The 57,671-nt window shown below is 53.8% G+C and carries 56 protein-coding genes and 1 other annotated feature (1 of these 57 cut by a window edge); of the genes, 4 read left to right on the forward strand and 52 right to left on the reverse strand.

The genetic code is table 11. The features are described 5' to 3' along the window. Positions 1-9 precede the first annotated feature (9 nt). The 17 genes from mtaB to gpr all read right to left on the reverse strand — a co-directional run bounded on the left by mtaB (position 10) and on the right by gpr (position 18,120). Entirely contained in the window at positions 10-1,416 is a 1,407-nt protein-coding gene (gene mtaB / locus BLT35_RS03065; RefSeq protein WP_054818544.1) for a tRNA (N(6)-L-threonylcarbamoyladenosine(37)-C(2))-methylthiotransferase MtaB, read from the reverse strand. Position 1,417: 1 nt separating this feature from the next. Continuing rightward, on the reverse strand, positions 1,418-2,188 hold the full coding sequence (locus BLT35_RS03070) for a 16S rRNA (uracil(1498)-N(3))-methyltransferase (protein ID WP_074726981.1): 771 nt from the start codon (positions 2,186-2,188) through the stop codon (positions 1,418-1,420). A 153-nt stretch (positions 2,189-2,341) separates the two neighbouring features. Continuing rightward, positions 2,342-3,019 (reverse strand): site-2 protease family protein, encoded by a 678-nt coding sequence (locus tag BLT35_RS03075; RefSeq protein ID WP_062407533.1) that lies wholly within the window; start codon positions 3,017-3,019, stop codon positions 2,342-2,344. A gap of 10 nt (positions 3,020-3,029) precedes the next feature. Beyond that, positions 3,030-4,010, reverse strand: a complete 981-nt coding sequence (gene prmA / locus BLT35_RS03080) for a 50S ribosomal protein L11 methyltransferase (protein ID WP_074726982.1) — start codon at positions 4,008-4,010, stop codon at positions 3,030-3,032. 348 nt (positions 4,011-4,358) lie between these two features. Beyond that, the gene (locus BLT35_RS03085; RefSeq protein ID WP_309225095.1) at positions 4,359-4,805 is read right to left on the reverse strand and encodes a hypothetical protein; all 447 of its coding nucleotides are present in this window, start codon (positions 4,803-4,805) and stop codon (positions 4,359-4,361) included. Next, positions 4,735-4,884, reverse strand: coding sequence for a YfhD family protein (locus BLT35_RS03090; protein ID WP_137670481.1), 150 nt, complete (start codon positions 4,882-4,884; stop codon positions 4,735-4,737). The genes BLT35_RS03085 and BLT35_RS03090 overlap by 71 nt, the downstream gene beginning before the upstream one ends. 126 nt (positions 4,885-5,010) lie before the next feature. Next, complete coding sequence (dnaJ, locus tag BLT35_RS03095; protein ID WP_062407529.1) at positions 5,011-6,126, reverse strand: molecular chaperone DnaJ; 1,116 nt, start codon at positions 6,124-6,126, stop codon at positions 5,011-5,013. A gap of 83 nt (positions 6,127-6,209) precedes the next feature. Further along, positions 6,210-8,045: a molecular chaperone DnaK gene (gene dnaK, locus BLT35_RS03100; RefSeq protein WP_074726985.1), complete on the reverse strand. Its 1,836-nt coding sequence runs from the start codon at positions 8,043-8,045 to the stop codon at positions 6,210-6,212. Positions 8,046-8,096: 51 nt separating this feature from the next. After that, positions 8,097-8,717 (reverse strand): nucleotide exchange factor GrpE, encoded by a 621-nt coding sequence (gene grpE / locus BLT35_RS03105; protein WP_054818542.1) that lies wholly within the window; start codon positions 8,715-8,717, stop codon positions 8,097-8,099. Positions 8,718-8,855: 138 nt separating this feature from the next. Continuing rightward, complete coding sequence (locus BLT35_RS03110) at positions 8,856-10,397, reverse strand: TCP-1/cpn60 chaperonin family protein (protein ID WP_062407523.1); 1,542 nt, start codon at positions 10,395-10,397, stop codon at positions 8,856-8,858. Then, on the reverse strand, positions 10,394-11,428 hold the full coding sequence (hrcA, locus tag BLT35_RS03115) for a heat-inducible transcriptional repressor HrcA (RefSeq protein ID WP_054818552.1): 1,035 nt from the start codon (positions 11,426-11,428) through the stop codon (positions 10,394-10,396). Before hrcA ends, BLT35_RS03110 begins: the two co-directional genes overlap by 4 nt. An 89-nt stretch (positions 11,429-11,517) precedes the next feature. Next, positions 11,518-11,982 (reverse strand): N-acetyltransferase, encoded by a 465-nt coding sequence (locus BLT35_RS03120; RefSeq protein WP_062407521.1) that lies wholly within the window; start codon positions 11,980-11,982, stop codon positions 11,518-11,520. A 76-nt stretch (positions 11,983-12,058) separates the two neighbouring features. Continuing rightward, on the reverse strand, positions 12,059-13,231 hold the full coding sequence (gene hemW / locus BLT35_RS03125) for a radical SAM family heme chaperone HemW (RefSeq protein WP_062407519.1): 1,173 nt from the start codon (positions 13,229-13,231) through the stop codon (positions 12,059-12,061). Positions 13,232-13,317: 86 nt separating this feature from the next. Then, positions 13,318-15,132, reverse strand: a complete 1,815-nt coding sequence (gene lepA, locus BLT35_RS03130) for a translation elongation factor 4 (RefSeq protein WP_062407517.1) — start codon at positions 15,130-15,132, stop codon at positions 13,318-13,320. Positions 15,133-15,215: 83 nt separating this feature from the next. Continuing rightward, positions 15,216-15,584 (reverse strand): hypothetical protein, encoded by a 369-nt coding sequence (locus tag BLT35_RS03135; protein WP_062407515.1) that lies wholly within the window; start codon positions 15,582-15,584, stop codon positions 15,216-15,218. A 51-nt stretch (positions 15,585-15,635) separates the two neighbouring features. Then, positions 15,636-16,886 (reverse strand): stage II sporulation protein P, encoded by a 1,251-nt coding sequence (spoIIP, locus tag BLT35_RS03140; protein WP_062407513.1) that lies wholly within the window; start codon positions 16,884-16,886, stop codon positions 15,636-15,638. A gap of 235 nt (positions 16,887-17,121) precedes the next feature. After that, the gene (gpr, locus tag BLT35_RS03145; RefSeq protein ID WP_062407511.1) at positions 17,122-18,120 is read right to left on the reverse strand and encodes a GPR endopeptidase; all 999 of its coding nucleotides are present in this window, start codon (positions 18,118-18,120) and stop codon (positions 17,122-17,124) included. Positions 18,121-18,315: 195 nt separating this feature from the next. Between gpr and rpsT the strand changes: the two genes are divergently transcribed. After that, positions 18,316-18,588 carry a 30S ribosomal protein S20 gene (rpsT, locus tag BLT35_RS03150; RefSeq protein ID WP_054818541.1) on the forward strand — a complete coding sequence of 91 codons (273 nt, stop codon included), beginning with the start codon at positions 18,316-18,318 and terminating at the stop codon, positions 18,586-18,588. A gap of 91 nt (positions 18,589-18,679) precedes the next feature. On the opposite strand, the gene holA is transcribed toward rpsT, so the two are convergent. The 5 genes from holA to BLT35_RS03175 all read right to left on the reverse strand — a co-directional run bounded on the left by holA (position 18,680) and on the right by BLT35_RS03175 (position 23,509). Beyond that, positions 18,680-19,699, reverse strand: a complete 1,020-nt coding sequence (gene holA / locus BLT35_RS03155; RefSeq protein ID WP_054818550.1) for a DNA polymerase III subunit delta — start codon at positions 19,697-19,699, stop codon at positions 18,680-18,682. A gap of 314 nt (positions 19,700-20,013) precedes the next feature. Then, the gene (locus BLT35_RS03160) at positions 20,014-21,285 is read right to left on the reverse strand and encodes an anti-sigma factor family protein (protein WP_074726986.1); all 1,272 of its coding nucleotides are present in this window, start codon (positions 21,283-21,285) and stop codon (positions 20,014-20,016) included. Positions 21,286-21,336: 51 nt separating this feature from the next. Continuing rightward, on the reverse strand, positions 21,337-21,894 hold the full coding sequence (locus BLT35_RS03165) for an RNA polymerase sigma factor (RefSeq protein WP_062407507.1): 558 nt from the start codon (positions 21,892-21,894) through the stop codon (positions 21,337-21,339). A 230-nt stretch (positions 21,895-22,124) separates the two neighbouring features. Then, positions 22,125-22,328, reverse strand: a complete 204-nt coding sequence (locus tag BLT35_RS03170; RefSeq protein WP_054818538.1) for a 2-hydroxymuconate tautomerase family protein — start codon at positions 22,326-22,328, stop codon at positions 22,125-22,127. Further along, complete coding sequence (locus BLT35_RS03175; protein ID WP_074726988.1) at positions 22,316-23,509, reverse strand: YbfB/YjiJ family MFS transporter; 1,194 nt, start codon at positions 23,507-23,509, stop codon at positions 22,316-22,318. The genes BLT35_RS03170 and BLT35_RS03175 overlap by 13 nt, the downstream gene beginning before the upstream one ends. 136 nt (positions 23,510-23,645) lie before the next feature. Between BLT35_RS03175 and BLT35_RS03180 the strand changes: the two genes are divergently transcribed. Then, positions 23,646-24,518 (forward strand): LysR family transcriptional regulator, encoded by an 873-nt coding sequence (locus BLT35_RS03180; protein WP_074726989.1) that lies wholly within the window; start codon positions 23,646-23,648, stop codon positions 24,516-24,518. 108 nt (positions 24,519-24,626) lie between these two features. Here the strand turns inward: BLT35_RS03180 and BLT35_RS03185 are convergent, their stop codons facing one another. The 7 genes from BLT35_RS03185 to BLT35_RS03215 all read right to left on the reverse strand — a co-directional run bounded on the left by BLT35_RS03185 (position 24,627) and on the right by BLT35_RS03215 (position 31,387). Next, positions 24,627-25,541, reverse strand: coding sequence for an EamA family transporter (locus tag BLT35_RS03185; RefSeq protein WP_074726990.1), 915 nt, complete (start codon positions 25,539-25,541; stop codon positions 24,627-24,629). A gap of 131 nt (positions 25,542-25,672) precedes the next feature. Continuing rightward, positions 25,673-26,062 carry an MFS transporter gene (locus tag BLT35_RS03190; protein WP_139170758.1) on the reverse strand — a complete coding sequence of 130 codons (390 nt, stop codon included), beginning with the start codon at positions 26,060-26,062 and terminating at the stop codon, positions 25,673-25,675. 51 nt (positions 26,063-26,113) lie between these two features. Beyond that, on the reverse strand, positions 26,114-26,290 hold the full coding sequence (locus BLT35_RS27755) for an amidase family protein (RefSeq protein WP_139170762.1): 177 nt from the start codon (positions 26,288-26,290) through the stop codon (positions 26,114-26,116). A 12-nt stretch (positions 26,291-26,302) separates the two neighbouring features. Beyond that, positions 26,303-28,894: a ComEC/Rec2 family competence protein gene (locus BLT35_RS03200; RefSeq protein WP_309225096.1), complete on the reverse strand. Its 2,592-nt coding sequence runs from the start codon at positions 28,892-28,894 to the stop codon at positions 26,303-26,305. A gap of 65 nt (positions 28,895-28,959) precedes the next feature. Continuing rightward, positions 28,960-29,472 carry a deoxycytidylate deaminase gene (locus BLT35_RS03205; protein WP_074726992.1) on the reverse strand — a complete coding sequence of 171 codons (513 nt, stop codon included), beginning with the start codon at positions 29,470-29,472 and terminating at the stop codon, positions 28,960-28,962. Between the two features lie 15 nt (positions 29,473-29,487). Next, complete coding sequence (locus BLT35_RS03210) at positions 29,488-30,780, reverse strand: homocysteine synthase (RefSeq protein WP_062407494.1); 1,293 nt, start codon at positions 30,778-30,780, stop codon at positions 29,488-29,490. Between the two features lie 97 nt (positions 30,781-30,877). Next, a complete protein-coding gene (locus tag BLT35_RS03215) occupies positions 30,878-31,387 on the reverse strand; it encodes a ComEA family DNA-binding protein (protein ID WP_074726993.1) in 510 nt (169 codons plus the stop codon). A 108-nt stretch (positions 31,388-31,495) separates the two neighbouring features. On the opposite strand from BLT35_RS03215, the gene comER reads away from it, so the two are divergent. Next, on the forward strand, positions 31,496-32,377 hold the full coding sequence (comER, locus tag BLT35_RS03220) for a late competence protein ComER (protein WP_074726994.1): 882 nt from the start codon (positions 31,496-31,498) through the stop codon (positions 32,375-32,377). Positions 32,378-32,425: 48 nt separating this feature from the next. On the opposite strand, the gene leuS is transcribed toward comER, so the two are convergent. From leuS to BLT35_RS03305, 17 genes are all read right to left on the reverse strand, one after another. Beyond that, positions 32,426-34,873, reverse strand: a complete 2,448-nt coding sequence (gene leuS / locus BLT35_RS03225) for a leucine--tRNA ligase (RefSeq protein WP_074726995.1) — start codon at positions 34,871-34,873, stop codon at positions 32,426-32,428. A gap of 54 nt (positions 34,874-34,927) precedes the next feature. Further along, positions 34,928-35,174 (reverse strand) — a binding site (T-box leader). A 307-nt stretch (positions 35,175-35,481) separates the two neighbouring features. Then, positions 35,482-36,276, reverse strand: a complete 795-nt coding sequence (locus tag BLT35_RS03230; protein ID WP_062407486.1) for a class I SAM-dependent DNA methyltransferase — start codon at positions 36,274-36,276, stop codon at positions 35,482-35,484. 75 nt (positions 36,277-36,351) lie between these two features. After that, the gene (locus tag BLT35_RS03235) at positions 36,352-37,251 is read right to left on the reverse strand and encodes a CvfB family protein (RefSeq protein WP_074726996.1); all 900 of its coding nucleotides are present in this window, start codon (positions 37,249-37,251) and stop codon (positions 36,352-36,354) included. After that, on the reverse strand, positions 37,248-37,595 hold the full coding sequence (rsfS, locus tag BLT35_RS03240) for a ribosome silencing factor (RefSeq protein WP_054818531.1): 348 nt from the start codon (positions 37,593-37,595) through the stop codon (positions 37,248-37,250). Before rsfS ends, BLT35_RS03235 begins: the two co-directional genes overlap by 4 nt. Before the next feature lie 30 nt (positions 37,596-37,625). Continuing rightward, positions 37,626-38,219 carry a bis(5'-nucleosyl)-tetraphosphatase (symmetrical) YqeK gene (yqeK, locus tag BLT35_RS03245; protein WP_062407483.1) on the reverse strand — a complete coding sequence of 198 codons (594 nt, stop codon included), beginning with the start codon at positions 38,217-38,219 and terminating at the stop codon, positions 37,626-37,628. Further along, complete coding sequence (locus tag BLT35_RS03250; RefSeq protein WP_062407481.1) at positions 38,209-38,796, reverse strand: nicotinate-nucleotide adenylyltransferase; 588 nt, start codon at positions 38,794-38,796, stop codon at positions 38,209-38,211. Before BLT35_RS03250 ends, yqeK begins: the two co-directional genes overlap by 11 nt. A 52-nt stretch (positions 38,797-38,848) precedes the next feature. Then, positions 38,849-39,142, reverse strand: coding sequence for a ribosome assembly RNA-binding protein YhbY (gene yhbY / locus BLT35_RS03255; protein WP_062407479.1), 294 nt, complete (start codon positions 39,140-39,142; stop codon positions 38,849-38,851). Positions 39,143-39,187: 45 nt separating this feature from the next. Next, positions 39,188-40,057, reverse strand: a complete 870-nt coding sequence (locus tag BLT35_RS03260) for a shikimate dehydrogenase (protein WP_062407476.1) — start codon at positions 40,055-40,057, stop codon at positions 39,188-39,190. A 52-nt stretch (positions 40,058-40,109) separates the two neighbouring features. Further along, positions 40,110-41,240: a ribosome biogenesis GTPase YqeH gene (yqeH, locus tag BLT35_RS03265; protein WP_062407474.1), complete on the reverse strand. Its 1,131-nt coding sequence runs from the start codon at positions 41,238-41,240 to the stop codon at positions 40,110-40,112. 7 nt (positions 41,241-41,247) lie between these two features. Then, the gene (locus BLT35_RS03270) at positions 41,248-41,742 is read right to left on the reverse strand and encodes a YqeG family HAD IIIA-type phosphatase (RefSeq protein ID WP_062410855.1); all 495 of its coding nucleotides are present in this window, start codon (positions 41,740-41,742) and stop codon (positions 41,248-41,250) included. A gap of 122 nt (positions 41,743-41,864) precedes the next feature. Then, the gene (locus tag BLT35_RS03275) at positions 41,865-44,096 is read right to left on the reverse strand and encodes a transglutaminase TgpA family protein (protein ID WP_249929606.1); all 2,232 of its coding nucleotides are present in this window, start codon (positions 44,094-44,096) and stop codon (positions 41,865-41,867) included. Then, positions 44,093-45,337: a DUF58 domain-containing protein gene (locus tag BLT35_RS03280; RefSeq protein WP_175471917.1), complete on the reverse strand. Its 1,245-nt coding sequence runs from the start codon at positions 45,335-45,337 to the stop codon at positions 44,093-44,095. The genes BLT35_RS03275 and BLT35_RS03280 overlap by 4 nt, the downstream gene beginning before the upstream one ends. Before the next feature lie 2 nt (positions 45,338-45,339). Continuing rightward, complete coding sequence (locus tag BLT35_RS03285) at positions 45,340-46,299, reverse strand: AAA family ATPase (protein ID WP_054818528.1); 960 nt, start codon at positions 46,297-46,299, stop codon at positions 45,340-45,342. A gap of 304 nt (positions 46,300-46,603) precedes the next feature. Further along, entirely contained in the window at positions 46,604-46,969 is a 366-nt protein-coding gene (gene spoVAE / locus BLT35_RS03290; RefSeq protein ID WP_062410852.1) for a stage V sporulation protein AE, read from the reverse strand. Between the two features lie 10 nt (positions 46,970-46,979). Beyond that, positions 46,980-47,993 (reverse strand): stage V sporulation protein AD, encoded by a 1,014-nt coding sequence (spoVAD, locus tag BLT35_RS03295; RefSeq protein WP_062407471.1) that lies wholly within the window; start codon positions 47,991-47,993, stop codon positions 46,980-46,982. Next, the gene (gene spoVAC / locus BLT35_RS03300; protein ID WP_062407469.1) at positions 47,994-48,473 is read right to left on the reverse strand and encodes a stage V sporulation protein AC; all 480 of its coding nucleotides are present in this window, start codon (positions 48,471-48,473) and stop codon (positions 47,994-47,996) included. 21 nt (positions 48,474-48,494) lie between these two features. Continuing rightward, positions 48,495-49,355 carry a DUF421 domain-containing protein gene (locus tag BLT35_RS03305; protein WP_062407467.1) on the reverse strand — a complete coding sequence of 287 codons (861 nt, stop codon included), beginning with the start codon at positions 49,353-49,355 and terminating at the stop codon, positions 48,495-48,497. A 138-nt stretch (positions 49,356-49,493) separates the two neighbouring features. On the opposite strand from BLT35_RS03305, the gene BLT35_RS03310 reads away from it, so the two are divergent. After that, positions 49,494-49,700, forward strand: a complete 207-nt coding sequence (locus tag BLT35_RS03310; RefSeq protein ID WP_054818526.1) for a DUF1657 domain-containing protein — start codon at positions 49,494-49,496, stop codon at positions 49,698-49,700. Between the two features lie 370 nt (positions 49,701-50,070). On the opposite strand, the gene BLT35_RS03315 is transcribed toward BLT35_RS03310, so the two are convergent. The 6 genes from BLT35_RS03315 to BLT35_RS03340 form a co-directional block, all read right to left on the reverse strand. After that, positions 50,071-50,598 carry a L,D-transpeptidase gene (locus BLT35_RS03315; protein WP_235594251.1) on the reverse strand — a complete coding sequence of 176 codons (528 nt, stop codon included), beginning with the start codon at positions 50,596-50,598 and terminating at the stop codon, positions 50,071-50,073. 184 nt (positions 50,599-50,782) lie between these two features. Beyond that, a complete protein-coding gene (locus BLT35_RS03320; RefSeq protein ID WP_062407465.1) occupies positions 50,783-52,204 on the reverse strand; it encodes an NAD-dependent malic enzyme in 1,422 nt (473 codons plus the stop codon). A 249-nt stretch (positions 52,205-52,453) separates the two neighbouring features. Then, complete coding sequence (locus BLT35_RS03325; protein ID WP_062407463.1) at positions 52,454-53,419, reverse strand: carbohydrate kinase family protein; 966 nt, start codon at positions 53,417-53,419, stop codon at positions 52,454-52,456. A 234-nt stretch (positions 53,420-53,653) separates the two neighbouring features. After that, positions 53,654-55,627, reverse strand: coding sequence for a YjhG/YagF family D-xylonate dehydratase (locus BLT35_RS03330; RefSeq protein ID WP_062407461.1), 1,974 nt, complete (start codon positions 55,625-55,627; stop codon positions 53,654-53,656). A gap of 122 nt (positions 55,628-55,749) precedes the next feature. Continuing rightward, positions 55,750-56,517, reverse strand: a complete 768-nt coding sequence (locus BLT35_RS03335) for an IclR family transcriptional regulator (protein WP_054820147.1) — start codon at positions 56,515-56,517, stop codon at positions 55,750-55,752. Positions 56,518-56,933: 416 nt separating this feature from the next. After that, positions 56,934-57,671: the 3' end of an LTA synthase family protein gene (locus tag BLT35_RS03340; protein WP_082660672.1), read on the reverse strand. Its footprint extends 1,368 nt past the window's final position; the window shows 738 of its 2,106 coding nt (coding positions 1,369-2,106); the start codon falls outside the window, past its right edge — the gene reads right to left on this strand; it ends in the stop codon at positions 56,934-56,936.

A 57,671-nucleotide genomic window follows, 5' to 3' on the forward strand; every position in this document is an offset into this window, starting at 1 on the left:
TTTCCCAATCTATACGATAGCTTTTGCCGCTTGACCAGGAATGGCATCGACACTGCTTGTGCCGGCCGTTTTCCTTGGGGACGGATTCACAGACACGATCTCCGGCACGCGGACGATTTCGCCGCGGCACTCATTCACCCCGGCCTCGGTCACCTTCACATGGCATATCTGACCGATCCAATCCTCGCTGCCTTCAAACACAAGCTGAAGATAATTGTCCGAATAGCCCATGATCAGACCGCTGCCCGGCTGTCCTTTGTAGTCGCGCTCGGGAATAACCTCCAGCACTTGACCCACAAACTGTTTGGCGTAATCAAGCTGCATCCGCTCCGACAAATCGATGAGCTCATGTACCCGGGCGTTTTTAATTTCCTCGTCCACTTGATCCTCCATACGGGCGGCCGGCGTACCGGTCCGTTTGGAGTACGGAAATACGTGCATCTCCGAGAACTTCATCTGCTCCATGAACCGGTATCCATTGCGGAACATCTCTTCCGTTTCTCCCGGAAAGCCTACAATCACGTCCGTCGTAATCGCTACACCCGGCATGATGCGGTGAATGTGCTCGATTTTTTGTGCGAACTGCTCCGTCGTATATTTTCTGCGCATCCGCGCCAGCACGTCATTATCTCCAGCCTGCAGCGGAATGTGCAGGTGACGGCACATTTTGTCCGATTTTTGCAGGACCTCCAGCACTTCATCGGTAATTTGGCTCGCTTCGATGGAGCTGATGCGGATCCGCTTCAAACCCTCCACCTTATCCAAATCCCATAGCAGCTTGGCCAAGCTGTAGTCCTCCATATCCTCTCCGTAGCCGCCGGTATGAATGCCCGTCAGCACGATTTCCTGGTACCCGGCATCCACCAGCATGCGGGCCTGCTTCAGCACGCTTTGAGGATCGCGGCTGCGCATCAGACCGCGCGACCACGGAATAATACAGAAGGTGCAAAAGTTGTTGCAGCCCTCTTGAATTTTAAGAAAAGCGCGTGTGCGGTCGGCAAAATCCGGCACGTCGAGTTCCTCGAAGGTGCGGGTTTTCATAATGTTGCGCACGGCGTTAATCGGTTTGCGTTCTTGCTCCAATTGTTTTATATAAGGCATAATTTTGTCGCGGTCCTGCGTCCCGATCACCAGATCGACTCCCGGAATCGCCATGATTTCGGCGGGCGACGTTTGGGCGTAGCAGCCCGTTACCGCTATGATCGCCTCCGGATTTCTGCGGATCGCGCGCCGGATCATTTGCCGGCTTTTTTTATCCCCTGTATTTGTCACCGTACAACTGTTAATGACATATACGTCCGCCGTCGATTCAAAATCGACCTGTTCGTATCCTTCCTGCTTAAACAGCTGCCAGATCGCTTCCGTATCATAAAAGTTGACTTTACAGCCCAGCGTGTGAAAAGCGACTGTCGCCATGTTACTGTTCTCCTCCCATCTCTCCGGATTCGTATAAAATACACGTGAGCCCGACCATGGCGGCCGTCTCCGTTCTAAGTATGCGTTTGCCCAGACTGACGGCGCGGCAGCCAGCCGCTTCCGCCTCTGCCGCTTCCCGTTCGGTAAACCCGCCTTCCGGCCCGATCATGAGCAGCAGCCTCTGTCGGCGGCCTTCATTCTTGCGAGACAAGATCGCCTTGCGGATCTGTCCCCGAAGCTCCTGAACGCTCTGCTTCTCATAGCAAATCCAAGCCGCATCGGCTTCTTGAGCCAGACGCAGCAGTTCCTTCCAGGATACAACCGGGTCCACTTGCGGCACGCGATTGCGATAAGCCTGCTCCGCCGCTTCTTTGGCGATCTTCTGCCACCGCTCCAGCCGCTTTCCTTCTTTTTTGCCGTCCAATTGAACTACGGTACGCTCAGACACGAAAGGGATAAAACGCGACGCCCCGATTTCCGTTCCCTTTTGAATAACCAGTTCCATCTTGTCGCCTTTAGGCAGGCTTTGCGCCACCCAAACATCCACGGCAGGCTCATTGTCCATCGGCAGCCATTCGATCACGTCGGCAACAACCTGCCGAGGATCTACCGTTTGCAGTCTGACCAAGGCCTCCCGGCTTATGCCGTCGCTCACTATACATGTATCGCCCGGCTTCGCCCGCATCACCCGGGTTAAGTGGTGTGCGTCGTCTCCGGCTATCGTTGCGGTTTCGTCTGTAAACTGCTCCGGCTGAATGAAATATCTTTGCATGGTAAACCGTCTCTTCCGCGAAAATAAGTCTGACCGCTTATACATAAAGTAAAAACGGTCAACCTTCATCATACACCTTTTTTACCGTAAAAACCAGTATTCCGAACAAGAACACAGTATTTTACCATTTCAGGCAGGGACCTGACAACAAATTTAGCCTCCGAACAACAGGCTGACTATCGCTTGAAACCATGCCAGAATGGGTTCCCGCAGCGCAAAGACGGGTCCCAGTGTTACCGCACGAATCGGTTCAATGAAAAACATCAGCAGAATCGCAAAAAACAGCCACTGCTCATACGGCTTCACTTTCATCAAAATTCGGCGCGGCAGCAGGTCTTCCAGAATGCGGTAGCCGTCCAGCGGCGGAAAAGGAATGAGATTCAGGATGAACAAAAAGATGTTCTGCGTCACCATCAGCGTCAAAAAGAGATTGACCGCCATATGGATGCCGGATGACATCCCGGACATCAGGTTGAAATAGTGCAAAGCGTACAGGATGATCAAGCTGATAAATCCAAGCGCCAGATTGCTGAAGGGCCCCGCGAAAGATACGATAATGCCCATCCTTCTAGGATATTTAAAATGACTCCGGTTCACGAGCACGGGCTTGGCCCATCCAATCCCTATAATGAGAAAAAAGATCATGCCGAGCCAGTCCAGATGCACGCGCGGATTGAGCGTTAACCGCCCCATTGTCCGGGGAGTCGGGTCTCCGAATTTGTCGGCAACATAAGCATGAGCAAACTCATGCACGGTGAAAGCGATCAGCAGCATCACAAAAACGAAAGGCATCTGCTCGACCGGGAATGCCAGAAACGAACTCCAGTCCATCTTCTTTCACCTACGGCTTTCTGGCGACGAGCACGACCCAATCCTGCTCCTCGTGACGTTCCGTTATGATGAATCCGGCAGCTGTCAACGCCTCTTCCACGGACGCCTTTTTTGCTTTGATAATCCCGGATACGATGTAGGTTCCGCCCGATTCCAGCACTTCATACACATCGTCAACAAACATCAGAATAATTTCCGCCAAAATGTTCGCCACCACGACCTGTACGGGCAGCTTCACTCCAAGCGTACCTTCGGAAGCTCCGGCGGCGCGGTGCTCATTGATCACCTGCAGCAGATCGCTCAGCTTCACCGTAATTTGCCGTTCCAAGCCGTTCAGCTTGGCGTTCTCCGTTGCGCTGGACACGGAGACGGGATCCAGATCAAGCGCAAGCACGCGGCCTGCTCCCAGCTTCGCCGCGGCAATCGCCAGAACGCCGGAGCCCGTCCCTACGTCAATCACATCTTCTCCGCCTTGAATGACTCTCTCCAGCGTCTTCAGGCAAAGCGCCGTCGTGGCATGTGTTCCCGTACCGAACGCCATGCCAGGGTCAAGCTCCAGAATCAGCTCGTCAGGTCCTGGAGTATACTCCTCCCAAGTCGGCTTGATCGTGAGACGGTCGGTGATGCGAAGCGGCTTAAAATACTGCTTCCATGCGTTCGCCCAGTCTTCATCGTCGACTTCCTTCAACTCGTATGTAGGTTCGCCCGTATCTATATCGTACTCACTCAGCGTTTCCACAGAACGCTTCAGCTCAAGCAGAATAGCCTCCATATCGGTACCTTCGGAGAAATATCCCTTGATGACAGCCCGCCCTTCGGGTATATCGTTCAGCGGAAGCTCGTACCATTGTCCGAGCGAGGTATCCCTCTGCTTGTTAAGCGTGCCCGACTCTTCAATCGATACCCCGCCGGCTCCCAGCTCATGTATAAAATTCGAGATCATTTCGATCGCTTCTTCGGTTGTGTGAACCGTTACTTCATGCCATCGCATTAACTTATCCAGCCTCCATTCGGTAAAAAGCACATTATGCCTATTGTACAACAATTCGTCATACGGGTAAAATTTTTCATAGAATAGAAATGCTGTCTGCCGGTCAGGTCATTGTCAAAACCTATACTTCGTGCACAGAGAAGTTATGGGTATGGGGGTGCAGCCGCTCTTGAAATCATTTGTTTTCATTGTTTTGAAGATGCGGTAATCACACGTCTACAAATTTATCATTTTTATCTTTATCGTTAACAAACCGGCTGGTCTAGAATCATATTTACCTCAGAAGGCCTATGAATTCCAAAATGAATAGCCGGCATCCCTGAACGGGTGCCAGCTATTCATTCAAATTTATGGAATGCCTCCACCTTCATGTACGACGCGGAGAGCCTGTTCATATATGCTTTCGTCCACAACAGCCGCCAACACAACGTCTCTGCCGGTCAGGTCCGATTCCGCCCCGCCTGCCAAGCCGCTGGCGTCTACGTCCGCCGCAGCCAACACCGCCGCATCCCGGCTGTCGAAATCGGCGCTTTGCGTCAAGTAGCCAAGCCCCGGAAAGTCGCTTGTGATCGGATTCATCACGTGATCAACGCCGTCTCCGGGATATTTGCCGAAACGGTCAACGGACACGTCGATGGCCCTCAGCGCTCTCAGTTTGGAAGCGACTCCTTCCGCTTCCTCCAGCGAGTGAAAATAGGCAAGTATGCTTTTCTCCGCCATCGCGCTACCCTTGGTTCTTTTCCTGGCGGGCGTCGGCGGCTTCGGCACGCTGAGCGGCTTTCCGGTCATCGCCATCGGCCAGCTCGCCCGAAAATTCAACGTCCTCGTTTTTGGCTGTAGACAGTTCATTTTGTGCCTTATTCTTTGCATTCATATCCATAAACCTCCTGTCCAATAGTCGATTATGCTTTCACAATGCAATTAGTTTCAGCCCCAATCTGCTCAAATATACAAAAAACACGGCAGGCAATCCGCTCCAGCGGAAAGCCTGCCGTGTTCATCAATCGCCTAAAAAAGCCTTTTTCATTCGTTCGAATAACGACTGCTGCTGTCCATTCGTATTCTCACCGGAAAGCTTGGAGAATTCGCGCAGCAGTTCCTTTTGTTCATCAGTCAAATTCGTCGGCGTAACCACGACGACTTTGACATGCTGATCGCCTTGTCCATAGCCCCGAAGTCGCGGAACGCCTTTGCCTTTGAGACGGAAATACGTATCCGTTTGGGTACCGGCAGGAATTTTGAGCTTCACCTTCTCGGTTAAGGTTGGAATTTCGATTTCATCCCCGAGTGCCGCCTGTGCGAATGTCAGCGGCACTTCGCAGTAGATATCGTCTCCCTCGCGCTCGAAAAATTCATGAGGCTTCACCCGAATAACGACATACAGATCCCCTGGAGGACCCCCGCGCGTTCCGGCTTCTCCTTCGCCGGTGACACGAAGCTGCGCTCCGTCGTCCACTCCGGCGGGAATGTTCAGATTAATCGTACGCTGCTTCTTGACCTTACCCGAACCATGACAGGTGCCGCACTTGTCCTTGATGATTTTACCCTGTCCTTGGCAGGCCGAGCAGACGCGGCGGTTAACGATGCGGCCGAACGCCGTATTCTGCACCACTTCCTGCTGGCCGGAGCCATGGCAGACACCGCATGTTTGCGGCTTGGTTCCCGGTTTTGCGCCGCTGCCTTCACAAGTGTCGCAGGTCTCGGTCCGAGGAATACGAATATCGGTTTTTTTGCCGAATACCGCTTCTTTAAACTCGATGGTTAGCGTGTACTGCAGATCGTTCCCCCGTTGAGGAGCGTTCGGATTTCGGCGCTGACCGCCTCCGAAGAACATATCGAAAATATCGCCGAAACCGCCGAAATCCTGACCGAAGCCGCCCCCGCCCATGCCCTGGTTCGGATCGACGTGGCCAAAGCGGTCGTACTGCGCTCTCTTTTGCTCGTCGCTCAGAACATCGTACGCTTCCTTCGCTTCTTTAAACTTTGCTTCTGCGTCTGGCGCCTTATTGACATCCGGGTGATATTGGCGCGCCAGCTTGCGGTAAGCTTTTTTTATGTCTTCCGGAGAAGCGTCCTTACCGACCCCGAGCACTTCATAGTAATCGCGTTTGCTCATCGTTCCACTCCTACTCCCGGGCGACAAACGGAAAGTCAAAGCCGGTCATGCCGGCTTTGACTCCCTGCGTGTCTAACGGGTTATTACTTCTTGTCGTCGACTACTTCATAGTCGGCATCCACTACGTTGTCTTTACCCTTGGAGGCACCCGGCGCATCCTCCGCTCCTCCTGCCTGGCCCTGCTGGGCAGCTTGCTCATACAGCTTCACGGACAGCTGCTGAACGACTTGGGTAAGCTCTTCGCTGGCTGCTTTGATCTCATCCAAGCTGTTGCCTTCGAGAGCTTTTTTCAATTTTTCTTTCGCTTCATTAGCTTTATCGATTTCGGCTTGGTCAACCTTGTCGCCCAAATCCTTGATCGTCTTGTCGACGGAGTAAACGAGCTGATCCGCTTGGTTGCGGGCTTCTACGAGCTCTTTACGTTTGCGGTCCTCTTCAGCGTGAGCTTCAGCTTCCTTCATCATGCGCTCGACTTCTTCGTCAGACAAACCGCTGGAGGAAGTAATCGTGATTTTTTGGCTTTTTCCTGTGCCTTTATCGAGTGCAGACACGTTAACAATACCGTTGGCGTCGATGTCAAAGGTAACTTCGATTTGCGGAACGCCGCGCGGCGCCGGTGGAATGTCTCCCAAAATGAAGCGGCCCAGCGTTTTGTTGTCCGCAGCCATCGCACGCTCACCTTGAAGCACGTGAATTTCAACGCTTGGCTGGTTGTCTGCATAAGTCGTGAACACTTGCGATTTCGTTGTCGGAATCGTCGTGTTGCGTTCGATCATCTTAGTGAACACGCCGCCTGCGGTTTCAATACCCAGGGAAAGAGGCGTTACGTCGAGCAATACGACGTCTTTCACGTCCCCTGTCAGAACACCCGCTTGAACGGCAGCACCGAGAGCCACCACTTCATCAGGGTTTACGCCTTTGTGAGGCTCTTTGCCGATCAGGCGTTTTACAGCTTCCTGGACAGCCGGAATCCGGGAAGAACCGCCGACCAGCACCACTTTATCGATTTGATCCGGAGTAAGTCCGGCATCGCTTAAGGCCTGGCGGGTAGGACCCATCGTTCTTTCCACCAAAGGAGCGGAAAGCTCTTCGAACTTGGCACGGGTCAGGTTAACCTCCAAGTGCTGCGGCACGCCGTCCACGACCGTAATAAACGGCAGGGAAATGGTTGTCGTCAAGACGCCGGACAGCTCTTTCTTGGCTTTTTCTGCCGCATCCTTCAGACGTTGAACCGCTGCTTTATCTTTGCTCAGATCGATGCCGTGCTCTTTTTTGAACTCGGAAACGAGATAATCGATGATGACTTGGTCAAAATCGTCTCCGCCCAAACGGTTGTCACCGCTGGTTGCTTTCACTTCGAAGAAGCCGTCGCCAAGCTCCAGAATGGAGACGTCGAATGTACCGCCGCCAAGGTCATAAACCAGAATCGTTTGGTCCTCGGACTTTTCAAGACCGTAGGCCAAAGCGGCCGCCGTCGGTTCGTTAACGATCCGGAGCACTTCAAGACCTGCGATTTTACCGGCATCCTTCGTCGCTTGACGCTGGCTGTCGTTGAAATAAGCGGGAACCGTAATGACGGCTTGCGTTACCGGTTGGCCCAGGTACGCTTCCGCATCGGCTTTCAGCTTCTGAAGAATCATGGCCGAAATTTCTTGCGGCGAATATTCTTTATCGTCGATTTTCACTTTATGATTCGTACCCATGTGACGCTTGATGGAGATGACCGTACGGTCAGGATTCGTGATCGCTTGACGCTTTGCCGTCTCGCCGACGATGCGCTCTCCATCCTTTTTGAAGCCCACTACGGAAGGAGTCGTACGGTTTCCTTCCGCATTAGGGATAACTACCGCCTCGCCGCCTTCCATAACGGCTACGCAAGAGTTTGTTGTCCCAAGGTCGATACCAATTACTTTACCCATAAGGATTTGCCTCCCTTAATTTCGTTTGTTTCGTTTGCAATGATGCTGCACTTATGAGCTCACCTTGACCATGGCCGGACGCAGAACTTTATCCTTAAGCATGTAGCCCTTTTGTACCTCTTCCACTACAATGCCTTCCTCATGTTCTTCCGATTCCACCTGCATGATCGCCTGATGGTATTCCGGATTAAACGGTGTGCCCACCGCTTCCATTGGCTTTAAGCCTTCGTTTGCAAGCACTCCGTCCAATTGACGGAAAATCATTTCGATGCCCTTGGCCAGAGCGTCGTAATCCTTGTTATCTTTGCTTGCGGCGAGGGCCCGTTCGAAATTGTCGACAACCGGGAGCAGCTGCTCGATAAGCTTTAAAGAGGCGTACTTCGCAAATTCTTCCTTTTCTTTCATCGTACGCCGTCTGTAATTATCAAAATCGGCTTGAGCTCTTAACAATCTCTGCTGATGGTCTTCCACCTGCTTCCTAAGCTCCTCAAGCTCCTGATTGACAGCATCTTGGGCTTCGGAAGCATCTGCTGCCTGCGCCTGTTGGTTTTCGTCTCCGGCCTCGGCAGCATTCGTTTCATTATCAGTTGCGGCTTCATATGTAACGTTCGCCTCTTGCTCCGGCTGTTCGCCTGCCTTTTGGCGTCCGTCCGCTTGTTGTTCCGTGTTCAATGTCTGTCACCTCCTTGACCGAATCAGCCCGGCCATCCACTATAACTGTGGCTTGAGCAGTTCAGGGTACGCCGACCTTTATCTTTATTTATATATTGTAACCATTCTGCATCGGTGAACACAACCATACGGCAGCACTCACTCTTCGGTACGCGGATCCCGCATTTTAATCACGGTGTGTATGCGCAGCACAGCGGACGCCACTTCTCCTGCCGCCTGCAGCGCATGCAGCTTCACTTCCGCCGGATCGATCACACCCTGCTCCAGCATATCCTTCACCGCTCCCGTATCGCAGTCGATACCGAGGCTGTCGCTCCCCGCGGCAATCTGCGCGGCTTTGGCTTCTTCTACCTTCTCAAGCGGATTGTAGCCCGCATTCACAACAATTTGCGCCAGCGGCTTACGCAGCGCCTGCACAACGGCCGCGATGCCGAAGCCTTCCATCCCCTGCACCGTCTCTCGGTACCGTTCGAGCTCATGCGCAACGGCCATCTCGGCAGCCCCGCCGCCGGGCAAGCATCCTCCCCGCAGCGCGGCCTGCACGCTGGAAGCCGCGTCACGGGCAATGCGAAGCCGTTCTCCGACGACTTCGCTTGTGCTGGCGCCGACGACGATCGATACTTGCGCACGGCCTTTGCCCTCAGCCATACGCACCAACTCCAGCCGTTCGTCGTAGGCAACATGCCCGGCATAACCGAGATAGCCTGCCAATTCATGGGCCGGCTTGCGCAGCCCGCTGCGGCGGAGCGGCCGGGCACCGGTGTATTCCGCAATGCGGCGCAGCTCCGCCCGCGGCAAGCGCTGCAGCACCATAATCCCGTGATCGGTGCAGAACTGCTCCGCTTCCGGATCAATCCCCCGTTCCGAAGCGATAAAGCCCACGCGCAGCTCGATCAGCTTCCCGAGCATCTCGCGGAACTGTTCGCGAAGCTGCAGCTGCTTGTGAAAGCCGGCATCCGTCGTCAAAGCCTCCTCATCGACGGTTTCCGGTTCGAATGCATCCTGAAACAGCAGGATATGAGCCGTATCGGGAGGAAATTCAAGCTGCGCATTGGCTGGCTTTTTCTGAATAAGCAGGCCGGGCCAAACCTCTCCCTCTGCCTTGCCGCGGGATAAAATGACGTCAGAAAAGCGGAAATGCTCCTCCCTCAACTTTTGCAGCCCGAGCCGTTTGGCGCCTTCAATGACGAGTCCGGCCAAATCGGCGTACTCACGCCCCGCAATATAAGCGATCCGATACAACAAAGGATCGTCGAGCCCGCTGATCGGGCGCGAACGACGAGCCAGGGAACGCAAAGCGAATGCAATGCCTTCCTGCACCCCGCGTACGACCTTAGCTACCGGAACGCCGCGTGTGACCTGAGCCACGCCTTCAGCTACAAGCGCTCCCGCAAGCACCGTGGCGGTTGTCGTACCGTCTCCCACCCGATCCTGCTGGGATCGGGCCACCTGGATGAGCAGTCTTGCCGCCGGATGGGTCACATCCATCTTCTCCAGGATGGTGACGCCGTCGTTGGTAATAATAACTTCTCCCCGTGAGCCTACCAACATGGTATCAAGCCCCTTAGGGCCCAGCGTTCCTTCCACCGCCGCGCAAATCGCGCGAATCGCATTGGCGTTGTTTCTCAGCGTTGCATAAGTTTCCTCGCCATCCTGACTCCCGTTATTCACCTGGCTCATTTATACCAACGCTCCATGAGCTTCGTCAAATCTTTGGACAGATGATCCAGAAGCTTCATTACTCTGGCGTAATCCATCCGTGTCGGACCGAGAATGCCGATGGTGCCCAGCAATTGACCGTCTATAGAATACGATGCGGTAATCAGGCTGCAATCATTCACCGCTTCGAGCTTGTTCTCACTGCCGATCCGCACTTGAATTCCGCCCCTCGCATCCGCCGTCCCGTCAAAAAGCTGTACCAGCTTCGGCGTTTCGGCAAGCAGGTCAAGAATATTCTTCACTTTATCGACATCTTTGAATTCCGGCTGATTGAGCATGTTGGTCGTGCCGCCCAAATATACGCGTTCTTCTTCTCCGCGGCTTATCACGGAATCCAGCATGGCCAATAGCTCCTCATAGCCGGAAACATAGCTGCTCATCTCCGCCGCGATCTCCGTATACAGCTTCGATTTAAAATGAAGCAGCGGTACGTTTTTCAGCCGTGCATTCAGAAGGTTGACGAACTTCTCGATCTCGCCCATCGGGATGCCTTCGGGAATCGTCACCGTTTTGTTCTCTACCTGGCCTGTATTGGTAACAATGATAGCAACGGCTGTCCGTTCATTCAAAGGGACGATTTGCAGATGCTTCATCGTCGTGCCCGTCATTTCCGGCCCGAGTACGATGGAAGTATAATTGGTAAGCTGAGACAAAATCATTGCCGTCTGCTGGATAACCCCTTCCATCTCCTGCATTTTATCGGTAAAAAAACGTTTGAGCACATTCACTTCATGGTGTGCCAGTTTGCCGTAAGTCATCAAATGATCGACATAATATCGGTAACCCTTATGAGAAGGAATCCGGCCGGCCGATGTATGCGGCTGCTCCAGATAGCCCATATCCTCCAAGTCTGACATTTCGTTGCGGATGGTGGCAGGGCTGAATCCCACATTTCCGCGTTTGGATATGCTGCGGGAGCCAATCGGCTCTGCTGAACGAATATAATCATCTACGATGGCGCTTAAAATATGACGTTGACGTTCGGTTAGCACATTCATCCCACCTTTCGTTAGCACTCCATTCGATCGAGTGCTAATCTAATACAAAAATAACAGACCCCAAGGGTCTGTGTCAAGTCGTCTCACAACCGTTTCAGAACGGCAATTTCGTCGCAGCAATGCTGCTTTTTACAATGAATGCAGTCCCGCCAAACCTTCTCAGGAAAGATTTCTTTATCCACAACAGTGAACCCGTTTTTCTGAAAAAACGCCACCTCGTATGTCAGCGCCATGACTTTGGGAATTCCCTGTTCTTTTGCTTCTTTGACCAAAAAATCGACAAGCGCCTTGCCGATTCCCTGTCCCTTATAACCGCTCGTTACGCCGAGCGAACGGATCTCCACAAGATCATGTCCAAGCCTTGTCAGCGAACCGCAGCCAACCAAGGCACCGTCGATCTCCGCCACGATGAACGTATCGATCTGCGCGGCGAGCGTCTCCCTGGAGCGCGGAAGCATAATCCCTTGTTCAGCATAGCCTTGAATAATATCGTAAAGCGTACCTATATCGTCTTCCGTCGCTTTTCTGCAGGTCACGGTCATTTTCATCGGGATCCCACCATTCGTCTAGTAAAAAGTGCAATGAAATAATATGAATAAATATACAACAGAACGTATAAAATATTCAACCCTTTTTTAACCCGACCGCTCCCAAAAACTCGCCGAACACCTCATTGCCAAGCCATAACCCGCGTGCGGATAACTTATAGCCCTCCGGCTGAGCCTCAAGCAGCCCTTGTCCGCAAAGCTTATCCAGCACATCGCCGAACACATCCTCGAGTTTTCTGCCGAATTGCTCGGTAAAATCCGCTTTCCTTACGCCGCGAAGCAGCCGCAGCCCGACCATCATGAAATCTTCCATGGCCTCCTCTTCGCTGACCTCACTGGTTTCCAAAAGCGGGCGTCCTTTCCGGGTCGCGTCAATATACGGCTGAATCCCTTTTATGTTGACATGGCGCAGCCCCCGGACATACCCGTGCGCTCCCGCGCCAAGGCCGTAATAGCTTTGATTGCGCCAATACATTGAATTATGGCGGCTCTCATACCCTGGCTTCGCAAAATTGCTGATCTCATATTGACCGTACCCCGCGGACTTTAACCGCTCCATGATCAGGGCGAACATGGCAGCTTCCTCTTCTTCCTCAGGCAGCGGAAGCTCGCCCCGTTCATACAGGGCATGGAACAGTGTGTTTTCTTCTACCTTTAAGCTGTAAATCGAATAATGAGTCAGATCCAGCGCTAAAGCTTTGCGGAGCGTATCTTCCATCATATCCCGCGTCTGCTTCGGCAGTCCGAACATCAGATCGATAGACAGATTGGTAAAGCCGGCCGCGCGCGCGTTCTCAAGACTCCGGTATACGTCATCCGTGTTGTGAATTCTTCCGATCCGTTCCAGCAGTCCGTTGTCGAACGATTGTACGCCGAAGCTGACCCGGTTGACGCCGCCCTCTTTCATGGCCTGAAGCTTATCCGGATCCGTTGTGCCGGGGTTCGCTTCCATTGTAAACTCGAGCTGAGGCGACCAAAGCGGAAAGTAGGTGCGTACCCGGTGCAAAAAGCTTTTCATCTGTTCGGGCGTCAGCACCGTAGGCGTTCCTCCGCCCACGAAAATCGTCTCGATCTCTCCCGGCGGCACTGCCTTTACGGTTTGCTCCATCTCCCGCTCCAATGCGTCCAAATATTCCATGACCGGCTGGCCCTTGAGAATATACGAATTAAAGTCGCAGTAATGGCATTTGTTCGTGCAAAACGGGATATGAAGGTACACCGCTTTAGGCGTTTGGTTTTGCTGCAGCATTTGGGTCACCATCCCTCGAATGGCAAAAGCAGGTGCCTGCCTGAAGCCGCGATAGCCCCGATCAGCACCTGCCCGCCTATTTCAGTTTATTTATCGTCGATCTTCAGCACCGCCATGAACGCTTCCTGCGGTACCTCTACGCTGCCGACCTGCTTCATGCGCTTTTTCCCTTCCTTCTGCTTCTCCAGGAGCTTCCGTTTCCGGGAAATATCGCCTCCGTAGCATTTGGCAAGCACGTTTTTGCGCATCGCTTTGACCGTTTCACGGGCAATGACCTTCTGTCCGATCGCCGCCTGGATAGGCACCTCGAACATTTGCCGCGGAATGATCTCCTTGAGCTTCTCGCAAATGATGCGTCCGCGGTTGTAAGCGCGGTCGCGGTGAACGATGAAGGAGAAGGCGTCTACCTGCTCTCCGTTCAGCAGAATATCCATTTTGACCAGGTTGGAACGTTTGTAGCCCGAAAACTCATAGTCAAAGGATGCATACCCCTTGGTGCTCGATTTTAGCTGATCGAAGAAGTCGTATACAATCTCCGATAACGGGATCTCGTAGGTCAACGTAACCCGCGTCGTATCGAGATATTCCATATTGATATATTCGCCGCGCTTGGATTGGCAAAGCTCCATGATCGCCCCGACGTAGTCGTTAGGGACAATGATCGACGCCTTCACGAACGGCTCCTCGACAAAATCGATTTTGCCAACTTCAGGAAACAGCGACGGATTTTCAATGTTCAGCACCGTACCGTTGGTCTGCGTCACGCGGAATACCACGCTCGGCGCCGTGGTAATGAGCGGAATGTTAAATTCCCGTTCAATCCGCTCCTGAATGATCTCCATATGGAGAAGCCCCAGAAAGCCGCAGCGGAAACCGAATCCGAGGGCGGTCGATGTCTCCGGCTCGAAGCTGAGCGAAGCGTCGTTCAACTGCAGCTTCTCGAGCGCTTCGCGCAGGTCGTTGTAATCGCTTGTTTCAATCGGGTACAAACCGCAGAACACCATAGGGTTGATTTTGCGGTAGCCCGGGAGCGGTTCCGGTGTCGGGTTCTTGGCATCGGTGACGGTATCCCCGACGCGGGTATCGCCGACATTCTTGATCCCCGCCACGATAAAGCCTACATCGCCGACTTCCAGCGACTCGACGGTTCCCATCCGCGGCTTGAACGCCCCGACCTCGATGACTTCAAACGTTTTGTCCGTCGCCATAAACTTGATTTTGGAGCCTGAACGGATAGAGCCGTCTATCACCCGGACGTAAACGATAACGCCTTTGTACGGATCGTAGTGCGAGTCGAAAATGAGCGCCTTCAGCGGTTGGTCGGGATCGCCCGTCGGAGCCGGCACCTTCTGGACCACCTGCTCAAGGATTTCTTTAATCCCGATGCCCGCCTTCGCCGATGCGAGCACCGCTTCGCTTGCATCGAGCCCGATGACGTCCTCGATCTCCTGCTTCACCCGCTCCGGATCTGCGCTTGGCAAATCGATTTTGTTAATGACCGGCAGTATCTCCAAATTATTGTCCAATGCCAGATACACGTTGGCCAGCGTCTGCGCTTCGATGCCCTGAGCCGCGTCTACGACGAGCAGCGCGCCTTCACAGGCCGCAAGGCTGCGGGATACCTCGTACGTAAAGTCGACGTGGCCCGGGGTGTCGATCAGGTTCAATATATATTCTTCGCCGTCATCGGCACGGTAGTTCAGCCTGACGGCCTGCAGTTTGATCGTGATCCCCCGCTCCCGTTCCAAATCCATCTGGTCGAGCACCTGATCCTGCATTTCACGCGACGATAGCGCGCCGGTGAATTCGAGAATCCGGTCAGCCAGCGTTGATTTTCCATGATCGATATGAGCGATAATGCTAAAATTTCTGATTTTTTTCTGTCTGGCTCGGATATCCATCGGCAGCTAAACCTCACTAACCTGCAAATTTACAATACTATTCATTATAGCAGTTGTGAGGGAATGCTTCAATGGAGTCCCGATTACTTCAGCAGGGCTTCAATCAAGGAGACGAAAGCGCGAATCGCGTGATACGCCGCAATCTGCAGCAGCTCCCCCGCCTTGTTGCCCACGCGGTTGATTCCCGTATCGGCGGTCGGCTCGGCGTCGGTCGCCGCCTTCGATTTGACCGGCGGCTTTGATTTGGCCGTATGGCTGCCTGCCGCCGCCGTCTTTCCGGCAGCCGGCGCCGAGCTGTAAGCACGCTGCGCGGGCGCGGCGTCCGCCTGCGCTTTGGTAAGCGGTCCGTGAATCCGTTCTGTCCCCTGCGTGGCGAGCGATACGCCGAAAAAAATGCAAAACGCCATGGCCAGCCCAAAGGTGCCGTACTTTACGAATGCATTGCCTCTCACACACTTTCCTCTCCTTTCATTGCAGGCGGCGGACGCTTACGTTTGGCCGGCTCAGCTTTGCTTTTTTTCCTCCGCCGGGGCAGGAGCAGGAGGGGCATCCACCTTCTCCGCATTCAGGATGACTTGGGAGATCGCTGCCGCAAGCGCATCCGCAGTACGGTAGCACTCCTCCAGCGTGTTGTCCACGCCGCCGATTTCGATCAGCACGTTGTGCGGTGAAAAATTCTGATTATATACCCCGTTGCCTTCACCGGATTTGGCATGAATCCCCTTGGAAATACCCGGGAATTTTTCTTCCAACGCTTGGTCGATCTGCTCGGCAAACTCATAATTTTGCTTCCAGTTCGGATTTTTCCCGCCGATGATAAAATAAACCTGTGCATACGTCTTGCCGTTAATGGTAGCCGTTGTTTTGTCGCGCCGCTGGGAATCGCGATGAAGATCAAAATAGAATTTCAAATCAGGATGTCCGGCCGAGGCTTCCTGCAGCGTTTTGAGAGAATACCTGTAAGAATAATAGTAATTGAAATTGGGCTCGATCGCCGGATAGTTTTTGTCGGAATGCACGGCCCCGATCCCTTCCCTTTCCAGCTTTTCCGCAAGCCTGCGGCCTACAAGCGTCACATTTTTCTTTGGATCGTAGGCCTTGTCCGGATCCTTCACTCCCGGAAGTTCCGGCAAATAGGACTCCTGATTGTGGGACTGATAAATGAATACCACATTTTTGCCCGCTGTTCTCGGAGGCTGCGCAGTCGGAAGCGGATGCTCAGGACCTTGAACCGGCCCCTCCGCAGCGGCACCCGGGTTCGCCGTAATGGAGCCGGCCTCGCCCAAATCTTCCCGTTCAAACACGCCGGACTTCGGTCCGAAATCCATCGGGGAATCTGCCGTCCCGCCGCCTTTGCTCAGCAGAACGGCGCGATCCTGCCCCATCCCCGGCACCTCCCTGGCGATCAACGACTTCGGATCATGCGGGTTCAGGTCGGTCACCAGAGAAAACAAAAAGGCGGATACGTTGGATTGCGAGAACGTGAACGTTTTCCCGTCCGACGGAAGATGGGGAATCTCCATGCCCATCATATCCATGAAAAATTGGCTCGATACCGAGGCCGCCAGCCCCTTCATGGAAGAAGACGGCTCCGTATTCCTGATCTTGGAATGCACATATCCAAACAACCCCAGCGCTATAAAAAATAACAGGCATCCCGTCATCAAAATCGTCAAGGTCCGCATATACACTCCAACGGAATATTTCGCTTTCCGAAGCTTGTTCAAGCTCACCGTAATTGCCGGCCATTTCATTGCCATTCCTCCTTCTTCTGCTTCCGGTTCTGCAGGCGCGGCGGCGGTCACTCGGGTTCCGCCCGCTTGTTCGTCTCCTCGATCGTCTACTAACAACTCTATGAAGAGGCGTAAATCGATAGAACCTAAAAATAATAGACCTTATCGGAAGAAGGAGCTTTGCGGCCCTCCGTTCAACAATAAAAAACGCCCGATCGGCTCAATAATGAGCCTTTCGGGCGTTTTCGCATCAGGATTAATGGGTATATGCCGACACATTGTCCGCATCCACCGCTTCGTGTAATGCGGCGTTCAAGCCGCTTGCGATGATGTTCGCAATGTCTTCAATAAACTGATCGATCTCTTTGGGCGTGACCAGCAGATCGTGCCCCAAAGGATTAAGCACTTCCTTGACAAGCTGCAGCCGCTCCTGCTCCTTAAGGTTATCGAGCAGACCGAGAATGTGTTCGGTATTGGCGGTTCGCTGCCGGAAATGATTCTGCATCATATCAAACGCATTGTTTACAATGGTAGAAGCGTAAACGACGGTCGGCACGCCGATCGCTATACAAGGAACTCCTAACGTTTCGAGCGTAAGACCCTTGCGTTTGCTTCCGATGCCCGAGCCGGGATGAATGCCTGTATCGGCAATTTGAATCGTCGTATTCACCCTTTCGAGCGAGCGTGAGGCAAGCGCATCGATAGCAATGACCAGATCCGGCTTCGAGCGGTCGACGATTCCCTGCACGATTTCGCCGGTTTCAATTCCCGTCGTGCCGAGTACACCCGGGGCTACTGCGCTGACAGCGCGGTATCCGGGACTCACCTGATCCGGCATCAGTTCAAAATAATGCCTTGTCACCATCACGTTCTCGACAACGATCGGACCTAAAGCATCGGGCGTCACATTCCAATTGCCAAGTCCGATAATGAGAACTTTGGCGTCCCGGGAAATGTTCAGCTTTTGCAAAAACTTCTCGAATTCTTGAGCTAGTACGGTGGCAACCCTGTTTTGAAGATCGCTGTCTTTTTGCCGGAGCGCCGGTACTTCAATCGTAATATAATGACCCGGCAGCTTTCCGAGCGCCCGGGATCCTTCCTGGGAGGTAATGTCGATCAGACTGACACGGATGCCGTCGTGCTCAACATTCGACGTATGTACGCCCGGGATGGACGAACCTGCGGAAGAAGCCATTTCGTTCGCCTCCAGCGCCAGGTCTGTCCGGACTGAATATGCGCTTAGGTCCAGATCCATGAACTCGTCCCCTTTTCTCATTGTGCTCATGGTTTATAATGTGAAAAAGCTGTTAACGTTATGCAAAAGTTTTACAGACGCCCTCCTGCGTTTCTATTGCATTTTGATATGCCTCATGTTAGAATATCAAGAGTTGTCTGCGAATGATGAAATGGACATTTAGTTTTTTGCAAGTTGTAGTAGGAGGTGAACGTCATGCCAAACATTAAATCCGCGATTAAACGTGTGAAAGTGAGCGAAAAGCGCCGTCTGCGCAATGCCTCTCATAAATCCGCACTTCGCACTGCTGTGAAATCTTTTGAAACAGCTGCAGCAAGCAACAACGTGGAAACAGCTAAAGCTGCCCTGATCGCTGCCAGCAAGAAGCTGGACAAAGCAGTGACCAAAGGATTGATCCATAAAAATGCCGCTGCCCGCAAAAAGTCCCGCTTAGCGAAAAAGTTTAACGCTCTTTCCGCGCAGGCTTAAGTTCGAGCGACGAAAGAAAGACCATGTCTCCTATACGGATACATGGTCTTTTTGTTTCTCCAATCCAACGGGTGCCTTGCCTTTCCGGCGATCAGGAAGCCAGCTTCAGCAAAAACATCTCCAGCCCCAGCACCTTATCGATTTTACCGCTTTTCATTTGGTAATCCAAATCCCCCAGCTGCTGCAAAATATGGGCCAGACGCTTCAGCTCGAACTTAACCGCCTGCCCCGCCGCAATTTTGACTCCATACGGATGCAGGCCGATCTGGCCGGCAATCTGCTGTTGGGAATAGCCCTGCTGCATCAGATCCTTCACCTGAAACATGATCCTGAACTGCCGTGCGATCAGCATGACGATCTTGATCGGCTCTTCCTTGCGCCGCAGAAGCTCATTCAGCAAGGTAAACGCTTGATCCAGTTCCACTTGCACAATATGCTCGATAAGCTGAAAAATATTTTGTTCGATGCTTCTGGTCACAAGCTGCTCCAGATCGGCGGATGTGATCGTGCCGCCCCGCCCGATATAGAGGGCGCATTTTTCCAACTCTTGGGCCAAAGCCTGCAGGTTTGTTCCCGTATATAAAATCAGCTGCTCCGCCACGCCGGGAGCCAGGCTGATGCCCGCCTTGTCCGCTTCCTGATTCACCCAATGCGCCAATTCGTCCGCCGAGAGCGCCGTACAAGGAATCAGCGCGTTCGCTTCCTTTAACGCTTTGACGATTTTTTTGCGTTCATCCAGCTTATCCGCATCCACCGTAAAGACGATGATGCTGAAGTCAACAGGCGTCTTCAAATAATCCGTTAACCGGTCCAGCTTGTGTTCGACCTTGCCGTTCTCTTTGGCGCCTGTCAAAAAGAGAGCATTATTGGCCACAACCACCTTGTTCGGCACCATAAAAGGAAGGGTCTCGGCCTCCTCGATTACCGCTTCCACCGGTGTCTCCGTCAAATCGTAACGGGATACGGCAAACGCTTTATGCTCCGGCAGCGCCAGCTTGTCCGTCAAGCGGTTAATCAGTTCCCGAATCAAGTAGCTCTCTGAGCCGTAACATACATAAACCGGCGCGAATTGCCCCTTGTCTATTTGTTTGACCGCTGTCTTGTAATCCATCGCCGTCAGCCACCATCCCCGTCCCAAGTCTTCCCTTTCTTATCCCCGTCTGTGCCGGTACATTATATGATATCAACAACAAAGGGATTACGTCAAAACCGGTGCGGTCTGACCTAATCCCTTTGTCCGAAACCCATCTATATAAACACCGCCGACAGGTTGGCTCTAGAAACCCCTTAGCGGCCGGTGGTCATACGACGTGAATCGATAGTATCGTGTTGCTTGGATATCCTAGTATACGCCGAATCGTTGAGAAGTGTGCAAAACAAGTTTAAAATCGTGAACCCCGCAGCTTGCAGAGAGACGCCGCTAGTTCAGTTTTTGTTTGCCTTCGTTTCCGTCTCCGTCTGTTCCGCAAGCGAAACAATGAACGTTCTCGATTGCTCGTGCATTTTCACCGCATATGTCAGCTTATAATCTGCAGACCATTCGACCAGGTTTATCCGGTCTGCATCTTCCCACGAATATTTGGAGACATAAGCCTCTTGGCCGTTCTTGGTTCGCACGATCACACGGGCATTCTCGAAATAAGCGGTATATTTCCCGTCAGCGGAAGCCAACTGATGCACCGGCGGCGCCTCTGCCTCCGGCATGCCCAATAGTCCCATCGGACCGCCGATCTTGCTGCGGTTAACTTCAGGTACGGCAGGCTCTGATGGATTCTCCGGCTCTCCGCCACCTCCGCCTGCAGTCGGGTCCATGGTGGAGGACACACCGTGGGAAGGCTTATCGTCAGACCCCGAGGCTTCCGGCGCGGAAGGCTCCGATCCGCCGGCCGGTTTCTTCGCCGGTTCAGGCTCAGGTGCGGTATTCGATACCGCCGGCTCCTCGGGCTTCGACGTCGGTTTATGCGCCGCAGGGGGGACCGCCGCTTTGGGCGCTATCGCCATTGGCGTAAGGCTCTGCTTTTCTTCCCAATCGTCCGCTCCCGCTGCAGATTCGTTTGGAGCTCCGCTGCCGCCCGTCGCGCCATGTTGATCTATTCCGTCCGTTCCGCCCTGATTTGGGGCGTCCTGTGCAGGTAATTGGTCTTGAGCCGACATCGTGCTACCCTGATTGTCAGCGGCCTGGCTTCTTGAATCCCGTACAGCGCTTTCGCTTGCTTTTTTCTGGTCCAGTCCGAGCCATATGCCGCCCGCATCCGGTCCGGCTTGCTGCTGGAACAGAAAGAACCCGAACGCAAGACCGGCCGCAACAACGCCTCCAAACACCGGAAACGAAAACCATTCCCTGACGTTTTTACGCATGCCCCGCTTTGACTGTTCTCGTGGAGGCGGCGCCGTCTGCTTCTCCGTCTCAACCTCCGCTTTCTCTTCCCCAATTGGTGCCGACCATGCCTCGCCCGGAACCTGTCCGCCTGCTTCGCCAAGCTGCTCCAGCTTCGGCATGATGGCGTCCACCAGGCTGAAAGGGGGGGTTACCTTCGGCAAGCTCTCGAGCTCATGCGACAAATTCACAAGACGCTCGAACAGCTCGGTGCAATCCGGACACTGCCGGAGATGCCCAAGCATCCGGCTGTACTCCGTTTCATCGAGATCCCGATCAAGGTATCTCTGCATCAGCTCGATCACCTCTTGACACATCATCCCCGTACACTACCTTTCTTTGGTGTTCGTATATCTTTTATCATTCGTCGCTCATCCCCGAATCGCATCGCTGCCCGCTTTTTTATACTCTCCAAGAATCGTTTGCAGCTGCTGCCTCGCCCTGAACAAATAAGACTTTACCGTGTTTATGGGCAAATCCAACGATTCTGCTATTTCATTATAGGAGAAATCCTCCAAATACCTCAGTACGACCACCGATCGATGGTGCTCGGGCAGCTTGTCGATCGCCTCTCTGATGTCTTGGGCGATATACGACGACATCACTTCGTCTTCCACCGTTTTATGGTCGGTAAAGCTCAGATCGTGCTGTTCAATCGAGACTGTCGGCTTTGCCCGACGGAATTTATCGATGCAAAGATTCGTCACGATGCGCTGAACCCACGTTTTAAACTGAGCCTTTTCTTCGTAGGAGTTGATTTTTGTATAGATTCGGATTAACGCTTCCTGTGCGGCGTCTAACGCATCCTGCTCATTGCCCAGAATGTAATAAGCGGTGCGGTAAACGTGATTCTCGATTTCTCGCAGTAGGGTAATAAGAGCGTCGCGATCGCCCGATTGGGCAGCCTTTATTAATTCTGGCGCTACCACTGGGATCCCCCTCTCATGCAACCTTATAAACGTTCCGGACTGCAAAAATGTTGCAGCGTCTTTAACTCTATTAAGAATATCAAATATTTCCTTTCAGGTATATAGAAGGAAAACGCCGTTAAGCTGCCATATTTTGCAGTTTAATATACGTCCGGAAAGCTTATTTGTTTCGTTCGCGAAAACAAAAAAAGATTTCAGCGCCGCGCTTGCGGACTGAAATCTTTTTGGCTTTATTTCCCTTGCTTTCTGCGTACCGTGACCGACTCGCCGCCGATCCCCCAGTTATCCGTATCCACTTCGTCAATGACGACAACGGTCGTTTGCGGATTTTTGTTAAGTACATCTGCCAACAGCCGGGTTACTCCTTGAATCAGCTCGGCTTTCTTCTCCGTCGTCACATTTTCTTTCGTAATCTTAATGTTTACATAGGGCATGTCGATCGTCCTTTCGCGTGAATAGGAATGATGATAATGCAAGCGCCGATCAAAACGATGACGGCCGCTCCGGCAAGCGACCATCGATAGCTCCCGGACAGAGCGGCGAACAGGCCTGCAGCCGCCGGACCGGCCATTTGGCCTGCGCCGTAGATGGCGGTGAGCAATCCTACACTTCTTCCCGCATCATAAACCGCCAGACGCCTTGCCAATGAAACCGCCAACGTCGTAATGCCCATGAACGTGGCTCCAAAAAGAATCGCCCCGACGGCCAAACCGGATGCTGTCGGGAAAACCACAGGCAGCAGAATGCCGACAGCCTGCAGCAGCATGGAAAAGAAGAGCGTCCGCTCTTGCCCCCAGTACCCCTGAAGCTTGGACCACATCCAGCAGGAAGGCATAGCTGCCGCCCCTACCAGCACCCAGCTCCAGTAGGAAAGCTCCTTCATAGCGGGCACACTTTGGGCATAAGCGACCAAAAAGGTTCCGGTCACGATGTATCCCAGGCCTTCCAGGCCGTATACCAGCTGCAGGCGAAGCATTCGCGGGTCCACGCGGCGAAAGCCTTTTCCGGAAGAGCCGGATGCGGGCGGCGCAGGCCTGCGGTCTCCAACCTCCTGCAGCCCCCGCCAGCCCGTGCTTAACAGCATGGCGCAGAGCAGCGCGAGCCCCAGCCATGTGCCCTGCCAGCCAAAGGATGCCTCAAGAAGCGGAACCGCAAGTCCGGAAGCGGCGATTCCCGCCCCGACTCCGCCGTAGAATACACCCGAAGCGCCGGCAAAACCCCGCAGACCCGCAAGGCCGTCCATCACGACGCCGGAAGCATACACGAATACGGCCGCTCCAGCAAAGCCGGAAATAAACCGCAGAGCCAGCCATAGCGGGAAAAGCGTCGTCAATCCCATGAGAGCAGTTGTCAGCACGCTGATAACGAGGGAGAGCTTGAGCCGTCCAAGCCTCCGCTCGCTGCCCGAGAACCACGCCGCCATCACGGCGCCGGCCAAATACCCCGCATAATTCGCCGATGCAAGCGCTCCCGCTCCGGCTTCTCCGAAAAACTGCCGTTCCATCATAAACGGCAGAATCGGCGTATACGCGAAACGGCCGACGCCCATGGCTATAAAAAGCGCCAGCACACCGCTGATTAAAAGACCAAGCGGCCGTCCTGCCCATACCGTCATGCCCGCTCCTCCTCCGGTCCCCATTTTTTTAGCAGCCTGCTATTGTTAGCATAACGCTTTCTTGGTATCATGTAAAATACGTAATATTGATATGATCTATCTGAAATTGAGATATCAGAAAAAGGAGGAGCGCAAATTGGATATCGACATGCTCAGAGCTTTCCAAGCGGCGGCTGCAGCCGGAACCGTTTCCAAAGCTGCCCTGCAGCTCGGCTACGCACAATCCAATATCACGACCAAAATCCGTCAGTTGGAAAACGATTTGGGAACGCCGCTCTTTTACCGCCATAACCGCGGCATTACCTTGACCCCTGCGGGGAAAACGCTTAAGGGCTACGCGGACCAAGTGCTGCGCCTGATGGAGGAAGCGCGCAGGGCCGTGACCGACGGAACTGCTCCAAAAGGCTCCTTGGCCATCGGTTCTATGGAAACGACGGCTGCGGTGCGTCTGCCCGAGCTGCTGGCCTCCTATCACCGTTCCTACCCGGAAGTGAACCTGACGTTAGTCACCGGCCCGACGGAACAGCTTGTTCAGGCCGTGCTGGATTATGAGCTCGACGGCGCTTTTGTCGCCGGACCCGTGGAGCACCCCGACCTTCTGCAGGATTCGTTCATTGAAGAAGAACTGATGATCGTTACCGATGCCGCACACCCTCCGCTGGCCTCCGCCAAAGAGCTGGGCTCACGTACGCTGCTGGCGTTTCGCGCCGGCTGCTCCTACCGTGCCAGAATGGAGCAGTGGCTTCATGAGGAAGGCGTCATGCCTGTAAAAATTCTGGAATTCGGCACGCTCGAAACGATTCTCGGCTGCGTGGCCGCCGGATTGGGCATTTCCCTGCTTCCCCGCTCTATCGTTCAGCGCAAAGCAGAGGAAGGCTCCATCCGCTGCCATCCCATTGCGCATAAGCACAGCCGTGTATGGACCGTGCTGATTCGGCGCAGGGACGCATATGTATCGCAGGCCTACAAAGCATTTACAGAACAGATCTATGCCGGCGTCGTCCGATAACGGCAAAAGGACCTCAGGACCCCGTGGCAGTTACAATGGCAGCGCCGGCTCAACGAAACGCACATACGGCAAGACCGCCCCTCCACCAGGAAGAGCGGTCTTTCTTCATTAAAGCTTGCCTGCCGGCGGGTCTGTCCGCTTCACGGCGCTTTTCCGTTCAGACAAGATGATGCCTGCAAGGATCAGACCGATGCCGAGCCACTGCACCCATCCCGTCCGCTCTCCAAGCAGCAGCCCGGAGACGATGATCACGACGGGAAGCTCTACCGCTCCAAGAATGGCTGCCATCCCCGTATCCAGGTGCGGCGCTCCTTTAGCGAATACATACGGGGGCAGGATCATGCCGAACAAGGCCAGAATGCCTCCCCACAGCCACAGCCCCTCGGCAAGCGAGCCGTTCCACAGAAACTGTGGCGGATAAATCAGTAAAACCACGATAGCCGCCCCGGTAACCATCCACGAGCTTCTCAGCAATGCAGGCACCTCGACGGCTACCTTTCCGCTGAAATAGATGAACAGCGTGTAGCTCGCCGCCGCAAGCAATCCGAGTCCCGCTCCGGATAGATTAACGGGCTTTGTCGTTCCCATCCATAAGCCGGAGGCGAGCACCGTCCCGGCAAGGATAACGGCCACACCCGCAACCTGAAAGCGCCCGGGCGATTTGCCGTGCAGAAACCAATCCATCAGAAGTCCCATCCACGTAAATTGAAACAACAGCAGCACGGCGAACGAGGCGTCCAAAGACTGCAACGAGTAATAATAGAAGACGCCTGTAAGCCCGGTAAAAAGCCCGCTGCCGATCAGCTTGAATACCGACCGCCTCGCTACCCGTTTTAATGTGTGCCAGTACGGCAAACTGATCAGCCACATCGCGGCCCACCCGATCAGCACCTGGCTGCCCGTCACCTCGCCCGGCGTAAATCCATAGCTGTAAGCCAGCTTGACGAAGGTCGACAAAATGCCAAATGATGCGGCTCCCAGCAGCACCAGCATACTGGCCTTGAATCGCTTGGACAAAAGCATTCCGATTTCCCCTGTTTCGTATTATCCCTCACCCACCCGCGGTCATGCCGCACAGGTGAAGATCATAACAAAAACAGGCCGTTTATTCAAGCTGCATTCATCATTCCGCTTTTTTCAACCAACGGGAATATTTATCGTTTACAGGCGCAAGCGGCATCCAACTGCCCGCGATGCTTTTTGCGCATCCATCTTAACGAGACAGGCACCGCGAACAACACCATGACGCCCATGGCCAGAAATAATTGCTGCACCGCCAATACCTCCGCTTCCTGTACGGGCATAAGCGTCGCATATACGCTTCTTTTGGCTTCAAAAAACAAAGAAAATAAGACAACCGCCACAGAGGCGGTAATTTGCGCTGCGACGTGGTTCATAGACATCGCCCGGGATACCTGCCGGAAGGGTAACGCGTTCAATCCCACCGTCATGGCCGGCAGAATGCCTGCAAACATGCTGGCCGTCGTCACCGAAGCGATGACCGTACCTTTGTTTGCCGATTTCTGTACAGTATTTTCCTGCATGCCGATCTCCCTTTCCTGCATAAAAGAAAAGGAAGCCGAAGCTTCCCCATGCTAGGCAACCCATATTTCTTCTTTAGGCAGTTCTTTATACCAAGAGGTGTACTGTTCGTAGCAATGACCAACGGATAAAATTTCACCTTCCCCAAAAGGTCTGCCCATGAATTGCAAGCCGACCGGCAGCCCTTCGGAAGAAAATCCGGCGGGTACGGAAAGTGCCGGCAGCCCCAGAAAGTTCGCGTCTCATTCCTTCATTTTTGTGCGCATATATATTTTGCCCTCGCGAACGGTCATCTGCACCTCGCCGTGACGGTCGGTGCGGTGGACGCTCACCCGATGCGCGGCCAGCCGCTCCAGTACCGAAGGATGGGGATGCCCGTACACATTCTTCACTCCTGCGGAAATCACGGCATGCCTGGGCCGCCACGCCCTCAACCACAGCTCGGAGGTAGAAGATTTGCTTCCATGATGCGCTACTTTCAGCACATCAACAGGGGGTTCCAGAAGCTTCGACGTCCCCGGCTCCAATGCCGACCACCGTTCCAGCAGCTTCCGTTCAGCCCCTTCGCCGATGTCCCCTGCAAACAGCCACCGCGTCCCGGACATCTCCATAAGAAACACGATGGAGCTCGGATTCTGGTCCTGCTCCAAACGCAGCCCCGAACCGTCCGCTTCCCGGAACGGATACAGAAAATGGAGCACCGTATCCTGTCCCTTCTCCAACCGGTCTCCGGCACGCGCATCGACAAGCTGAATACCGCGGTCCAGCGCGGTTTGGAACAGCTTCTCCACCCCGGCAGCCGGCTTCAGCGTCCCGTTAAAAATCAGCCGTTTCACCGGGATTTGTTCGATAACCGCCTGTAAACCGCCAAAATGGTCGACATCCTGATGGGTTAGAATCAGCTCGTCGATGGTCTGGACACCGCGTTTTTTGAGCAGCGGCACGAGCAGCTTCCGGCCGACTTCATACGGATCCCGCCGCTGCTTCCATTCCTCGCCCGGCTTGCGAAAGGATAAGGTACCCCCGCCGTCGATCAGCAGGCTGCCGCCGTTTCCCGGCGGCTGGATCAAGATGCTGTCCCCTTGACCGACGTCGATAAAATGCACTCTGCCCTCCGCCTTCTCCCGCCGGGGATCATAACCGGTCCACAACACCGCGGCGAAGCTAACGATTACGGCCGGCAGCAGCACATATCGGATCCACCGCCGCGCGCGCTCCCGGCCTCTATGCTCCGCCATGGTATACAGCATAGGCTCAGTCTTTTCCCCTGCTTCCTGCGAATCCCGCTCGCCCAGCATCAGCACCACAAGCAGCGCCAGCAAACCGTAGTACATCAGGATCCATACCGGTTCCGGGCTCGGCCAAATGGTTTGAAACCACTCCGATCGGCTGGACCCGTCCACAATCCAGAACAGAAGGGTATTGACCTGACTGACGAACCAAGCAAACGGTTTGGCGATATAAAGAGAAAGGAAAGACAGCAGCATCGCCGCCGTCCCCGCTGGCATAACGATCATACTGAATACCGGAACAAGCAAAAAATTAGCCGCAAAAGAAAGCAGCGAAAACTGGCTGAAATAATAAATCGTAAGCGGAAACGAAACGAATTGCGCTACGACGGTAATGGAAACGGCATCGCGCAGCCTGGGCCGCTTCAAGGGAAGCAGCTTATTCATCGCCGGGACGCCCAGGATGATCCCCAGCGTCACCAGAAACGACAGCTGGAAGCTGACGTTCACCAAATAATACGGTTCCCATATCAGCATCCCGACACCGGCGATCAGCGCAATATGCAGCCCGTCCTTCAACCGGTGCCGATAGGCCGCATATAAGCCGATCATGGCCATGATCCCCGCTCTCACGATGGAAGGCGCCGCGCCCGTCACGGCGATATAGACGGGCATCAACGCAATGGCCGTGAGCAAATACGTTTCACGCGTGAAACCGCACCGGCGCATGAGCCAAATCAAGCAGGCGAGAAAAATCGCGACATTAAGGCCGGAAATAGCGATAATGTGCGTAAGTCCGAGCCGCGAGAATTGGTCGAAGAGCTCCGGGTCGATGTCATCCTCCAGACCGATCAGCATGCCTTTCATAAAGCCGCTCTGTTCCTCAGGAAACAGCTGCTCCACTTTGGCAGCCAGCTGCTCGCGAAACCGGTCGTTTGCGCGAAGAACCAGCCAGCCTCCCCACTCCCCGAAGGCGGGTGGGGTCACGCTGATTCCATCCAGTCCTTTGGCCGTCATTTGCCAGTGGATGTGCTGAAACCTTAAATAGTCCCGGTAATCAAAGCCCCCGAAGTTACGGGCCTCCCCCGGCCGCAATAACGTCCCTTCAAGCTCAATCTTATCCCCTCTTTGCCAATGCTTCGCCATTTCCTGTTCTTCCTGCTTTACTAGACGGATCGAAAACTGAACAAGCTCCCCTCGACCCCCATTCTCCGGCGGAAAACCCTCCGCGAGCGATACGCGATCCGCCTTCGCCTGAAAAGAAACCCGGTCACCGTCTACCTCCACAGGAGTCATGATTCTGCCTCGAAATCCCGCTCCGTTCGTCTCCTCAGCCTCAAGCCGGATCAGACTTCTGTTGCCGGCATCATACTCTCCGTACCATCCGGCCGCTGCCAAAGCGATCAGCATACCTGCGAACCAGGCCGAGCCCCTCGGTTTAAGCATGAGCACCAGGCAGCAAAAAATCCCGGCGCCGAAAGCAAGAAACAGATTCATCCAGGCCATCGGGTATACCAAGGCTACGGCATACCCCAGCGTCCAGCACAGGGCAAGCATGACGATAGGTCTTCTCCCGATACCTGTCAGCTCCCTTCTGTTTGCCAACAAAAAAAGCTCCTTCCGAACACATGGCTAACCATGTCCGAAAAGAGGTTCTTCCTCCAAGTGATTTAATTTGTGACTTCCGAGACCGTGCTTGCCGGCGGCTCGTACTTCTCCAACTGACGGAACGTAAGTTTTTTTTGCTCCATCAAGGCGCTTACCTTGTCATGATCCTTCGGATAAGCCCGGTGATACACGATCTCTGAGATGCCGCTGTTCGCCAGCATATTGGCGCAGGTCCAGCACGGCTGATCGGTTACATACACAACCGAGCCTTCCCGGTCCTCGCGATCGGTGAACAGGAGCAGATTTTGTTCCGCATGAATGGTCCGGATGCACCGCTGCTTTTTGACCACCTGTTCTTTCCCTTCAGCAGGCACCAGTTCAATTTCTTCCACCAGCATGCAGCCGGCCTCCGAGCAATCGGGGACGCCCGAGGGGGCCCCATTGTAAGCCGTGCCCAAGAGCTTTTTCCCTTGAACCAGCACCGCGCCCACATGTCTGCGGTTGCACCTTGAACGGGTGGATGCCATATAGGCGATATCCATAAAGTACGTGTCCCAATCTTTGCGGGCTGTCATGTCATGCTCGCTCCCTTATTTCTGGCTGGTTTGAATCGCTTGATTCAAGTCGTAGATGATGTCTTCAATCGCTTCCGTGCCGATCGACAGCCGAATCATGCCGGGGCTGACGCCTGCGGCCGATTGCTCCTCTTCATTGAGCTGCTGATGCGTTGTGCTGGCCGGATGAATGATCAGCGATTTCGAATCGCCCACATTGGCAAGGTGAGAGAACAGCTTCACGGCGTTGATCACCTTGCGTCCGGCTTCCACGCCGCCCTTGATGCCGAACGTCAAAATGGCTCCCTGGCCTTTAGGCATATATTTGCGGGCCAGATCATAGGAAGGATGGCTTGGCAATCCGGCATAGCTTACCCATTCAACCGCGTCGTGCCGCTCTAAAAATTCAGCTACCTTCAGCGCGTTTGAGCTGTGGCGTTCCATTCTCAGATGCAGAGTCTCCAGACCCTGCAGCATCAAAAAAGAATTGAAGGGAGAAATGGCCGCCCCCATGTCGCGAAGAAGCTGCACGCGTGCTTTAATTATGTATGCGACCGGACCTAGCGCATCCGTATAAACAAGTCCATGGTAGCTGGGATCCGGTTCGGTCAGCCCGGGAAATTTGCCGCTCGCCTTCCAGTCGAAGCGCCCGCCGTCTACAATGATGCCGCCGATCGATGTACCGTGGCCGCCGATGAATTTGGTGGCGGAGTGAACGACGATATCCGCACCGTGCTCTATCGGGCGGCACAGGTATGGACTTGGGAAGGTATTGTCCAGGATGAGCGGAATGCCGTTCTCGTGGGCGATGGAAGCCACCGCTTCGATATCCAGCACATCGCCTCTCGGATTGCCGATCGTCTCCGCAAATACCGCCTTCGTGTTCGGCGTAATCGCTTTACGGAAGTTCTCCGGATCGCTCGGATCGACGAAATGTACCTTGATGCCGATCTTGGGCAGAGTGATCGCGAACAGATTATATGTACCGCCGTATAAGCTGGCCGACGACACAATCTCATCTCCCGCTCCGGCAATATTCAGGATCGAGTACGTAATGGCGGCTTGTCCGGATGCCGTTGCCAGAGCGGCAAGTCCGCCCTCCAATGCCGCGACGCGCTTCTCGAACACATCCGTCGTCGGATTCATCAAGCGGGTATAAATATTGCCGAATTCCTTCAATCCAAACAGATTTGCCGCATGATCCGTATCCCGGAACCCGTAGGAAGTCGTCTGGTACAAAGGCACTGCACGAGCCATCGTGGCAGGATCAATCTCTTGTCCAGCATGGACAGCTAATGTTTCCAGCGCGAGCTTGCGTTCTTCAGACATCAAATACGTCCCCCTTAATCATAGCATAAAATGAATAATCGTACCTATTTTCGCATATTTCCCCCCAAAATGAAAGCGTTGTCTATAAAATACTCCGCTATGGCTCTACGGTGACATGAGGCTTGATCTTCTCCAAGGTTTTCGCACCGATTCCTTTGACCTCAAGCAGCTGGTCGGGGGAGCGGAATTTGCCGCCTAACCGCTGACGAAGCTCCAAAATGGCCTGCGCTCTGCTTGGACCGACACCGGGCAGATCATCCAGCTGCTCCGCCGTCGCCGTGTTCAGATTCAGCTTGCCCGACTTCGCAACGGCCTGATCCGCCTCCTCTGCGGCGGATGAACCTTTCCCTTCCAAAGTGGATTTGGGGAGCTCCGGCGCAGGCCCTTGATCTTCCACAGGCTTTGTTTCCGGCGGCTTTCCCTCCTGCTGACCGCCCGGAACCGTCTGCGATGGGGGCTTTTGCTCCGCTTGTTCCTGCAGCAGCCTGCGCATTTCCGCATCGGCGCTAATGAAGCTTGACGCGGGCGGCTCCGCCCATTTAGGATAAATCATCAGCAGTGCCGCGGAAAGACCGACAGCAAGCGCGATCAAAGCGATTCGCATCATCCCGCTCCCCCTTTCGTTGATCCCATCTTCATCACCTCTTTTTATTGGTAAATTGATGCATAAATTCATATCCTCCCTGATATACATGAAGAAACAGGAGGGATCGTCATGCGAGTAGGTTTCATCGGAACAGGCAGCATGGGCAGTATGCTTATTGAAACGTTCATCCGCTCCGGCGCTGTAAACCCGGAGAACGTGGTGGCGACCAACCGGACCATCGCCAAAGCGGAGCTTTTGGCAGCGAACTATCCGGGCTTGCAAGTTGCCCGTTCCAATAAAGAAGCGGCTTCTCAAGCCGATTTGCTGTTTATCTGTGTCAAGCCTCTCGAGTTCAAAGATGTCATTGAGGAGATTCAGGCTTTGTTGACACCCGAACAGATCATCGTTTCGATCACCAGCCCGGTGCTGATCCGGCATCTCGAAGCGCTGTTGCCCTGCAAAATCGCCAAAGTGATTCCGAGCATCACAAATCATGTACTCAGCGGAGCGACACTTTGTATTTATGGGGACCGGATGAAGGACGAGGATCAAAAACGGCTCGAAAACTTGTTATCCCGCGTAAGCGCTCCGATTCGCATATCCGAGGAACACACCCGAATCTCCTCCGACCTGTCCAGCTGCGGACCTGCCTTCCTCGCCTTCTTCATTCAAAAGTATATCCAGGCAGCCGTCTCGGCCACCGGAATTTCCGAGGAAGAGGCGACGCGGCTCGCCAGCGAAATGACGCTGGGGACGGGCAAGCTGCTGACAGATGGAGGATTTACTCCCGCCGCGCTGCAGCAGCGTGTAGCCGTACCCGGCGGAATTACAGAGGAAGGACTCCGTATAATGGAAAAAGAGCTGTGCAGCGTCTTTTACGACTTGATCCGCACAACTCATGCCAAATACGAAGAAGATTTGGAAAAGGTGGAAGCCCGCTTTTTCGGGACCAAAGCCGATGAAGAACGCGATGCTTTCACGTCTTTTCCTTATGAACCGCCGTGCCCGTAGCCATCCGGGGGGCGGTTGTTTTTTTGATGCTTGCCCGTTTTATCCTTTTTATCCTGCTACAATATTGACCAGCTTGCCTTTGACCACGATGACTTTCCGGACCGTTTTACCCGCCGTGGCATCCTTCACTTTATCCAGATTCACAGCCAGCTCCCGCATAGAAGCTTCATCGGCATCGGCCGCAACCGTCGCGCGCTCGATGATTTTACCGTTCACCTGAATAACGATTTCCACCTCGTTATCTACGGTCCAGGCCTCATCATAGGTCGGCCATGGTTCATAAGTTACGGTATCGTTATGGCCCAGCTTCTCCCATAATTCTTCGGCCAGATGCGGCGCAAGCGGAGAAAGCAACTGCACAAAGTGCTCCATAGCCGCTTTCGGAAGACGATCCGTCTTGTAGGCCTCATTCACGAAGATCATCAGCTGGCTGATCGCCGTGTTAAAGCGCAGCGCCTCAAAATCCTCGGTCACCTTCTTGATGGTACGATGCCAAACCCGTTTGAACGCCTCGCTGCCCTCTTCCTCACTGCTAATTTTCGCGCTTAATTGCCCGTCCTCTTGGATGAACAATCTCCAGATCCGGCTTAAGAAGCGGTAAGCCCCCTCTACGCCGTTGGCGCTCCACGGCTTTGTCGCCTCAAGCGGACCCATGAACATTTCGTACAAGCGCAGGGTATCGGCTCCGAATTCATTGACAATGACATCGGGATTGATGACGTTCCCGCGGGACTTGCTCATTTTCTCATTGTTCTCGCCGAGGATCATCCCTTGATTGACCAGCTTGTGGAACGGTTCCTTCGTATTCACTACGCCGAGATCGTACAGCACCTTGTGCCAGAAGCGCGCGTACAGCAGATGGAGCACAGCATGCTCCGCACCCCCGATGTACAGATCGACCGGCAGCCACTTGCGCTGCAGCTCCGGAGAGCAAATTTCCTTATCGTTCTTAGGATCGATAAAACGCAGGTAGTACCAGCAGCTGCCCGCCCATTGCGGCATCGTGTTCGTCTCGCGGCGGGCCTTCATGCCGGTCTCCGGATCGATGGTATTGACCCACTCGGTTACGTTCGCCAGCGGCGATTCTCCTGTGCCGGACGGCTTGATTTCGTCGACCTCCGGCAGCAGCAGCGGCAGCTGATCCTCCGGCACGGTTTTCATCGTCCCGTCTTCCAGATGAAGGATCGGAATAGGCTCGCCCCAATAACGCTGGCGGCTGAACAGCCAGTCGCGCAGACGATAGGTCACTTTGCCCTGGCCTTTGCCGTTATCCTCAAGCCACTGAATCATGGCTCCGATGGCCTGTTCGTTGTTGAGCCCGTCCAGGAAGCCGGAGTTCACATGCGGACCGTCGCCGGAATAAGCCTCTTTGGACAGATCCCCGCCCTGCACCACTTCAATTATCGGAAGATCATACTGTTTGGCGAACTCCCAGTCCCGTTGGTCATGTCCCGGCACCGCCATAATGGCTCCCGTTCCGTAGCCCGCCAGTACATAATCGGCGATCCAGATCGGCACCTTGCTGCCGTTCACCGGATTGACGGCATAGGCTCCGGTAAAGACTCCGGTTTTCTCCTTGGCCAAATCCGTACGCTCCAGGTCGCTCTTGCGGGCGGCACGCTCTTGATATTCCTTCACCGCCGAGGCTTGTCCCTCCGTCACGATCCGATTCACCAGCTCGTGCTCCGGCGCCAAAACGCAGTATGTCGCTCCGAACAGCGTATCCGGACGAGTCGTGAACACCTTCAGGCTGTCACCCTCATGCCCGTCGATAGCGAACGTCACTTCCGCTCCTTTGGATTTACCGATCCAGTTGCGCTGCATGTCCTTGATGCTTTCAGACCAATCGAGTTCCTCCAGATCCTCCAGCAGGCGTTCTGCGTACTCGGTAATCTTCAGCACCCACTGACGCATCGGCTTGCGAATGACGGGATGGCCTCCGCGTTCGCTTTTGCCGTCGATCACCTCTTCGTTGGCGAGGACCGTTCCCAGCGCGGGACACCAGTTGACCGGGACCTCGTCGACATAGGCGAGACCTTTTTTATAAAGCTGGATAAAAATCCACTGCGTCCACTTGTAGTAATCGGGATCGGTTGTGCTGAATTCGCGGTCCCAGTCGTACGAGAAGCCGAGCGATTTGATTTGTCTGCGGAAATTATTGATATTCTTGATCGTAATGTCGCGCGGATGCTCCCCTGTATCGAGTGCATGCTGCTCCGCCGGAAGACCGAACGCATCCCACCCCATCGGATGCAGTACGTTGTAGCCGCGCATTCTTTTGTACCGGGACACAATATCGGTGGCCGTGTACCCTTCCGGGTGGCCTACGTGCAGTCCCGCGCCGGAAGGATACGGAAACATATCCAGGGCGTAAAATTTGGGCTTGCTATCGTCGTCCAGCACCTTGAACGTTTTGTTCTCTTCCCAATAGCGCTGCCACTTCGGTTCAATCGCCTGCGGGTTATATCCTTGCTGTTCTTTGACTTCCTGTGCCATGTTGCTTTATGCCTCCTTCGAATAAAAACAAAAAAGCCCTCGCCTCTAGCCTTAGCTAGGGACGAGAGCTTTGCTTCCCGTGGTACCACCCTAGTTGACAGCCGGCATGCTTTGCCCCTGTCCACTCCAGCCCCTTAACGCGGGGAATACGATCCGGCTAGGTCTCGGACCCTTCTTCCGACGATCCTTCCCTTCACCTTCTGGCTCCAGAACGAGTTCGCTGCGACCACAACCGATTCCCACCAACCATCGGCTCTCTGAAATACGGCGTACAGCTACTGCTTTCTGTCATAGCCTTGCAAACGATCCAATTAAATTTCATTATATGTAAAACCGTTCCTGTGTGTCAAGCAGGACGCCATCGAAAGAAATCGCCCTTCCGGCACGATAATCCTCTTTGCCGGGGATTCCAGAAAGACTTTTTGTACATACTGTATAAAAAGTGTGTGCTGGAGGTTGCCGCCGATGCGAGGATTACTGAACGGTTTGATCTTGTCGCTGCCGCTCTGGGGCATGATTTTGAGCGCTGTGCAGCTGATTTTGCGGTTGATCGAAAAATAGTCCGGCTCGTCATCCCCCGCCTGTTTCCTGCCTCGAACAGGGTCAGCCTATTTTACCGCCACAAAAAACACCCTCTGCGTATTTTCCGTAGGTGGCTCCCACGTAAAATCCCCGTAGCAGGCCGTTTCCCGGAAACCGGCTTCACGCAGCTTCTCCCCAAGCCAATCCAGAGAATAAGCACGCTGCAAATGCAGTTCCTCCACCCGATGAAAGCGTTCTGTCACCGCATCGTCGGATCCCGTTTCGAGCATTTCTCCTTCTCTGACGAAAATCGTTAGCGCATGCTCGATCTCACAGCGTCCCGGGTCAAAATCGCATGTCCATATATACGCAATGTCCTCTTCGTTCAGAGTAAAGGGCTGCGATTCGGCATACGATTGCAGCTGATAAGGGGTGTGCATGTCAAACAGAAATACACCGCCCGGCTTCAACCCCGCATAGGCTTGCCGGATCGCCAGCACGACATCCTCTTCCTCCAGCAAATAGTTGAAGCAGTCGCAAAACGAGATGACCGCATCCACAGGACGGTCCAGCTCCCAATCGCGCAAATCCTGCTGCAGCAGCATCAGCCCGCCTCCGGCAGGGAACGGTGAATGCCGATGCACGCTGTCCGCCTTTTGCTGAGCGACCGCGAGCATATCTTCCGAGAGGTCGATGCCGATCACTTCGAAGCCCTGCTGCGCAAGCGGTATCGCCAAGGCTCCCGTGCCGCAGCCAAGGTCGACGACGGTCCGGGGAACACCATACTTGTCCCAGCATTGTCCGGCAAACCGCATCCATTCCTCATAGGGCATATCCTCCATCAGACGGTCGTAAATATACGAGAACCGCTCATAAGCCACACGGCAAACCTCCTTGTCTTAATGCATCATCAGTATCCTCCCGGCGCAAGAAAAAACCGGCACCTCAGCGCTTCTTCACTGGGTAACCGGCTCTGTCGGATCCTGCTTCAGGTAAGTCCAGCTGCCTTCCTGATAAACCAAGCCTTCTTTCATCAGCTTGCCGATGGCGCGTTTGAATGCCGATTTGCTTATGCCAAAACGCTGACTGATCAGATCGGCAGGCGTTTCGTCCGAGTAGGGCATGGCCTTGTTCGGCCGTTCATGAAGAAACGCCAGCAGCTTTTCCGCGTCCTCATCCCGCCCGACTTCCTTGCGTTCGCGCATCGTACAGTTCACGTTCCCGTCCTCGCGCACGAATGTCACGCGAACCTTGACCTGCTCGCCTAACCGCAGCAGTCTTGTCCGTTCGGAGGAATGGATGAAGCCGATGACTCCGAAGCCGACCACGCCTCCGTCACAGACGACGAACGTGCCCATCTGCAGGGGCTTGTACACCCTTGCTTCCACCCATTGGCCTCGCCAAGTTGCCGGAGCATCGAAACACAGCTTTTTCAGCTGCTCTTCCCCCGCTGTTTTAGCCACGAGCCGGCCCTGACGGTCGTGCGTCAGCACGACAAAGACCTTGTCACCCACCTTTGGACGAAGCTCCTTAAGCTCAGGAAGCTCCTTAAACGGCAGCAGCAAGTGCCGCCCCAGCCCCATCTCAAGAAAGCATCCAAAGCGCGGATGAATATCTGCGACCTCTAGCAGCGCCACCTCGCCAAGCCGAATCAGAGGCTTTCGCATCGTTGCCGCCAGCCGGTCCTGCGTATCGTGAAACAGGAACACGTCTACTTGATCCCCGGGCTTCACTTCCCCGGCCGTTTCGCTGTAATGCAGAAGCACGTCCTGCGTCCCGTCGGTCAAAAAATAGCCGTTGGGCGGCACTTCCCTTGCCACTTCCAACCGCCGGATCGTACCGGCTTCAAGTCTCATACCCGCTCGACCACTTTCGCGTCGGACCAAAGACGCTCGATGTTATAATATTCTCTGTCATCGCGATGGAAAACATGAACGACCACATCGCCAAGATCGATGAGCACCCAGCGCGCCGTATCCATCCCTTCCAATCCGCGAATCCGCACCCCTTTTTCCTCCGCTTTCTTGCGGATTTCCGCAGCAATCGCCTGTACTTGTGTCTCGGAATTCCCGTGGCAAATGATAAAATAATCCGCAATCAGCGATATTCCGGACAGATTCAGGGTAACGATGTTTATTGCCTTTTTGTCTTCGGCCGCCTCGACCGCAAGCGTCATAAGCTCCTCCGGTTGTACCGTCATCTAGTTTCCTCCCTTAACTATACAAATGTTTCAGCTCTTCTGTACCATTCCGCCGTCCTGCTGCTCCAGCTCTTCAATCAAACCATTGCGAGCGGCCAGCGTCAGCGGATATATCCGTTTTCCTTTATCCAGCAAAAACCTTATCGTTCCGTCAAATCCGGCAAGCAGCGCCTTCTCTAAACTATATTCGGCGATTTCGCGAATATTATGCACGCCTGGAAAGTCCCGCCCGGGCTCCATGTAATCGGCAAGGCAAACCACCTTGTCCAGCAGGGTCATCTGACCCCGCCCCGAGGTATGGTAGCGAATCGCATCCAGCACCTCTTCATCCTCCACACCGTACCGTTCACGAGCCAGCCAGGCGCCCGCATGCGCATGCCAAAGCTCCTTGTCATATTCCAGAAGATCAAGAGGCAAACCGTTTTCCCGAATAATCCGCGCTTGCTCGTCCACCCGCCAATATTTGCACACATCGTGGAGAATAGCCGCCAGATCCGCTTTGACAGGATCCGCTCCGAACCGCTCCGCCAGCCTGACAGCCGTTTCCATCACGCCCAGCGTATGCACCCAGCGCTTCTCCGGCATTTGCGAACGGACCGATTCCATCAGGTCTTCACGCTTCATAAAGACGATTCACCTCGATATAGTCATTTACCCGGTCGGGCACCATATAACGCACCGACCGGCCCTCCGCGCGCCGCTGTCTGATCCCCGTAGAGGATAGCTCAATTTGCGGCATAGAGGCTAAACGAACAGCCTTCCTGATCGGGGCAGGCAGTGCATCGCAGCCGGTTTCATACCCCGGGCGGCGCAATCCGACAAAGGTCACATGCTTGATCAGCTCGTCGATTCTGTACCATTTGGGCAAATACTGCACCATATCCGCTCCAATGATGTAATAGAACTCATGTTCAGGGTACCGGGAACGGAGCATGAGTACGGTCTCGATGCTGTAGGATATGCCGCCTTTGCGCAGTTCGACATCCGATGGCTTGAAAGCCGGGTGGTCTTCTACGGCAAGGCACACCATCTGCCATCGCTGCTCCGGAGAAGCTCCGGGAGCCTGTTCCTTATGCGGCGGCATGGACGTTGGCATAAACCAAACCTCATCCAGCTCCAGCTCCTCGTAAACGCTCTGGGCTGCGATCAAATGGCCGATATGAACGGGATCGAAGGTTCCTCCCATCAGGCCGATTTTCATCCGGCTCCCCCTCTTTGCATTATCCATCCCGGCTTCGCTTGAAGCTTAAAGCTTATACCGGAAGCTCGATCGTTTTTTGTTCTTTGGATTCTTTATACAGCACAATGGTTTTTCCAATGACCTGCACAAGCTCTGCACCCGCGCCGTCCGAGAGCTCCGCCCCCACCTCTTTAGGATCCTCCAAGCAGTTGTTGAGTACCGAGACCTTGATCAATTCCCGCACCTCCAGCGCCTCGCTGATATGGCGGATCAAATGATCGTTCACTCCTCCTTTGCCGACCTGAAATATCGGGTTCAAATGGTGCGCCAGCGAGCGCAGATACCTCTTTTGTTTACCTGTTAACATGCCAGTCCTTCTACCTCTATTCTATGGATGAATTCCATGATTGACTTAAGTTTGCCGCTCTTCAAAAGACTGCAGCACCGCTTCCCGCATGGCTGCAACCGGAGCCGGGAGACCGGTCCAGTATTCAAACGCATAGGCGCCTTGATAAATAAACATGCCCAAGCCGCTGTGAACGGTCGCTCCGCGAAGATCCCGGGCTTCTCTTAAAAAACGGGTAACCAGGGGATTATACACCAAATCGCTGACCACCGTTCCCGGCTTGATCAGCTCTACGTCCATAGGCACCCCGTCCACATTCGGATGCATGCCGAGCAGCGTATTGTTCACAATCAGCGCCGCCTCGCCAGCCAGCTTGCCTGCCTCGTCCAGTCCGTGACCGGATACGCTTCCGAACCCGCTCATGGAAGCCGCAAGCTCCAACGCTTTCTCCTTCGTCCGGTTGGCAATCCAGATATGCTCCACGCCTTCCTTGACCAATGCGTAACCGACGCCGCGTGCGGCGCCCCCCGCTCCGATCATCAGCACCTTGCGGCCTTTCAAATCGATGCCCGTTTCTTCTTTGAGCGAACGGATGTAACCGATGCCGTCGGTATTATATCCGATCAGCTTGCCGCCTTCGTTTACAATCGTATTGACGGCGCCGATGACGCGGGCTGCTTCATCGATCTCGTCCAAATACGACATCACCTCCACTTTGTGCGGAATCGTGACGTTGACCCCCCGGAACTGAAGCGCCCGAATCCCTGCGACCGCGTCCTTCAAGGTTCCCGGCAAAATGTGAAACGCCCCGTAAGCCGCATTGAGCCCTGTTTCTTCAAATGCCCTGTTCAACATGATCGGAGATTTCGAATGCCGGATCGGATCCCCAAAAACGCCGTACAACATCGTATGACTATCCAGCTTGTGCTTGCTCATCGTTTCCCGTTCCTCCCATTGGCTGCCATTGCAAACAATCTGAAGCAAAAGTTTAAATGAGCGGCTCCCTGACGGCAACCTTTACGCCCTTAGGCACGTGAATAACCAGATCCGCTCCGGCCTCGCCGTTCACTTTTACCCAACCGATTCCGGAAATGGACACATCCAGATTCGAACCCTTCGGAATGCGTACCGGATGCTTTACCCACTTCGGCAGCTTGTCCAGCTCCTCCCTGGCAGGCGGTGACAGAAGCCCGCCCTTGTGCTCCTCGTACAGCTCATCCGCACGCTCCAGCTTGGTCCGGTGAGCCTGAAGCGCATTGGATATATAGAAAGTAAAGGACTGCCGGGCTCCCTGTACAAAATCAAACCGCGCAAACCCGCCCAGGAAAATCGTCTGCCGCTCGTTTAGCTGAAACACCAAAGGCTTGACCGGCTTGTCCGGCATCAGCTTCGCCAGATCTTTCTTGCTCACAAGCTCCGTCAGCCGGTGTTGATAGACAATGCCGGGCGTGTCGATGATGGATGCGCCGTCCTCAAGCGGAATCCGGACAAGATCCAGCGTCGTGCCCGGGTATTGCGAAGTCGTCAGCTCCGCGTCCAGGTCGCTGTAATCCCGGATCAGCCGGTTAATCAGCGTCGACTTGCCTACATTCGTTGCGCCGACCACATAAATATCACGGCCGCGGCGGTGTTTGTCCAACGCTTCAATGACCCGTTCGAAGCCCATGTTTTTCTTTGCGGAGCACAGCACGACCTCGGCAACCTTCAGTCCCGCTTCTTTCGCCTGGCGCTGCACCCAGTTTAAGATCCGGTTATAGTTCGTCGCCTTGGGCAACAAATCGATTTTGTTGACTACAAGCACAATCGGGTTATTTCCGACGAAGCGCGGAAGTCCCGAAATCATGCTCCCCTCGAAATCGAACAAATCGACAATATTGATAACAAGCGACTGCGTCGAGCCTACATGCGTAAGCAGGCGAAGAAAATCATCCTGATTTAAAGTAATACTGGAAGCTTCGTTGTAATGCTTTATGCGGAAGCACCGTTGGCAAATGACCGGCGTTCGCGTCAGCGCCTGCTCCGGCACATAGCCGAGCTTCTCGGCGTCTTGGGTTTGGAGCGCCACGCCGCAGCCTGTACAGTGTAACGCATCTTCTCTCATTTGTTTTTGATCCGTCATGGATTCCCTACCTTTTCATGATCGTTAAAGCCGCTTTCTCGATTCGGCGGTTTACCTTCGTAAAAAACCCTTCGTCGCCCAGCGAAATCGGAACCACCAGAATGGTATACAAGCCCATCCGGTTGCCCCCCAGCACATCCGTCAGCATTTGATCGCCGATCACAACGACCTCTTCCGCCCTTAAATTCATCATCTGCAGCGCTTTTCGAAAGGATGCGCTCGAGGGCTTTTTGGCCCGGTAAATAAAAGGCAGAGATAACGGCTCCGCGAACTTGGTCACCCTCGTCCGCTGGTTGTTGGAGACGACGACCACCTGAAAGCCCACGTGCGCCACTACCTTGAGCCAATCGATCAGCTCCGGCGTAGCCAGCGGCGCCTTGGCCCCTACCAGCGTATTGTCCAAATCCGTAATGATGCCCCGATACCCCTGCTCCCATAATTCGTCGAGTTTTATTTCATAAATCGAATTCACTTGTTTGCGTGGAATCAGCTTTTTCAGCAAAGCGTTCACCTCGAAAGACATTAGGCTGTATACGTCAAACTATACCATAATACTCCTTTTTGTTGCAAAAAGGAATACCCTCAAAGGCCGGCAGCCCGAAGCCGTCCAGCCTTTGATTCAAGCTACATCTGAGAACGAAGCTTTTCTACGATTTGCGTCGTTTGACGCCAATCCTCTTCGGTAATTTCCGCATTCCCGTATTTCGCTTTTTCAAAAACAGAAAGCACGGCATCCAGCTCCGATTTCATCCATCCGCTTTGCTTCGTCCAGCGCTGCATCGCTTCCCGAAGCGTTTCGTATTCCTCGCGCACGTAGCCGTTGCGTCGGAAAATACGGAGCAGCCGCTCACACTCCACAATGACTTTCTGCTTCATCAGCGAAGCTCTGCGCCTGCGCTCCCGCTCTCTCCACAGCTCGATGAGTTGAAATTTCCAAACCAGAAAAGCGGCAAGCAGTGCAGCCGCAGCAAGGATGCCTCCTGTGGCGACATGATGCGGCCCGACGACGGGCGTATTTTCTTCCGTCTCGGTTACGATGGGACCCGGAGCTTCGGAAACGTCGACTGCAGGATTGGCCTCCGCCGTCGCCGTTGGCAGAGCGAATCCGGCGGTCGGCTCAAACGGAATCCAGCCATAGCCGTTGAAGTAGACCTCCACCCAGGAGTGGGCATCCGAGTTCCGTACGGTATACACTCCGCCGGCATCGGTATTGGCCGAAACCTCGTCCGGGAACATGCCGAACAATTCCCCGTTCATTTCCGCCGCACCGGAAGCATAGCCCTTCACCCAACGGGCCGGCAGGCCCACAGAACGGGCCATCACCACCATGGCAGTGGAATAATAGTCGCAATACCCCTCCCGGATTTCAAACAAGAAGCGGTCGACGAAGTCGCGGCTGCGGCCCTTGGACAAGTCGGGTCTGTTCGTATAAGGAAAATTCAACTGGAGATACTGCTCGATTCTCTTGGCTTTATCGTACGGATTCGCAGCCTCTCTGGTAATCTCGGCTGCCAGCGTGCGCACACGTTCGGGCAAATGGTCCGGCAGCTGCAAAAACTCATTCATCCCCTGCCGTACCGGTTCCATCGGCAGTGCGCGCAAAGCCGCCTCGTCGACTACCGGCATGTGGGACACCACCGTATACGTCTTCGGATAAGGCTGATGCTCGCCGTATCTCAGCTCCGACTGCCGGGCGGACCATTGCAGCGCTTCAAATCCGCTCTTCGCTCCGTTAATGCCGGTTACTTTTTGCACGGCATAGGCGCCAAAGAAAACGGGATACCGCTCATCTGTGAGCATGGTCACCGTTTGCGTCACCTCAACGGTTTTCCGATTTCCCGCCGGATACCTCGGATCGGCAGGAACGGGAGCGTCCGGGCGCACGTTATTCCAGGCTCCCCGGCGTTCGCCGTCGCTTTCCTCCCAGCCTCTCCCGGTGTAAAGCGAACGGGTTTCACCGCGCCAATAGGCCCTGTGCGTCGTTTCTACGGTCATGACCGGCGTGTAGTCAAATTGGAACCCTGCGCCGAGATTAGAGTCGTTGCGGCTGTAACCGGAAGAAGAATCCGTCGCGTCCACAACAGCAGATACCTGGATTCCCTTGCCGGTTGTAAAATTCATCGGCTCCCCTTTGAAATTGCGCCATGCCGTATAAGGATCCGTTAGCGTCGGACCTACCTCCGGCATCAGCGCCCCGATAAATATGGTCAGGGATACGAGTGAAACGACCGGAATCGCAATCGATGCCGGGTAGTCGGCCAGCTTCCGCCAAGCCGACGAATCCTTGCGCCGAAGCTGCATAAAGTGACATAAAATCAGCAGGAACAGCCCGCAAGCGACGACGACAGCCACCTGCGGCCATAAATAAATGGCCGAAAACGAATCGCGGATACACATCGCCAGAACCGTCAGAACCAGCAGAATATAAATCCGCCACTTTGCTTCCACCCACCAGATCGTGGTCAAATAAGCGACCCAGGCGCCAAGGGCGAACCATAAGTAAGGCGTAAGATCGTACAGGTTCAAAAACAGCTGGGAAGATAAAAAGCTGGAGAACGGCATGGGCTCGATCACCTCGTACCGTTCGAGCACCTGGATATTGATAACAATAATGGCACCGAGCTCCAACGCGCCGCGAAGAAGCCAATGGATAAGCGGAACATGCTCCATTATAAAAATGACGAGCAGCGTCAGCTGAACGATAACAACCGTCTCCTGCAGCCACAGGCCGTCTTCTTTGGAGAACCAGATCGTAAACTGAAGCAAAAACAAGCCGCACAACAGCACCGTAACCCGATGCGGCCAATCGTGAAACAACAAGCGCTTCCACCAGGCAAGCGGTTTTTCGTTCATCATCTCCCACCTCCCAACTGGAAAGGCAGCTCCGACAAATGCTGCACCGCATAACAAACGATGCCGCGGGACTTGAGCTGCTTGACCCAAGCTTCCCTGCGGGCGGCATCCGGGTTGACCCACAGATGGCAGGGTTTCATTTGCTGCTGCTTGAGCCAGACAAGCAGCTCAAGCATGCCATCCCCCGAAACCGGACTGATCAGCTTAATGAAGCTGCCCGGCGCAAGCATATGGATTTTCTCCATCAGCACCTGCCGCGCGCCGTATACTCCGTCCGCCTCCACATCAATGAGATGCTGCATTACGGCATGGTACTGCGCCTGCCCCGGTCTCGGTTCAAAATACTTATCGTCCGCCCCGCAGGAAATAAGCCCAAGAGCCAGGCCGCGATGAGCGCCGTACTGGAACATCGAGGCGGCCGCCGAAACCGCCAGCTCGAACGGATCGGGATCCTGATAAGACCGCAGACTGCGGTCCAGAAACAAATAGGTCTTGGGAAGCGATTCCCGCTCAAACTCCTTCGATTTCCAGGTTCCGGTCTTGGCGGTCGCATTCCAGTGAATCCGCGAGAGCCGGTCTCCGTAAATGTATTCGCGGACACCATTAATTTGTGTGGTTTCCCGCGCGGCACGTGTCGTCGAGGATTGGTGATTGGTTCCTTTAACCATCTGATGAAACTGCTGCCATTCCCGTATGGGCACGGTTTGCGGAAGAACAGAGATGCTTTGAGGCAGCTCAAGCTCTCCCTTATGCTTGAACAACCCAAACACGTCCTCGGTTACGCATTCCGTGGTCCCGAACACATAGTGCCCGCGGCGCATCGCCGGCGTTTTGTACTCCCATTGCGCGCGTCTTTTCCAATCGGGCACAACCGTCGCCTCAAACGTCAGCTCCCGGCCGCTTTTATGAACTAATCGATCCTTGACGAACAAGTAAGGCATCGGCCAAAATCCCGGGATTTGCAGCTGGATTGTCACTTCAAGGGTGCTGCCGGCTTCGATCGTCGTTCCGAATTCGTTGTGCTTCAGCGTCCGGATTCCTTTCGTGCGCTTGATCCCGCTCCACTGGCCGAGCAGCAAATAAACGCTGAGTATAAATATGATAACAAACAGCATCAAGGCCAGCTTTCCGCCCTGAAACAGCAAAAATCCCAGGCTGCCCAACAAAACCGAGAGCACGGCCCAGAGCTTGCGGCTGGACCCCGAGCGTCCCGCCAGCTTAAAAGCGAAAGAAGGTCTCAGCATATTCACTTCTCCAAACGTACCGGCACTTTCACCTGTTGAAACACCGATTGCAGCACCGACGATACGGTGACCCCTTCCATCCGTGCTTCCGCCTGCAGGATCATCCGGTGTCCAAGCACATAAGGCGCCAAAAATTTAATATCGTCCGGAAGGACGTAATCTCTTTGCTGAAGCAAAGCGAAGGCTTTGACCGCCTGCACCAGCGCCAGCGTCGCACGCGGGCTCGCTCCCAGATAGATGGACGGATGTTCGCGGGTCAGCCGGATAACGGATACCAGGTACCTTGCCACCGCTTCATCCAGATGAACCTGCTTCACTTGCTCTTGAATGGCCAAAATCTGCTCCACTTCCGCAACAGGCTCCAGAGCATCCAACGGGTGGGATATGCTTTGGGATACGATCATTTTCGTTTCCGTTTCCGCATCGGGATAGCCGAGACTGAATTTCATCATGAAACGGTCCAACTGGGCCTCCGGCAAAACATAAGTACCCTCGAAATCGATCGGATTCTGGGTTGCCAGCATCAGGAAGGGTTTTGGCAGATCATGGGACTCTCCATCCACCGTAATATGCCTCTCCTCCATCGCTTCCAGCAAGGCGGACTGCGTCTTGGTCGTTGCCCGGTTGATTTCATCGACAAGCAGGATGTTGGTCATGATCGGACCCGGACGGAACAAAAACACTTCCTCCTTGGGATGATAAATGGAAACGCCTGTAATATCGGTAGGAAGGAGGTCGGGGTTGCATTGAATGCGGCGATATTGGCCGCGGATCGATTTGGCGAGCGCTTTGATCAGCACGGTCTTGCCTGTGCCCGGCACATCCTCAAGCAGCACGTGGCCCCCTGCCAGCATCGCGGTTAAAAGCAGCTGAATTTCTTCTCTTTTTCCGAAAATGCAGGATTCCAAATTTGCCTGTATCCGCCTAATCGCCAGTATATCTTCTCTGATCATCGTCTCCATCGTCCGGCCTCCTTAATAAGTCTTAACTAAGCATGAATTAAATTTATTACGCAAATAAAGAGCCTAAGGTTCTACAAAATCGTGTCGATTTAACAAATGAAATCAAATTGTAATGCTATTGTAACAATTGTAACATGTGCACAAAATACAAGAGACTTACTTCCTATTGTACAGGAATCAGGAAGCGGAGTACACGTATAAAAATGATTTTGAATGATGGCAAAAAAGCCCCGAAAACCTCAGGGCCGGGCGTTGGCGCCGCGCGCTTCCAAGGTTCTCGGAGCTTCCGTCTCCGCTGCCGCCGTTATCCTTGCGGCTTGAATACGAGGGCGGCCAGGAATGAAAAAATGATGGCCGCAGAAATCCCCGCGCTGGTTACTTCAAAGATGCCCGTGATGATTCCGACTGCGCCATGCGTTTTCAATTCGCTCAGCGCTCCGTGCACAAGGGAATTGCCAAAGCTGGTAATCGGCACGGTAGCCCCGGCGCCGGCAAACTCGATAAAGCGTTCATACAAGCTTTTGTCGCCGATCTGAATGCCGTCCACGATGGCTCCGGCTACCACCAAAGTGGTCATGGTATGCGCCGGCGTCAGCTTCATGATATCCATCATCAATTGCCCCAGCACACAGATCGCCCCGCCGATGAGAAAAGCCCAGACAAACTGCATCCAATTCATGCTAATTCACCTCGCTTTCAATCGCTACCGCGTGTGCAATGCAGGGAATGCTCTCCCCCTGCTGAAACGAAAGCGGGGAGAGCAGCGCTCCCGTCGCAACGATCAGCACCCTTTTCAGTTCTCCCTTTTGGATCCGTTTCAAGACGTGACCGTAGGTTACGGTAGCCGAGCAGGCGCAGCCGCTCCCTCCCGCTTGGACGCTTTGCTTTTCCAAATCGTACATCATCAGACCGCAGTCGTAGTAACGGGTCTGCTTGATCGGCACCTTATGCTTTTCCAGTAATTCGCATGCAATTTCATAGCCTACACTCGCCAGGTCGCCTGTTAAAATCAAGTCATAATAGCCCGGCTCCCGTTTGAAATCACGGAAATGTGACTGCAGCGTATCGACGGCCGCCGGGGCCATCGCCGCACCCATATTAAAAGGGTCCTTGATCCCCATATCAATGACGCGCCCGATCGTAGCTCCTGTTACGACCGGTCCCTTGCCCCGGTTCCCCACAACCGCACAAGCCGCTCCCGTAACCGTATATTGGGCGGTGGGAGGCTTCTGCGAGCCGTATTCCGTAGGGTAACGAAATTGCTTTTCCGCGGTACTGTTGTGACTGCACGTTCCCGTTAACACTTGATAGCCATAGCCCGAATCCACGATCATGGAAGCCAAAGCCAATCCCTCCATCGAAGTAGAGCAAGCGCCGAAAATACCGAGATAAGGAATTTGCATCGTCCGCACGGCAAAACTGTTGCTGATGATTTGGTTCAACAAGTCGCCGCCGACATAAAATTGAATATGCTCCTTGGTCACCCCCGCATTCTCCAATGCAAGCTGGGCAGCTTCTTCCAGCATTTTTTTCTCGGCTTTTTCCCAACTGTCTTGTCCGAGCTTGGTATCGGCATGCACAATGTCGAATTCGTTTCCCAGCGGTCCGTTGCCTTCATCCGGCCCTACGATGGTCGCCGTTCCCATGATGACCGGACGCTTCTTGAACTCCCAGCTCTGATATCCCTTTAGCATTTAACGGCCCTCCATTCCAAGAATCAAGTGAATAAGGCCGATGACGAAGGCCGACACGGTTCCGAATACGATAACAGAGCCGGCCAGCTTGAACATGTTTCCGCCGACACCGAGCACGTAGCCTTCGCTTTTATGCTCCAAAGCCGCAGAACATATCGAGTTGGCAAAGCCCGTCACAGGAACGGCGGACCCGGCGCCCGCCCATTGGGCGATTTTATCGTATACCCCAAAGCATGTCAGCAAAACCGAAATGAAGATGAGCACGGCGGCCGTCGGGTTGCCAGCTGTTTTCTCTGTGAACCCGAACCACCGGATGAACACTTCCATTATTCCTTGGCCGATCAAGCATATAAAGCCTCCGACCGCAAAGGCCCTCAGGCAATTTTTCAGCACCGGCCGGGCCGGCTCCCGCTTTTTGGCAAGCTCTTGGTATTCCTGCTGCGTCCAGGTCAATTTCTTCATTTTCGATTTGGTGGTCATTTTCGCATCCCCCTTTTCTGTTCAGCGTTTCAATAACGGTTCGACCTGCCCGATAATGTCTTTTATTTTCTCCATACCTTGTTCATACATTCGTTTTGCCTCTTCGTTTGTCGTAGACAGCCCGAACAACGCCAGATCCGCTTCGCACTTTTTTAAAGTAGCCAGCAGCAGCGGCTTTTGATTCATTGGCGGAACCTTCAGCATATCGTCGTATAAATCAACATACAGCTGACCATACGAATCCACTTGTCCGACAAACACATTTTCCAAGGTAACGCCTATTTTCTCCAATTCCGTTTGAAGCCATTCCCGGCTGAGCCCTGCCGTAGCCAAAGGCTCGTCCCTGATTTTCCCGTCAATAATGACCGTCTGGCTTTCCCGCTGCGGCGCAACCCGAATGCCCAAATGCTGCGGAGTCAAAGGCTGTTGTTCCTGCTTTAACAAAACGCTGAGATCCCCGCTTGGCTCAAGAACGGCAAACTCCGCATCAGCCACGTTAAAGACACCTTTGATCCGCAGCTGCTCCAAAAGCTCATCGGCGGTATAACGTTCTTTTTTCAAATTGTCTTCCATAATTTTTCCATCCTTGATCATCACGGTTCCGGTGCCGTCGAACCATTTCCGCAGCAGGTTACTTTTTAAGGCAAGGATTTCGAGGATATAAGGAATGGAAAACCAGACTAAAAGTCCCATCACGCCGTACATAAAAGGCGATTCGAGATCAATGGACATAAATCCGATCAGTTCACCAAGCGCAATACCGAGTATGTATTCGAAGTAGGTTAACTGAGAAATTTGCTTTTTGCCAAGTATACGGGTGATTAAAAATAAAATCGTAATGGCTCCTGCCGAACGGATCGCGATATGCGCCCAATCATGCAATGGATTCTCTCCCTTTCCGGTGGTTAAAACGTAACGTTTCAATTATTTGCCGAAATCCCTTTTGTTATTAATAGGAGTTTTTTTACATTCATAAATCCTCAAGACTGAGCCATATTATTTTTTGTGGAGGTGATATCAATGACCGTTGCATCCCAAGTAAAGACGACGCTGGCATCCCTCAAGAGCGCGCAAGCAAGCCTTGAAAGCTTTGCGTTAGAGACGCAAAATCAGGAAGCCAAGACGCTGTTTGAAAATTGCGCCCAGCAAACACAAGCGATTGTGGATCAAGTCAGCTCACGCGTGCAGCAGCTTGAAAATGAAGAGCCGCAATATAAAGGATTCTAAAATCATACAGCCCGGTCCACCCTAAAGCGGATCGGGCTGTTTCTTCGTCAGAGCGTCTTCTCTTTCCGGTCAATACAGCAGCAAAAGGGTGATCACCAGCAGTAAAAAAAGCAAGATAATCAGCAGCACGGGCATGGACTGATCCATAGTTGACGCCCCCCGTCCGTGAAAAATTTTGGAGGTTACTCTATGGTATGCCTTGCGGCAGCAATTGCGACATCATTCGCCCATCGCTTTGGCTGAAGAAAATTTAACCCCGTCCTTTTAGGTAAAAAAAGAACCCCTTTCGGAGTCCCTTTTCAATGGTTGCCCGGTATGACCCGCTGATTTGCCCGTCGCAGCCCTACCTGACCTTTTACCGTTAAGCCTGCTACTCCCGAATAATCACCACGGTGCCCAGCGGAATATGTCTGAACAGCCATTCGACATCTCTGTTATGCATCCGAATACAACCCGAAGATGCGCTGCTGCCGATCGAATACGGCCGGTTGGTTCCATGAATACCATAGGTATAGCCGCCCGTTCCCGGCACATTAATCCCCATCCACCGGCTGCCGAGCGGATTGCGCGGATCGCCGCCAGGGATTCGCTTGCGCACGTACCATGGCTTGACGATCTTGGTGACAATATGAAAGCGCCCTGTAGGAGTGAGCTGCTTTGTCCGGCCGGTAGCGACAGGAAAGGAATACGCAACCCGTCCGTTCAGAACTACGGTCAACCGGTTCGAGGTCTTATTGATGATCAAATAGACGCCTTCTTCTGCCAATCCATCCGTTATTTCGATTTTGGTCTTGTCCGATTTCGGAGCCGCGGCCAGCGGCTGTGCCAAGAGGGAGGCCGACAAGGTCAGCAGGAATAGCATGAAACAGAGTTTGAAGCCGCACGCTATCTTTCTCAAGCTGCTCATCCTTACGTTTAAAATATAGTGCACGGGGTTCGTCTTATTATGCCTTATCCGAACCTGCCGCTATTCGCACGCACCGTTTTTTCTCCGAATCGACCGATGGGCAAGCAAAAAAACAAGCCGTCTTTGCGGCCAACCGCAAAGACGGCTTGTTTTACAACTTTGGAATGACGATGGATTATGCAAATTCATGCGGAACTTTGCGTGCTACCCCTGTATCCACTGCCGCCTGAATGACTTTTCTTCTGACAACCTCAACCACACGGTTATTGAACACGCTTGGGATAATATACTGCTCGTTCAGTTCGGCGTCCTCTACAATAGACGCAATCGCATAGGCGGCCGCCAGTTTCATTTCCTCGTTAATGATGGTAGCCTGGCAATCCAATGCACCTCTGAAAATCCCCGGGAAGCACAGCACATTATTCAACTGGTTCGGGTAATCGGATCTTCCCGTAGCCATGACGCGTACATATGGCTCCGCAATTTCCGGTAAAATCTCCGGAGTCGGATTGGCCATCGCAAAGACAATCGGGTCTTTGGCCATTTTTTTCAAATCGTCTACCGTAATCACGCCGGGACCGGACAAGCCGATAAATACATCCGCCCCCTGCATCGCGTCGGATAACGTTCCCGTCACATTGTCGGGATTCGTATTCTCCGCATACCATTGCAGCATGGGGTTTTCGTATGTAGCGTTGCGGTTGATAATACCTACGGATCTCGTCGCACCGACGATATGCTTGACTCCGGCCGCGATCAGCATTTTCGTGCAAGCCACGCCTGCCGCGCCGACTCCGCTGAACACCACTTTAATGTCAGAGATTTGCTTGTTCACAATTTTCAATGCGTTGATCAATCCCGCCAGCATCACCACGGCGGTTCCGTGCTGGTCATCATGAAAAACAGGAATATCCAGTTCTTTTTTTAATCTTTCTTCAATTTCAAAGCAGCGCGGCGAGGAAATGTCCTCCAGGTTAATGCCTCCGAACGCCGGTGCGATCGACTTCACAATCCTGATGATTTCTTCCGTATCCTTCGTATCCAAACAAATCGGAAAGGAATCGATATCCGCCATTTCTTTAAACAGCATCGCTTTACCTTCCATCACCGGCATCGCGGCAATCGGACCGATATCGCCCAACCCGAGTACAGCGGTACCATCGGAGACGACCGCCACCGTATTCCGCTTGATGGTTAACGAATAAGCTTTGGAAGGATCTTCATGAAGCGCCATGCATACACGGGCTACACCCGGTGTATATACATGGGACAGATCATCCCTGTTTTTAATCGGAACCTTCGAACGAACTTCAAGCTTTCCTCCCAAATGCATCAGGAAGGTACGGTCCGATATGTTGACGATTTTAATCCCCGGCACGTTGCGAACGTTTTCAATCAATTCAGCTTCGGTTTCTCTGTTTGAAACGGACACCGTGATATCTCTGATCGTTTTTTGTTTGCTTCGGTTCACAATATCTACGGCAACGATTTCGCCGCCTTTTTCATGAATTGCATTAGCGATTTGAATGAATGCTACGTTGGGTTCCAGCTCCATTCGCAAAATAATTGTATAACTTCCGCTTGTCTGACCACTCATTTTTCATTTCTCCTTTCGATATAGAAAATCCTAATGCAAACTATGAAATCAAAAATAGTTAAATTTATGCATTATTTCACAGTCTAATTACATAATGAATGTGTGTCAACGATATTTATATAAATGTTTTTTATAAATCTTTTTTTCATATGTGAAAAGTAGTTTTTCATTTGTGAAAGAAGTATCGAAAAAGCTCTGCCGCAAGCAAATCCCCGCGCATCATCGGTAAGCTCAGGGCCCTCCCGTCTCTTAACCGAACCGTTCCACCTCTTCCAGAGACGGCAGCGCGGCAATCGCCCCCACTTTCGTACAAACCATGGCTCCCACTTTATTGGAGAAGGCAATGATGCTCTTCCACGCTTCAAAGTTGTCGCACAAAGCATGCGGGTCCTTCGCGGACGCCAGCTGAAACAAGGTTGCGCCCACAAACGAGTCTCCGGCACCGGTGGAATCGACAGACTTGATGGCGACGCTCGGAATCACGGCGTGCTGCCCGGCGGCGGAAAGCAGCGTCCCTTCCTTCCCCAGCGTGACGGCAATGACGCGCGCCCCCCATTGATGCATGTCCCGCACGCCCTCCAGCCTATCTTCTTGCCCGGTAATCAGACGCAGCTCCTCGTCGCTCACCTTAACGAAATCGGCTTGTCCGATCCCTTTGCGCGAACGCTCGATGAATTCGGCTTCTCTTCCCTGCCACAGATTGGTCCGGAAATTCGGGTCGAAAGAGACGAATATTCCGCCTGTTTTGGCCTGATCGATCAGTGCAAAATAGGTTTCGAGGGATTCGCCGCCAAGCAGGGCTGTTGCCGAACCAAAATGCATCACACGCGCTTTGGATATGTACTCCAGATCCACATCGGCTATGGTCAGCCGCTCATCGGCGCCGCGGTAAAAGACAAAGTCCCGCTCCCCGTTCGCCTGCAAAGAAACGAAAGCCATGGTCGTTTTCACCGTATCGTCTTTGGAAATCATCCGCGTAACGACGCCGGCCTGATCGAGCACCTCGATCAGAAACCCGCCGAACGGATCGCTGCCTACTTTGCCGACAAACGCCGCATTTCCCCCCAGCTTGGCGACGGCCGCCGACACATTCGCAGGGGCTCCGCCGGCTTGCTTGACAAAATTAGCGCCTTTCTTTAAATCGACATCAATGTCTGTACAAAAAAAATCGATTAAAAGCTCTCCTACACAAACGACAAGACCGGCTTGAACCATGATCACAACTCCCCTGTTTTCATCAGAATCATCTTCAAAGCATCCATGCTTTAAACCTTTTAAGGCGAACCTTTGACCTCATGCTATCACGCCAACCCTATTTTTGTAAAACCTCTTTGCTCCCGATAAGCGCACCGGACACGAGTTGTGCCCTGAAGCTGAACAGCCGAGGGGTCAGGCCACCCTTCGGCTGTTTGCTTTAACGCTGTACATCGGCCAAGCACACCGCACGTTTTACCATCCAAGCGCTTTCTTGCCGGCTTCGAGCAGCGTGATAATGCGGTCCACATCATACACGCTGCCGCGCCACGTTCCGCCGCTGGCCCCTTGGAGCGCCGCCCACAAGCGGGTATCGTCCGGCAGACCGGGGTCAGGGGCGAGACCGGGATGAGGCGATCGCCGGGCCAGCACCTCGGCTCCTTCCTCGGGCGTATAGAAGGTGTCCCCTTCGCCGACAAAATGCAGGCTGCCCTGCAGCCGTTCGCGGTCAATCACGACTTCAATCCAGTCGCCGTCCCGCAGCTTGCCGATCGGCCCGCCCGCAAGCGCTTCCGGACCTACATGGCCGATACAGGCGCCGGTGGATACACCTGAGAATCGCGCATCCGTAATCAGCGTCACATGCTTTCCGAACGGCAGATGCTTCAACGCGGAAGTCAACTGGTACGTCTCTTCCATTCCCGAGCCGATCGGGCCGCGGCCGATCAGCACCATAATATCGCCGGCCACAATGCCTCCGGTCTTGATGGCCCGGATGGCATCCCGTTCAGCAGTAAACACCTTCGCCCGCCCTTTATGGCGATAAACGCCGCCGGGTCCCACAACCGTCGGATCGATGGAGGTCGATTTAATGACGGAGCCCTCCGGCGCGATATTTCCGGTCGGGAACGTGACGGTGGACGTCATTCCGTGGGCCCGTGCCTGCTCCGGACTCATGATGACCTCATCGGGCCGGATCCCGTCCAATTGCTGCAGCGCCTCGCGCACCTTTGCCCTCCGCTCTGAGGTCTCCCACCAATCGAGCACAGTCCCCAGCGTCTCGCCCGTTACGGTAAGAACCGATTCGTCGAGCAAGCCGAGCTTGCGCAGATGCAGCATGACCTCAGGCACCCCTCCTGCCAGAAACACCCTGACCGTCGGATGGTACACGGGACCGTTCGGCAGAACGCTGACCAACCTCGGCACATCGCGGTTGACACGGTCCCAATCCTGAACGGCAGGGATAGTGCAGCCGGCCGCATGAGCGATGGCCGGAATATGCAGCAGCAGGTTCGTGGAGCCGCCGAAGGCCGCGTGGACAACCATCGCATTGCGAATGGCCGCATCCGTGACGATGTCGCGTGTGCGCAGCCCCTTCGACTCCAGCGTCATGACGGCGCGGGCCGACTGGCGGGCGAGCTCGTGCCAGATCGGCTGACCGGACGGAGCAAGCGCCGCGTGCGGAACTGTCAGTCCGAGCGCTTCGGCGACGACTTGTGCCGTAGCGGCCGTACCCAGAAACTGACAGCCCCCGCCGGGCGTCGCACATGCCCGGCAGCCGAGGTCCGCCGCATCCTCCAGTGACAGTTCTCCATTCGAGTATCGCGCCCCGATCGTTTGGATTTTACCGGCATCCTCCCCGTTTGAAGGAGGCAGTGTCACTCCCCCGGGGACAATGATACATGGCAGCTCGCGCATGGCTGCAAGAGCCGTCAGCATCGCCGGCAGGCCCTTATCGCAGGTAGCGATGCCGATGACCGCTTTGCGTGTGGGAAGCGAACGGATCAATCTGCGGAAGACCATGGCCGCGTCATTGCGATAAGGCAGCGAGTCGAACATCCCCTCGGTGCCCTGACTTCTTCCGTCGCACGGATCGCTGACATACCCTGCGAACGGCACTCCGCCGATCTTCCGGATTTCATTGGCCGCATCCTGCATCAGCAGCCCTACTTCCCAATGGCCGGTATGGTACCCGAGCGCGATCGGACGGCCGTCCTCCGCACGAATCCCTCCCTGGGTGCTGAGCAGCAGCACCTGCTTGCCGTTCAGTTCGGACGGCTTCCAGCCCATCCCTACGTTTTGCGTCAGCCCGAACAGATTCCCGCTCGGCTCATGGAGCAGCATGTCCGGCGTCAGTGGAAGCGTACCTTGAGGGCCTTGTGCATGTGTATGAAGCCGGTATAATTGTTCGCCTTGAGTTCCCATGATAGATGTCAATAATTCACTCATGTCATTCTCTCCCTTTTGCCACCGGACTTTTACCCGGTTATTGTTTTATATTATAAAACTTGGTTTTATAATATAGCTAAAAAGAAACGGGTCAAGCTTATACAAGCTTGCCGCCCGCGTGTTCACCTGAGCATGACGCCGTATCCCATCCGCTCGGAAAGCTCTTCGACGGTCTGCAGCAGGAGCTTGACGTACTCCTCTTTATCCTCATCCGTCACTCTCGCTTTGAGCATCGATACGCTGATCGCCGCAATCACTTCCCCCGAATGGTCCCTGACCGCCGCGGCGATACAGAAAACCCCAGGCTCGTTCTCCTGATCATCCGTAGCATATCCCCGCTTTCTTACACGCTCCAGTTCCTGTAAAAAAGCCTCTTCGGTCCGGATTGTTTTCTCCGTGTGCTTTTGATATTCGTACCCTTTAAGAATGGAGCGGATCTGCTCCGGCGATTTAAAGGCAATAAGGGCTTTCCCTACGGCGCTGCAGTGCAGTGGAATGCGTCGGCCTATACGGGAATACCGTATGACGGCTTTATCGCCTTCCACCTTATCGATGTAAACGCCTTCTTTCCCGTCCAGAATAACCAGATGGGCGGTTTGCCCTGTCGTTTTGGAAAGCTTCTGCAAGAAAGGATTGGCCGCCTGCCGAATATCCAGGCTTTGGACCAGCCGGCTGCTTCGCTCCAGCAGCTTCATCCCTAACCGGTATTTGCCGTTATCCGGATTTTGTTCGATATAATGATATTCCTGTAATGTTTTTAACAAAGAATGAACCGTGCTTTTATGCAAGTCCATCCGGCTGCTGATTTCTGTGATCTTCAATTCTTTATGGTATTCGTCGAACAGATCCAGAATGCGCAGCGCTCTCTCGACCGACTGAATGATCGGCAAAGGATGGACACCCCCACTTCTTTGGAGTTGTAACTCAGGTTTATTCTACTATATCGGATGGAGCGTTCACCAGCAAGACTTATTTTTCAGTCCGCTCCGGAAACCGGGGCCGAAACGGGCCTGTCCTCCTCCTGCCGCGGTCTGCCCAATCGTGTACGGAAGGTATGCCAATGCCATGACAGCTTCTTCCCTCCGCTTTATGTTATTGTTTCACCGAATACCACCGTCTGTCAATAGATTAACGAAATGTCCGCGGCACGGCGGATCCGATTTTTTCAGCCAACGTTCAATTATAATCGCCGCTGGGTATTGTCCAAATTGAAAAAAGCCGACAGTTCCGAAGTCCGTTCCGGAAATATCGGCTTCCAGGCGCTTCTCGCGGAATGGAAGACTCCTGTTAGGTATTGAAGGTCTTTTTATGGCATATCCGCTGCTGTCATCCGGGTTTGAACATAAGCATTCGATTTGGCTACGATATGACCCTTGGAATCCTCGACCACAATCTCCAGCTTCCAGGGAAACTCCGCCTCCGTCTCCGGCTCGACAATAGCCGTCAATTCATGTTTATCGGTCCATGCTGTCTTCACCGGTTTATCATTGATATGCAAGATACTATTATGCGGCAGATCTCTGCCGGTGATTTTGACAATCCGTTCCCGGCCGGTTTCATTCACATGAACATGATCAATCTGCAGATCGCCAAAGCCTAAAACATAAGCCGGGTCTTTAATGGTGTTTTTCCAATCGCCATAGCCGTATTGTTTTCCGAACAGAATATCGTACTGCAGCTTTTCATATTCCTTTAACGCCTCCTCGTCGATTCCCATTTGCGGATAGTAATTTTTGGGAGGAATCACGGGAGTGTGCTGAGCGAGCCGATACAAATAATCGGTATAATAGCTGCCGGGTCTTTGCGCCAGCTTCAGCACATAAGGCCCCAGAAATGATGGACTCATATTTAACTGTTCCTTGTGCTCCGGCAAATAATTGTTCCATACAAGAACCGGAACACGATACATTTTGTCAAGAAAATTCGGGTCGTTCTCCTGCAAATAGCCGCAGTCTTTATACGCTTTGTAGTTATCCCCGAGACTTGGCAGATGATCGCCGAAGAAAACAATGATCGTCGGCTCTCCCTTTTGCTCATAGTGCGT

The organism is Paenibacillus naphthalenovorans, from assembly GCF_900099895.1.
Lineage (GTDB): Bacteria > Bacillota > Bacilli > Paenibacillales > NBRC-103111 > Paenibacillus_G > Paenibacillus_G naphthalenovorans.

Coding starts and splice junctions, on each gene's coding strand:
- BLT35_RS03075 (WP_062407533.1), bottom strand. CDS start 3,019: ATGGACTGGAGTTCGTTTCTGGCATTCCCGGTCGAGCAGATGCCTTTC.
- BLT35_RS03215 (WP_074726993.1), bottom strand. CDS start 31,387: ATGATGCGAATCGCTTTGATCGCGCTTGCTGTCGGTCTTTCCGCGGCA.
- BLT35_RS03070 (WP_074726981.1), bottom strand. CDS start 2,188: ATGCAAAGATATTTCATTCAGCCGGAGCAGTTTACAGACGAAACCGCA.
- gpr (WP_062407511.1), bottom strand. CDS start 18,120: ATGGATCTGGACCTAAGCGCATATTCAGTCCGGACAGACCTGGCGCTG.
- lepA (WP_062407517.1), bottom strand. CDS start 15,132: ATGGATATCCGAGCCAGACAGAAAAAAATCAGAAATTTTAGCATTATC.
- spoVAC (WP_062407469.1), bottom strand. CDS start 48,473: ATGACCACCAAATCGAAAATGAAGAAATTGACCTGGACGCAGCAGGAA.
- BLT35_RS03325 (WP_062407463.1), bottom strand. CDS start 53,419: ATGGTTCAAGCCGGTCTTGTCGTTTGTGTAGGAGAGCTTTTAATCGAT.
- BLT35_RS03170 (WP_054818538.1), bottom strand. CDS start 22,328: ATGCCCTATGTAAACATTAAGATTACGAAAGAAAATGTGACGACGGAG.
- yhbY (WP_062407479.1), bottom strand. CDS start 39,142: ATGTTAACAGGTAAACAAAAGAGGTATCTGCGCTCGCTGGCGCACCAT.
- yqeH (WP_062407474.1), bottom strand. CDS start 41,240: ATGACGGATCAAAAACAAATGAGAGAAGATGCGTTACACTGTACAGGC.
- BLT35_RS03310 (WP_054818526.1), top strand. CDS start 49,494: ATGACCGTTGCATCCCAAGTAAAGACGACGCTGGCATCCCTCAAGAGC.
- BLT35_RS03185 (WP_074726990.1), bottom strand. CDS start 25,541: ATGCTTTTGTCCAAGCGATTCAAGGCCAGTATGCTGGTGCTGCTGGGA.
- BLT35_RS03210 (WP_062407494.1), bottom strand. CDS start 30,780: ATGTCTGAAGAACGCAAGCTCGCGCTGGAAACATTAGCTGTCCATGCT.
- BLT35_RS03175 (WP_074726988.1), bottom strand. CDS start 23,509: ATGACGGTATGGGCAGGACGGCCGCTTGGTCTTTTAATCAGCGGTGTG.
- hemW (WP_062407519.1), bottom strand. CDS start 13,231: ATGCTGCAGCAAAACCAAACGCCTAAAGCGGTGTACCTTCATATCCCG.
- dnaJ (WP_062407529.1), bottom strand. CDS start 6,126: ATGAGCAAACGCGATTACTATGAAGTGCTCGGGGTCGGTAAGGACGCT.
- spoVAE (WP_062410852.1), bottom strand. CDS start 46,969: ATGCAGTTTGTCTGGGCTTTTCTCATCGGCGGGGCGATCTGTGTGCTG.
- holA (WP_054818550.1), bottom strand. CDS start 19,699: ATGGATTACAAGACAGCGGTCAAACAAATAGACAAGGGGCAATTCGCG.
- BLT35_RS03085 (WP_309225095.1), bottom strand. CDS start 4,805: ATGGCGATGACCGGAAAGCCGCTCAGCGTGCCGAAGCCGCCGACGCCC.
- mtaB (WP_054818544.1), bottom strand. CDS start 1,416: ATGGCGACAGTCGCTTTTCACACGCTGGGCTGTAAAGTCAACTTTTAT.
- leuS (WP_074726995.1), bottom strand. CDS start 34,873: ATGGCACAGGAAGTCAAAGAACAGCAAGGATATAACCCGCAGGCGATT.
- dnaK (WP_074726985.1), bottom strand. CDS start 8,045: ATGGGTAAAGTAATTGGTATCGACCTTGGGACAACAAACTCTTGCGTA.
- yqeK (WP_062407483.1), bottom strand. CDS start 38,219: ATGAAGCGTGAAGACCTGATGGAATCGGTCCGTTCGCAAATGCCGGAG.
- BLT35_RS03285 (WP_054818528.1), bottom strand. CDS start 46,299: ATGGAGACGATGATCAGAGAAGATATACTGGCGATTAGGCGGATACAG.
- spoIIP (WP_062407513.1), bottom strand. CDS start 16,886: ATGAAATGGCCGGCAATTACGGTGAGCTTGAACAAGCTTCGGAAAGCG.
- BLT35_RS03260 (WP_062407476.1), bottom strand. CDS start 40,057: ATGAGCAAGCACAAGCTGGATAGTCATACGATGTTGTACGGCGTTTTT.
- BLT35_RS03190 (WP_139170758.1), bottom strand. CDS start 26,062: ATGCAGGAAAATACTGTACAGAAATCGGCAAACAAAGGTACGGTCATC.
- BLT35_RS03110 (WP_062407523.1), bottom strand. CDS start 10,397: ATGAGCCAGGTGAATAACGGGAGTCAGGATGGCGAGGAAACTTATGCA.
- BLT35_RS03250 (WP_062407481.1), bottom strand. CDS start 38,796: ATGAAAATCGGCCTGATGGGAGGAACCTTCGATCCCGTTCATATCGGC.
- BLT35_RS03280 (WP_175471917.1), bottom strand. CDS start 45,337: ATGCTGAGACCTTCTTTCGCTTTTAAGCTGGCGGGACGCTCGGGGTCC.
- BLT35_RS03320 (WP_062407465.1), bottom strand. CDS start 52,204: ATGAGTGGTCAGACAAGCGGAAGTTATACAATTATTTTGCGAATGGAG.
- BLT35_RS03090 (WP_137670481.1), bottom strand. CDS start 4,884: ATGAATGCAAAGAATAAGGCACAAAATGAACTGTCTACAGCCAAAAAC.
- BLT35_RS03205 (WP_074726992.1), bottom strand. CDS start 29,472: ATGACAGCCCGCAAAGATTGGGACACGTACTTTATGGATATCGCCTAT.
- BLT35_RS03275 (WP_249929606.1), bottom strand. CDS start 44,096: ATGATGAACGAAAAACCGCTTGCCTGGTGGAAGCGCTTGTTGTTTCAC.
- BLT35_RS03330 (WP_062407461.1), bottom strand. CDS start 55,627: ATGAGTGAATTATTGACATCTATCATGGGAACTCAAGGCGAACAATTA.
- rpsT (WP_054818541.1), top strand. CDS start 18,316: ATGCCAAACATTAAATCCGCGATTAAACGTGTGAAAGTGAGCGAAAAG.
- BLT35_RS03120 (WP_062407521.1), bottom strand. CDS start 11,982: ATGAAAATGACCGTGACCTGCAGAAAAGCGACGGAAGACGATATAGGT.
- BLT35_RS03235 (WP_074726996.1), bottom strand. CDS start 37,251: ATGAGACTTGAAGCCGGTACGATCCGGCGGTTGGAAGTGGCAAGGGAA.
- BLT35_RS03160 (WP_074726986.1), bottom strand. CDS start 21,285: ATGATGTGTCAAGAGGTGATCGAGCTGATGCAGAGATACCTTGATCGG.
- rsfS (WP_054818531.1), bottom strand. CDS start 37,595: ATGACGGTACAACCGGAGGAGCTTATGACGCTTGCGGTCGAGGCGGCC.
- spoVAD (WP_062407471.1), bottom strand. CDS start 47,993: ATGCTAAAGGGATATCAGAGCTGGGAGTTCAAGAAGCGTCCGGTCATC.
- prmA (WP_074726982.1), bottom strand. CDS start 4,010: ATGCGATGGCATGAAGTAACGGTTCACACAACCGAAGAAGCGATCGAA.
- comER (WP_074726994.1), top strand. CDS start 31,496: ATGCGAGTAGGTTTCATCGGAACAGGCAGCATGGGCAGTATGCTTATT.